Raw genomic sequence first — 57,671 nt, 5'->3', positions numbered from 1 at the left:
GGAGTGACCGGAGCGCCCGCGAAGAGCGCATCCTGACAGGAACGCAACCAAACGGCCTCGCCCCTCGTCAAAGCTTGAACGAGGGGGGAGGCCGTTCGGCGTTTCCGACCTCCCGAAGGTCCGGAGGGTAGGGTTGGCCGCGACAAACCACCGCGATAGGGGAGCTGTTACGTCCGTGGACAGCATTGGTCCGTACCGTCTCGCCGAGGTGCTCGGCGAGGGCGGCATGGGCGTCGTGCGCAAGGGCACCGACCCGGTGGGCCGTACGGTGGCGGTGAAACTGCTGCGCGGCGGCGCCGGCGATCCGATCGCCCTGCGGCGCCTGGCGCGGGAGGTCGACACGATGCGGCGGGTGCGCAGCCCGTTCGTCGCGCAGATCGTCGACGCGGACGTCACCGCCGACCCGCCCTACATCGTCACCGAGTACGTCCAGGGCAGGACCCTGGAGCAGCGGGTCGCCGAGCGCGGCGTCCTCGACCCGCCCGCGCTGAAGATCCTCGCCGAGGGCCTCGCCGAGGCGCTCGCGGCCATCCACGCCGCCGGGATCGTGCACCGTGACCTCAAGCCCGGCAACGTCATGTTCCGCGAGAACGGCCAGCCGATCCTGATCGACTTCGGCATCGCCCAGCCCGTTGACGCCACCCGGCTGACCTCGGCCGGAATGGTCATCGGCACCCCCGGCTACCTGTCGCCCGAGATCCTCAACGGCGACGAGTTCCGCGCGCCCGCCGACGTCCACGCCTGGGCGGGCACCCTGATCTTCGCCGCGACCGGCCGGCCCCCGTTCGGCACCGGCACCTTCGAGCAGGTCTTCTACAAGATCATTCAGGGTACGGCCGATCTCGACGGCGTACCGGCCCCGCTGCTTCCGGTGCTGCGCGGCGCGATGACGGCGAACCCGGCGGAGCGGCCCACGGCCAAGGAGCTGGCGCACCTGTGCTCGCGGCTCGACGTCTCGGTCACCATGATCGACCACACCTTCTTCGACCAGCCGCGCCACCAGTTCCACTCGCCTCCGCCGCCGGGCGATGAGCCCGACCCGACCCTGTTCCGGCCGCCGAGGCCCGTCCAGGAGATCCCGGTCCAGCGCGCCGGCGGATGGGGGCAGCCCTCGCAGGAGGCGCCCTCCCAGCGGCCCCCCGCCTGGCAGCCGCAGCCGGCCGAGCGGCTCCCGCAGCCGCGCGACTTCGTCGGCCATCTGCCCCCGGTGGCCCCGCCGCCCGCCCCGCCCCCGCCGGGCCCCGATCCCTACGGCGACCTCTACGGTGACGGCCGCCCGCACCCCGCGACGGGCGGCAACGGCCTGGCCGCCGCCCCGCCGCCGCCCTACGCCGACCCCTACGGCACCGTCAACGACGGCCCCTACCAGCAGTCCTACGCTCCGCAGCCGCAGCGCACCGGCCGTCAGCCCGGCGAGCACCACGGTGGGCAGCCGGGTGCACAGCAGGGCGGGCAGCCGGGTGGTCAGCAGGGCGGCTGGCCGCAGGGCGACGAGCGGGCGACCCGCACGCCCAGGACCCGCACCGACGAGCCCCGTGAGGCGGACGCCCGGAAGCCCTACGGCCTCTACAAGCTGATCAGCCTCGGGCTGCTGGCCGCGATCCTCGGCCTGACCTGGGCGATCCCGGTGAAGGCGCTGGTGTTCGTGCTGGGCCTCGCCGTGGTGCTGCGGGCCTCCGACCGCGCCGCCAAGGGCATGGAGTCGCGCCGGGTCCGCAGGGGCGAGCGCCCCACCGACGTCCTGACCACGCTCATGCGCGCTCCGCTCCACCTCCCGGGCGCCCTGATCACCTCGGCCCTGGTGACGCTCCTCGGCCTGTTCTGCTCGGCCGTCCTGCTCGCCTTCCTCGTGGTCGGCGGCCAGGACACCACCCACGCCCTGACGCTCAGCATCGGGCTCATGGTCGTCCTGCAGTTCTGGGGGCCGGGCGGCACGTCCACCCGGCGCCAGACCGCCCGGCTCCTCGCCGGCACCCTGCCGCGCCGAGAGGCGGCCACGGTGGGGGCCCTGTGCGTCTGCGCCGCGGCGGCGGTCATGGTGCTCTTCAGCCTCAACCAGACCCCCGATCTGTCGCCTTTCGGTGGATTCGCCGGACGCCTCACCGACTGGCGTGAGACCGTGCAGGGCTGGCTGGGAGGGTGATCTGCCTCACGCGGGGTAGACAGACCCCGTGCTGGGAGACCCCGGTGGTGCGGAGCATGGCTACCGGCGAGTAACATGCCGGTACGGCCTGAACAGGACCCCGGATCCGAGTCGGATTCGGTCGTCTGGCAGGTTAGGACGAACAGACCTTTGATCACAGGCAGGGAGGTCGGCCGGCGGCCATGAACATCGTCGTATGCGTGAAGCAGGTTCCCGACACGGAGAGCCCGCGTAAGTTGAAAGCCGATGACAACACGCTCGACCGCGCCGCGGCGGACGGCGTCATCAACGAACTCTGCGAGTACGCCATCGAAGAGGCGCTGCTCCAGAAGGAGGCCCACGGAGGCGAGGTGACCGTCCTGACCATGGGTCCGGACAAGGCCACCGAGTCCATCCGCAAGGCCCTCGCCATGGGTGCGGACAAGGCCGTCCACCTGAACGACGAGGCTCTCGTCGGTTCGGACGCGCTCCAGACCTCCTACGCCATCCAGCAGGTGCTGGGCGGCCGCGAGGTCGACCTGCTGATCCTCGGCTCCGAGTCCACCGACGCCCGTACCGGGGTCATGGCGGCGATGCTGTCCGAGCGTCTCGGCTGGCCGCAGCTCTCCATGGCCAACAAGGTCGAGATCTCCGGCACCTCGGTGGTCATCCAGCGTCAGACCGACACCGGGTTCGACAAGGTCGAGGCCTCGCTGCCCGCCGTCGTCTCCGTGGTCGAGAAGATCAACGAGCCCCGCTACCCGTCCTTCAAGGGCATCATGGCGGCCAAGAAGAAGCCGGTCGAGACCCTGACGGTCGCCGACGCCGGCATCGACGCCTCCAAGGTCGGCGTCGCCAACGCCTACTCGGCCGTGCTCGACCACGCCGAGGCTCCGGCGCGCGCCAAGGGCCAGGTCGTCACCGACGAGGGCGACGGCGGCACCAAGGTCGCCGACTTCCTCGCCTCGAAGAAGTTCATCTAGGGAAGGGGGAGCACACAATGGCTGAGATTCTGGTTCTGGTGGACCACGCCGACGGCGAGGTCAAGAAGGTCACCTTCGAGCTGCTGACCCTCGCCCGCAAGCTCGGCGAGTCCTCCGCGGTCTGGATCGGTCCGGGCTACGAGGCCGCGGCCGACAAGATCGCCGAGTACGGCCCCGCCAAGGTCTACGTGGCGGCCGACGCCGAGCTCACCCAGTACGTGACGGCCCCCAAGGTCGACGTCCTGGCGCAGCTCGCGGGCAACGCCGCCGCCGTCCTCGTCCCGGCGACGGGCGAGGGCAAGGAGATCGCGGGCCGGCTGGCCGTGCGGCTCGACTCCGGCGTCCTCACCGACGTCGTGGACGTGGCCGAGGGCTTCGTCGGCGAGCACTCCATCTTCGGTGGCGGTGTCGTGGCGCACGCCAAGGTCACCAAGGGCACCCCGGTCATCGCGGTCCGCCCGAACGCCGTCGCGCTCGAGGCCTCCGCCGGCAGCCCCGCCGTGGAGCAGGTCTCCGTGGCGCTGTCCGACGCCTCCAAGGCCGCGAAGATCACCGACCGCGTCGTGCAGGAGAAGGGCGAGCGCCCCGACCTGACCGAGGCCTCGATCGTCGTCTCCGGTGGCCGCGGTGTCGGCTCCGGTGAGAACTTCAAGGTCATCGAGGGTCTCGCCGACACCCTCAACGCGGCCGTCGGCGCCTCCCGCGCCGCGACCGACGCCGGCTGGTACCCCCACCAGTTCCAGGTGGGCCAGACCGGCAAGACCGTCTCGCCGCAGCTCTACATCGCCGCGGGCATCTCCGGCGCGATCCAGCACCGCGCGGGCATGCAGACGTCCAAGACGATCATCGCGATCAACAAGGACCCCGAGGCCCCGATCTTCGAGCTCGTCGACTACGGCGTCGTGGGGGACCTGTTCCAGGTCGTCCCGCAGCTCACCGAGGAGATCACCAAGCGCAAGTAGCATCACGCGCCGCTTCGACGAACGCCCCCGGCACACCGCCGGGGGCGTTCGTCGTCTACGCGCGGGTGAGGACGCCCTTCCACTGGACCTTCGCGCACGCGTCGTCCTTGCAGTAGGCGATGTCGAGGCGGTCGTCGCGGCGGAGCGTGAGCCTGATCGCGGCGTCGGCGCAGTCCGGGACGAGGCCGTCGCCGGTGAGGATCAGGGAGTCCCCGTTCCTGGTGGAGGGGCGCAGCACCTCGAAGCACAGGTTGCGGACGACGCTCACCTGGCGTCCGGGCCTGATGTCGAGCTCCAGCCTTCTTCGGGTGCCCTTGGAGTCCTCGCCCCCCTTCATCTTCCACTGCCCGGTGAACGCCGGGGGGACGGCGACCTTCTCCTCGTACGGCCCGCCGGTGTCCCTGTTCACCACATAGGTGACGAACGCCCACAGGAGGATGGCCGCGGTCAGCATGAGCACGCTCGCGCAGCCGCATCCGATCATCGGCCAGGTGGGCCGGTGCCTTGTGCGCGTGGCGACGGGCCTGTAGTGGGGAGGGGCGTGGGCGGGAGGGGGGAAGAACTCGCGCGGTGCCTCCTCGAACAGGTCGGGCTCGGGCGGCGGGGGAGCGTAGGGCGGAGGGGCGTGCGGCGGGGGTGCGGGTCCGGGTGAGGCCGTGGACCAGGGGTCGTCGGAGCCGGTGCCGGGGGACGCGGAGTCCCACGGGTCGTCGATGATCTCTTCGGGCTCGTCCGGCCCGGCGGCCGCCGTGCGGTGGTCGTCGTAGGCGCGGCGCCGCTTCAGCAGGATGTCCCTGGCGGCGTTGAGCCGGGCGGTGGTGCCGGCGGCGCCGGAGTCCCCGCGCAGGTCGGGGTGGTGGTCGCGGACGAGGGCGCGGTGCGCGGCCCTGATCTCGGCGTCCGAGGCGTCCTCGGGCACTCCGAGCAGGTCGTAGGCGTCGTGCCCGTCCAGCTCGGGGAAGGATCCGGCCACGCTACCTGCCCACGCGGCGGACCACCGGCGCGCGGTGGCAGCGCAGGGTCCAGTGGGCGGACGCGTCGTCGTGCCCCGCCGGAATGGTCTTCGTGCCGGTCGCGAAGGTGACGTCCCCCGGCCCGGCCAGATAGATCACGAAGACCTCCAGGTGGTGCTCCCAGCCGTGGTAGTACCAGTCGCAGCGGGTCAGCTCACGCCCGCCGCCGAACGGGGCCTGAAGAAGCTCCTGCGCCTCGGGCGGCAGATTGCCCAGCAGCCCCCTGGCCGAGGCGGAGAGGTCGGGACCGCCGGGCGCGGTCGGCGGGCTCCCGGGACCGGACGGCCGCGCGGCGGAGCCCGGGCCCGCGGACGGGGCGGCGCGGAAGCCGGGCGGCGGCCGGTGGTCGATGTCCTTGTGCCGGAAGGCGCCCAGCTCGTAGGCGGTCATCGCGTAGACCGGCTTGTGCTGGGCGTTGATCCTGGGCTCGGCGACGCACAGGGCGCTCTCGCCGATCACGACGGCGTAGGGGCGCCGCTGCGGATCGGAGGCGTCCTCGGTGACGAACCATTCCAGGGTCCGTCCGGCGCGCTCCTGGAGCCGCTGCCGGACGCCGGGGCCGAGCCGGTGCCACAGGTCGTCGCGCAGGTCGCTGCCCTTGAGCCCCATGGCACGGGCCTGGTGGGTGGGCGGGGCCTGCGGACGCCACCGGCCGACGTCGCCCGCGGGCCTGGCGGCGGGGAGGCCGCCGCTGAACGGGACGACCGAACGATCACTCACGGGGGGTTGCCTCCGGCACGGATGACGGCGGGAGATCACATAGTGTCAATTCCCGCCGTCACCCGTCCACTCGGCTTCCTGACCGTCAGGCGGCCATCAGCTCGCGCTCCGGGGCTTCCCGGGCCACCGCGACGTCCTCGGCCGCCGACAGTGGCAGGAAGCGCGCGGCGACGGCGATGGCCGCGGCCAGCCCGACGACCACCGACAACCCCAGGTGGATCGAGGTGGACTCGGCGAGGAAGCCGATGACGACCGGCCCGAGCAGCAGGCCTCCGTAGCCCATCGTGCCGACCTGGGCGACCGAGGCCGCCGACCGCCCGGGGGCGACCGTGCCCGCCAGCGAGATCATCGTCGGGACGATCGTGCAGACCATCAGGCCGGTCAGGAAGAACCCCGCCAGCGCGGTCGGGACGTTCGGCGCCAGCAGGACGGTCGTCATGCCCACGGCGGTGCCCGCGCCCGCGAGCGTCAGCAGGAGCCGGGTGCCCAGCCGGGTCCTGACCCGGTCGCCCACCAGCCGGCCGCACAGCATCGCGGCCTCGAACAGCGGATAGCCCAGCGCGGCGACGGCCTCGGCCGCGTGCAGATCGTCCCGAAGGAGCAGCCCGCTCCAGTCGGCGATCGCGCCCTCGGCCATGAACGCCAGGAACGCCAGCGCCCCCAGCAGGTAGACGATCAGCGGCAGCCTCGAGCGCTTCGCCGACACCGCGACCAGCGCGGGCGGGTCCGCCAGGTAGGTGCGGCCGAGCGCCAGCGCCGCGGGGAGGGAGACGATCGCCCCCACCAGCACGGCCTGCGTGAAGGACCAGCCGAGCGCCGCCGTCAGCGCGCCGAACAGCCCGCCCGACATCGCGCCCACGCACCAGCCGGCGTGCATCCCGCTCATCAGCGGCCGCCGGTGCGCCCTTTCCACGACACTGCCCTGGGCGTTCATGGAGACGTCCATCACACCGAACGTCATGCCGAACAGCGTGACGCTCACCAGGAGCGTCGCGTAGGTCGGCGCGAGCGCCAGCAGGATCGCCGACAGCGCCGTCAGCGGCGCCGCCACCCGCAGGACCCGGCGGCTGCCCGTACGGGCGATCACCCGCTGGAGGACCTGCATCGCGACGATCGCCGCGAGGCCCCACACCAGCAGGACGACGCCCACGGAACCCGCGCCGAGCCCGAACTTGTCCGTGAGCGCCGGCATGCGGGCGACCCAGACGCCGCACAGCAGACCGCCCAGGGCGAAGGTCAGGAACGTGCCCACACGGGCCCGGAACAGCATGGAAACCAACTCCCGGTGAAGGATGAGGCGCGAACGCGCGGATGTCGCGGACGCCGGAGCCCGGCACCGCGATGAAAAGAGGGATCAGGAGGGATTCAGAGCAGGCCGAGGAGGCGTCGGCGCAGGGCCGTGTACTGCTCCGCCGAGTACTGCGAGGGGTCCTGGGCGGCCACTTCCCAGAGGCCCTCGGCGGCCAGCCGGACGACGATCGCGTTCGGCGAGTCGTCGTCGCGGTGGTGCCAGCGGCCGATCGCCGCGCGGAGCGGGGCGGTCAGCTCGGGGGTCGTGGCCGCGGCGGTGATCGCGGCCCATCGGCGGCCCGTGCGGGCCCCGTCGGGGGCGGCGATGACCGCGAAGGTCGCCTCGACGAAGGCGCGCGTGTAGGAGTCGGGCCCGCCGGTGTCGTGCTCGGCGACCAGCTCGTCGAACTCGGCGATCACTCGGGACACCAGCCCGGTGATCAGCGCTTCCTTGGTCGGGAAGTGGTACAGAAGCCCGCCCTTGCTCACCCCGGCGCGCTCCGCCACCGCGGACAGCGTCAGGGCCTGGGTACCGTTCTCCTGGAGAACGGACTCAGCGGCGTCGAGCAGGGCTTCTCTCTTCATGACACCCCTACTGTACCGTCCGGACGGTACAGTAACAAGTGAGACCGCTCACCCCACGGTAGGATTGGCTGATCTGGAGGAGGGCCCAATCCGTGCCGTATCTCGACCATGCGGCGACCACGCCGATGCTCCCCGAGGCCATCGAGTCGATGACCGAGCAGCTCGGAAGGGTCGGCAATCCCTCGTCCCTGCACGCCTGCGGCCGCACGGCCCGGCGCGTCGTCGAGGAGTCCCGCGAGATCATCGCCGAGGCGTTCTCCGCCCGTCCCAGTGAAGTGATCTTCACCAGCGGGGGGACGGAGGCCGACAACCTCGCGGTCAAGGGGCTGTACTGGGCGGGCCGCGCGCGCGGCCGGGGCCGGGTGATCGCCGGTGCCGCCGAACACCACGCCGTCCTCGACGCGGTCAACTGGCTCGCCGTCCACGAGGGCGCCGACGTCCACTACCTGCCGGTCGACGAGCTCGGGCGCTACCGCGCCGAGGAGCTGGAGCGCGCCCTCGGCGACGAGACCGCGCTGGTCACCGCGATGTGGGCGAACAACGAGGTCGGCACGCTCCAGCCCGTCCCGGAACTCGCCGCCCTCGCCCATGCGGCGGGCGCGCACTTCCACTCCGACGCCGTCCAGGCCGCGGGGATCCTGCCCGTCGGCCTCGACGGCCTCGACGCGGTCACCATCAGCGCCCACAAGCTCGGCGGGCCGCTCGGGGTCGGCGCGCTGCTGCTGGCCAAGGGCGTCGACCCGGTGCCGGTGCTGCACGGCGGCGGCCAGGAGCGCGACGTCCGCAGCGGCACGCTCGACACCCCCGCCATCGCGGGGTTCGCCAGAGCCGTCCAGGTGTCGCTGGCCCACCGCGACGCCGAGGCCCGCAGGCTCACCGCCCTGCGCGACCTGCTCGTCCGGGAGGTCCTGGCGGCCGTCCCCGACGCCCATCTCAACGGCGACCCCACCGGACGCCTGCCGGGCAACGCCCACTTCACCTTCCCCGGCTGCGAGGGCGACGCCCTGCTCATGCTCCTCGACGCCCGCGGCATCTCCTGCTCCACCGGGAGCGCCTGCTCGGCCGGGGTCGCACAGCCGAGCCACGTCCTGCTGGCCATGGGGGTGCCTCAGGACCTGGCCCGCGGCTCCCTGCGGTTCTCCCTGGGCCACACCAGCACGGAAGCCGACGTCCGCGCCCTGGCCGAGGCCCTGCCGCCGGTCGTGGAACGCGCCCGCCGCGCGGGTCTCACCTGAGGTAGGCGGGGCCGAGGCTCCACAGCCGCAGGGCCTGGGTCTGGCCGGTGATCACCGCCGCGGGACGGCCGTCGATCTGGCCCTGCGCGACGACCAGCGGCGGAGCCGTCCGCGCGCCCTCGGCCAGCGATTCGCTGAGCGTGTTCATGGTGGTGAGGTCCCAGAGCGCGACCCGGCGGTCGGCCCCGCTGGTCAGCAGGACCGGACGGGCCCCGATCCGGCCGGGCGCGGCGGAGATGACGGCGCTGGCGTGCTGGAGCCGTGCGATCTCACGGCCGGTCAGCAGGTCCCAGACCCGGACGCACTTGTCGTAGCCGCAGGTGAACGCGGCCGGACGCTCGTCGATGAGCCCGCACGCCACGTCCTTGACCGTGTCGGTGTGCCCGTTCAGGGTGACCGGCCGGGGGGAGAGGTCGCGCAGCGACCACACCCGCACCTGACGGTCGTGGACCCCGCCCACGAGCACCACCGGGTCGCCCTCGATCACGGTGCAGGCGAGCGACGGCACCGCGGTGTTGGGGACCAGCGGCGGCCCCTGCTGGCGCAGCTCGCGCAGGTTCCAGATCCGCACGGAACGGTCGATGCCGACGCTCACCGCGACCGGTACCCCGTCGACCTCCGACAGCGCCAGATCGAGCACGGCGCCCGAGTGCCCGGTCATCGGGACGCCGACCGGCCGGCCGGTCCGCAGGTCCCAGACGAGGATCCGGCCGTCCTGGCCGCCCGTCACCGCGACCCGGAGGTCGCCGATCCTCCCGCACGCCACCGCCAGCACCGACGCGGTGTGCTCCAGCGGGGCGCCGAGCTGCGACTGCTCGGCCAGATCCCAGATCCGCGCGGTCCTGTCCTGGGCGGCGCTGACCGCGACGGTCCGGCCGCCGAGCTCGGTCAGCGCGATCGCGTTGACGAGCGCGGTGTGCCCGGTGAGGTCCTCGCCGATCCGCCGGCCGAGCGGGATGGGCGACGGCGCGGTCTGGTCGCCGCGCAGCCGGTACTCCACGACCGCGGCCGTCGGACGCGCGTCGGGGTCCTTGGCCAGGCACGCGTAGAGCAGCTCGCACAGCTCCTCCGGGACGCCCCGCAGGTCCGGCTCGTCCTTGAGGATGTGGTGCATCACGTTGCGGTTGAACTCGTCGTTCCCGAACGCCGGGGTGCCCGTCGCGGCGTAGACCACGGTCGAGGCCCAGGCGAAGACGTCGGTGTAGGGGCCCATCTGGTGGGAGTTGCTGATCTGCTCGGGCGCCATGAACGCGGGGGTGCCGATGTTGCCGCTGGCCCGGGTCGACAGGGTGCTCAGCGCGCGGGCGATCCCGAAGTCGATGACGCGCGGCCCGTCGGGGCCGAGCAGGATGTTGCCCGGCTTGAAGTCGCAGTGGACGATCCCCGCGTTGTGGATCGCGCAGAGCGCGGTGATCGTGCCGATCGCCAGGCGGAAGAGCTCCTCCTCGCCGAGCGGGCCCCGGGCGTCGATGTGGCCGTCGAGCGACGGGCCGTCGATGTACTCGCTGACGATGTAGGGGGCGCCGCTGTGGATGCCGGAGTGCAGGACCCGCGCGGTGAAGTGGTGCACCCTGGTCGCGATGTTGAACTCGCGCTCCAGCCATTTGCGGGTGCGCTCGTCGTCGGCGAACTGCGGGTGCAGGAGCTTGATGGCGACCTCGGTGGCGTCCGGGGCGACACCGTGGTAGACGGTGCCCTGGCCGCCGACTCCGAGAAGGCCTTTCAGCCGGTAGCCACCGAGTTCTTGCGGGTCTTCGGGCCGCAGGGGATGCGTGCGCGGCATACGGAGCCTCCGGGGGAGTAGGCCTACCAATTTAGCCGGGCGAGTGGCGGTCCGCCGTGGCGGGAGGCGCATCCGCGAACCATTCCCGTGCCCATCCGGTGGCGGCCGTCCTCTTCCCGGCGAGCCGGTGGCGGTTCCTGCGGGCCACGAGCAGCGTGGCGGACAGGGCGGCAGCGCCCATCAGCACGGTGGCGACGACGGCGGCGAGGTGGGTGTTCTCCGAGCGGACCAGCAGACCCGCGCACAGAGCGCCGAGCGGGACGGCGCCGCCGGTCACGAAGCGGATGAAGCTGGTGATGCGGCCGAGCACCGCGTCGGAGATCGTGGCGACCTGCTGGACGGCGAGGGCGACGTTCATGTGGGCGCCGACGAAGCTGGCCGCGCCCCACGCGGCCAGGCCGAGCCGGGGATCGCTGCTGAAGGCGACGACCGAGACCAGCATCGCCCAGGCCAGCGCGCACACGACCGCGGTCGCGCCGCGGACCCTGTTGCGCAGGACCAGGGGCGCGGTGATGGAGCCGAGCAGGCCGCCCAGTCCGGATGTGGCCAGCAGGAACCCGATCAGCGAACTCGACAGCTGCTGCTGCTCGGCCCGGACGATCGACAGCAGGAAGACGATCTGCAGCACGAAGTTGGCGACCGCGCACAGCACGACCGAGAGGCCGAGGAACCGGTCGCGCGAGACCTGGCGGAGCCCGTCCCGGAACGCGGCCCGCTGGTCGAGCAGGAACGCGCGGGTCCGGTCCGGATCGAGACCGGCCGGCCGCTCCGCCTGGAACCGCCTGGTCCTGATCGCCCGGAGGGTGGCGAGCGCGACCAGAGAGGAGAACACGTCGAAGGCGTAGGGGGCGAAGCGGCCGATCCCGTAGAGCAGGCCGCCGATGGGCCGGCCGAGGGAGATCGCGATGTGCTGGCGGGCCTCGTTGCGCGCCATGTTGGCGGTGACCTCGACGCCCGGTCCCGAGACGTGCCGGATCGCGGTGGTCTCGGCGGTCAGGTGGAACGCCGAGAGCGTGCGGTCCAGGAAGGCGGCGACGATGATGCAGGCGATCTTGTGGTCGGCGAAGCCGAGGCAGAACAGGAGGGCGATCCCGATGCAGCAGCGCCCGATCTGGGAGTAGAACATGATCCTGCGCCGGTCGAGGACGTCGGCCAGGAATCCCGCGGGAAGCTGCATGAGCAGGCTCGGCAGGGTGGTCGCCAGCGTCGCCCAGCTCGCGACCATCGGTGACCCGTCGAGCGCCAGGACGAGCAGCGGGGTGGCGGTGGCGCCGGCGATGGTTCCGGTCTGGGAGATCGCCGAGCCCGCCCAGAGGAGGGTGAAGTCCCGCTTCGCCGGTCTCCCGGGGGCCGGAGGTTCCGGTTCGGCCGCCACCTGGGGCTCGACGCGTGAATAGGTCACGTTGGCTGGGTACTCTCTCGGCGCCCGGCCACACCGCACACACTGGTTTGGGACGACCGAAAGTGGACGGGAACGTCAGCGACTGCCCGCAAGATTCGGTAATGCTAGCCGACAGGTGATGTTCATCGCGCCATTTCGAAAGAGCGTGCCATGCGCCGGAAGTCGACCGCAGAGAACTTATGCGCCTTTTGCCGAGAACTCGGCAAGTATTTCGCCCTTTACCCTGTTTGCTTCCTGATGGGCGCTCGATGGCACCGCGTCCAGAACGGCCAGTGCGGCCTGACGGCGTCCCGCCCGCCACAGGGCTCGGCCGATCGCGGTCTGCACCACCGGATCGCCCGGCAGCCGGCTCGCTGCGGCCTGCAGGCTCGCCAGCGCCCCGGTCGGATCCGAGGGCAGTTTGACCAGGCCCAAGGCGGTCAGCGCGTGTCCCACCGCCTTGCCGTCGCCGAGGGCGTCCAGCAGGCTCGCGGCCGTTCGGTAGTGGTCGGCGGCCCGGGGCGCGTCGCCCTGCCGGTGCGCCAGCACGCCGCGCATGTACTCGGCCTCCGCGCGCTCACGGAGCCCGCCGTCCTCGGCATGGTCATGAATCACGATCATGAAAGTCACATGATGGCGCAGGCATTCGCCGAGTTCCAGCCTGCATTTCAGCCGGTGCTCGTCCCAGATTCGGGTCGTCTCGTTTCCCTTTTCCGTCCACCCGCTGATGTGCTGGGTTTCGGTCGCCCCCAAAGGGGGGCACCGCAGGCTCAGCGGGTGGCTCTCATGGTCGGCCACAGTGCCTTCCGATTCCTAGCTGTGCTCCCGGAGCGAGGACTTCTTCGCCGGCCCGCCGCAGGTGTTGTCGAACCCGCGGTAGGTGGTGGGAGGCTCGTCTAGAACGGACATCAACATGCAGGTCAGGACGTCGGTGTCCTGAACCTCGAGGTGTGATCTCTCCAGCCCGGAAAGATCGATTCCGGAAGGGAGTGTCGCCTGTGTCATGCGCAGCTCCTGCGTACGAGATTCATGGCTCTTCCGATATTGCCAGACAATGGTGCCGCTGAACAGGGCACTTCCGCGAATGTGTCACATGACCACTTCTTTGAAATGGTGAGGCCCTGGGTAAGCTGGCCCGGGAAAACTTGAAACCGTCGCGAGCGGAGGCCGATATGACACAACCCGCCGAAGGCTTTCGAGACAGGGAGCCCGCCGTTTGGGGAGCAATTCCGCAGCGCAACCGCAACTTCACCGGACGTGACGGCCTGCTCGTCGATCTGCACGACCGGATCTCGAACCGGACGACGGCGGTCCTCCTCCCGCACACACTGCGCGGTTTCGGCGGGGTCGGCAAGAGCCAGACGGCCATCGAGTACGCCTACCGCTACCGGGCCGAGTACGACCTGATCTGGTGGGTCCCGGCCGACCAGGACGTCCTGGTGCGGTCGTCGCTGGCGAACCTCGCCCCCAAGCTGGGGCTGCCCGCGGTGTCGTCGACCGGGACCGGGATCGAGGACACCGCCGCCGCCGTCCTGGACGCCCTGCGCCGCGGCGAGCCGTTCCGCCGCTGGCTCCTGATCTTCGACAACGCGAACGAGCCCGAGGACTTCGCCGAGCTCATCCCGCACGGCCCCGGGCACGTCCTGATCACGTCCAGGAACGTCCGCTGGGAGCAGACCGCCCACACCGTGACGGTCGACGTCTTCCCCCGCGAGGAGAGCATCGACTTCCTCATGCGCCGGGTCCCCTCGATCACCGAGGAGCAGGCGGCCCAGCTCGCCGAGGATCTGGGCGACCTGCCGCTGGCCCTGGAGCAGGCCGGAGCGCTGCAGTCCGAGACCGGCATGACCGTCGACGACTACCGCGAGCTGCTGAAGGACCGGGTCAGCCAGCTGATGAACGAGGGCAAGCCCAACGACTATCCGGCGTCGATGACGGCGGCGTGGGGCCTGTCGGTGTCGAGCCTGACCGACCGGATGCCCGAGGCCGTCGACCTGCTGCGCTGCTGCGCGTTCTTCGGGCCGGAGCCGATCCCGCGCGCGGTCTTCCGCCAGCAGCACCTGCCGGTCGGCCCGCAGCTCGCCGAGATCACCAGCAACCCGATCCGGCTGAGCCGGGCGATCGGCGAGCTCAACCGCTACGCGCTGGCCCGCATCGACAACGACAGCCAGACCATCCAGATCCACCGGCTGGTCCAGGCGCTGCTGCGCGACGAGCTCCCCCCGGACGAGCACGACCGGCTGCGCGCCGAGGTCCACATCCTGCTGGCGGCCTACGCCCCCGAGTCCACGGCGGAGGCGCGGGACAGGGCCAAGTTCCAGAACATCCTCGGCCACATCCGCCCGTCCAGAATCGCCGAGGCGAGGACCCCCGAGGTCAGGGCGCTGATCTTCAAGATCATCGCTTATCTGGCCGAGGTCGGGGACACCGTCTCGGCCCGCACGATGGTCGAGCAGGTGCTGGACCAGTGGCGCAGCGATCTCGGCGAGGACCACGAGGACGTCCTGCTGATGCGGATCGAGTACTCCGACATCCTGCGCGAGCTGGGCCGCTACGAGCAGGCGCGCGAGCACAACCTGCGGACCTACGAGATGGCCGACGCGTGCTTCGGCACCGATCACGTGATCTCCGTACGGGCGCTGCGCGGCAAGGCCGCCGACATGCGGGCGGCGGGCGACTTCGCGAAGGCCAGGGAGTTCGACGAGGACGCCATGCGCCGCTGCGAGCGGATGTACGGCTCCCTCGACGGCCGCAGCCTGCGGACCCTGAACTCCCTCGCCCTCGACGTCGGCCTGAGCGGTGACTACCGGGGCGCCAAGGAGATGCACGAACGCGCCTACATCGGCCACATGCAGGCCGGGTCGAGCCGGATCACCCGGGTCGCGGCCTGGAGCGGCCTGGCCAGGGCGGTCCGCCTGTGCGGGGAGTACGCCGAGGCCAGCGACCTGGGCGACGAGGTCTACTCCTACGTCAAGGCCGAACTGGGGCTCGAGCACAACTGGACGCTGCGCACGGCGAAGGACCTGGCGATCGCCTGGCGCCGGGCGGGCGACGTCGAGCGGGCGCTGGAGCTGGCGTACGAGGTGCACGACCGGTACGTCAAGCGGTTCGACGTCAACCATCCCGACACCCTCGCGGCCGCCATGTGCCTGGCCAACGCCCAGCGGGCGGCCGGCCATCTCAACGACGCCCGGATGCTGGCCGAGGACTCGGTGCGCAAGTACCCCTTCATCTACGGCCCCGACCATCCCTACAACCACGGCTGCGCCGGGAACCTCGCGATCCTGCTGCGGGTCCTGAACGACCCGTCGGCCGCCCGCAAGACCAACGAGGTGGCCCTGCGCGGGCTGCGGGACAAGCTGGGCCCCGACCACCACTATCCCCTGACGGTCGCCGCCAACATGGCCAGCGACCTCGCCGCGCTCGGGGAGTACGAGGAGGCCGCCGAAATCGGCACCGACACCCTGGAGCGGCTGCGCGTTCTCATGGGCGCCGACCACCCGATGGCACTCCTGGCCGCCGCCAACCTCACCTTCGATCTGCGCGAGCTGGGCCGCGCGGACGAGGCCGAGATCCTCGCCGCCGAGGTCACGGCCGGCTACATGCGCACCCTGACCCTCGACCACCCCGACGCCCGGGCCTTCCAGGAGGGCCGCCGCCTCGACGGCGACTTCGACCCCCCTCCCATCTAACTTCTGCCGCGGGTGGTGAAGCCGTCGAGGTCGCTGATCAGGCGGGTGCGGATGTGGTCGATGAACCTGTAGAGGTCGCGGCAGTAGACGGAGGCGTTGCGGAAGCCCGTGCCGGTGCGGTAGCGGTGCGGGTAGAGGCCGCCTCCGCACGTCTCGTGCAGGTCGCAGGTGCGGCAGCCGGTCGCCAGGGCCAGGGTGCCGATCTGGCGGGCGGCGATCGAGGGCAGGTGGAGCGCGGTGTCGAACGGGTCGCGGGAGACGTGGAGGAAGGTCCCCGACGCCCCGTCGAAGGCCGACTTGAGGCTGTCGACCTGCTCGATCTGGCCGTTGGTCTCGATGACGGCCATCGCGACGGGCCCGAGGCCGACGGCCTCGCTGGACGATCCGCGGCCGAGCAGCAGGCGCATGATCTGGCCGGGCAGCCTGACGCTGGTCTCCTGGATCTTCGCGCCGTACCAGCGGTCGAAGACGGCGATCAGCCAGTCGGCGTAGGGCGTCGAGTCGTCGGGGGGACGGCCGGGCGGCGGGTTGTCCCAGTTGCCGTGCGGCAGCAGGAAGTCGACGCCGGGCGGGTTCCACTCCAGGAGCGCCTCGTAGGTGCGGACCGGGTCGTTGGCCAGGTCGATCGTGGCGAGGAAGCCGCTGAACAGATGCTGGTAGCGGGAGCCGGTGAGCTGGTAGAGGCCGGTGCGCACGTCGTCGTAGCTGCCCTCGCCGTCGCGGCGCAGCCGGTGCCGGTCATGGCCCTCGCGGTCGCCGTCCATGCTGACGCCGACCTCGACGCCGAACTCGAGGAACACCTCCAGGAAGAACTCGTTGATCAGGACCGCGTTGGTCTGGAGGCTGAAGTCCACCCGGACGTCGGGCTCGCAGGCCCCGCGGATGGTGGCGAGCGCGAACCGCAGATGGTCGACCCCGGCCAGCAGCGGCTCACCGCCGTGGATGATCACGCTGACCCGGTCGAGGCGGTTGGCCCTGGCGTGCTCGGCGATGCGCCGGGCGACCTGCTCGACGACCGGCCGCGCCATCCTGCGCGGCTGGGCCTTCCAGCCCTGGTCGGCCATCTCGTAGATGTAGCAGTAGTCGCAGCGCAGGTTGCACCGGCTGTGGATCTTGACGATGAACTGGTGGAACGGAGTGGGCCGCCACCCCTGCTCCAGCAGCCGCCGGACGTCGAGTGCCTCCGGCCATTCCGGGATCCGCGTCTGATCGCTCTCGACCACGCGTGACCGCCCCCTGAGACCTGCCCCGGTGCGCGACGCTGCGCCGTATATGAGTTTTATGCGGTATGCGAAGATCGCATGATCGTTAAACCTCGCGCACGTCAGCCGTTTCCGGCGGTGATCGCCCAGCGTTCGTGATCGCGCCAGACGCCGTTGATCCTCAGATAGGCGGGGGAGAGCCCCTCGCACCGGAAGCCGAGCCGCTCGACGAGCCGCTTGGACCGGACGTTCGCCGGCTGGATGTCGGCCTCCAGCCGGTGCAGGCCGAGTTCGCCGAACCCGTAGGCGACGGTCCGCCGCACGGCCTCGGACATGATCCCGCGGGCGTGCCCCGCCTCGAACGCGCCGAAGCCGAGAATGCCGCGTTCCAGGGAGCGCCGGAAGATCTGGTTGATGTTGACGAACCCGACGATCGAGCCGTCCGCCTCGAGGCACACCACGAACCCGACCCCGCCGACCCCGTCGAACCGGGCCAGGTAGTCGGTGAACTGCGCGGGAGTCTCGGGCAGGTAGACCCACGGCTCGAGCAGGCCCGCGCTGGCCACGGCCGCCTTCAGGAACTCCGCCTCGTCACCCGGGCCGACGGGGCGAAGGATGATCGCCGCCACCTAGGGCTGGTACGGCGCGATCGCGCGCCAGCCGGGGTCGGGGACGGCCTCCACCTTGGCGCGGCCCTCGGGCCAGGAGGCGGCGAGCTGGTCCAGCAGGGCCACCGCCGGCGACTCGGCGTCGGCGTAGAGGTGGAAGACCCGGATGCCGTCGCCCGTCTCGGTCAGCGCGAGGACGGCCTGCGCGCCCAGCTCCTCGAGCTGCCCCTGGACGGCCTTCAGCGCCGAGGAGGACGGCTCGACCGGCAGCCTGTCGGGGTTGCTGCTGGCGTAGGGGAGCGTCAGGGAGATGTGGGTGTCGCACAGGGGGAAGTCCTGCCGGTGCAACGGGTACTTGACCGCGATGCGGGCGGGATGTCCTCGGGGGGTGCGGCCTTCGCCCGTCAGCCACGCCCCCTCCTTAAAAGGTTCGGCGACCTGTTCGACCACCGAGGCGAGCAGGTTCGGCGGGAGCGCGTCGATGGGCGGCTCGATGGCGATGGTCACCTCCCCGATCCACCGGGCGACGTCGTCCTCGCCGAGGGACCAGTCCAGCACGTGGAAGGCCACCTGGAGCTGGGTCTGCTCGTCGACGAACAGGAAGTCGGGGTGGTAGGCGGAGATGTGGATCCGCGAGCGCTGGCGGTCGACGCGCATGCCGAGCTTGACGTAGGTGAGGTCGAACTCGTGGTCGGCCAGCGAGAGCTTCTGGTCGAGCATCTCCGGGTCGCCTTGGCGGGCGCCGTAGAAGGCCCACTCCTGGCGCCTGGGCGCGGCCTTGCGCCAGCGCTCGGCGATCCCGCGGAGCTCGGCGATGCCGCCGCCCGTCACCGTGAAGGAGGGCTTCTGGGCGTCGATCTCCCACAGCAGATCGGGGTGGATCTTGTGGATCAGCCTGCTGATCGCCTCGTGCAGCTCGGTGTCCAGGGCGTCGTCGGACGCCTCGATCCGCTCGCGGAGCTGGGGCCACTGCTCCCAGAACTCGCTGATGGCGGCCCCGGCAGGGGAGGTGTCGCGTCGCTTGAAGATGCCCATATCGCCGTTCATGCTACGACCTCGAGACGGCGTCCGGGATAACGGCTTGCCGTTCGCGAATATCCTGGACCCACTATGACTCTACGCGTGCTCGCCGCCATGTCCGGCGGCGTCGACTCAGCCGTCGCCGCGGCCCGGGTGGCCGAGGCGGGCCACGACGTGACCGGCGTCCACATGGCGCTGTCGGCCAACCCGCAGTCCTACCGGACGGGGGCGCGCGGCTGCTGCACCGTCGAGGACTCCCGCGACGCCCGCCGCGCCGCCGACGTGATCGGCATCCCCTTCTACGTCTGGGATCTGGCCGAGCGGTTCGACGCCGACGTCGTCCAGGACTTCGTGGCCGAGTACGCGGCGGGCCGCACCCCCAACCCGTGCCTGCGCTGCAATGAGAAGATCAAGTTCGCGGCGCTGCTCGACAGGGCCCTGGCGCTGGGCTTCGACGCCGTCTGCACCGGCCACTACGCCCAGGTCGGCGACGGGATCCTCAGCCGCGGCGTCGACGAGGGCAAGGACCAGTCCTACGTGCTGGCGGTCTGCTCGCGCGAGCAGCTCCGCCACGCGATCTTCCCGCTCGGCGACACGACCAAGGCCGACATCCGGCTCGAGGCGGAGCGGCGCGGGCTCCAGGTCGCCGACAAGCCCGACTCCCACGACATCTGCTTCATCGCCGACGGCGACACCCGGGCGTTCCTGCGCGGGCGCCTCGGCTCGGCCGAGGGCGACATCGTGGAGGCCGACGGCACCGTCGTCGGCCGGCACGAGGGCGCGCACGGGTTCACGATCGGTCAGCGCAAGGGGCTGCGGATCGGCACCCCGGCCCCCGACGGCAAGCCCCGGTACGTGCTCGACATCTCACCGGTGAACAACACCGTCACCGTGGGGCCGCGCGAGGCGCTGAACGTCGACGAGATCATCGCCGAGCGTCCCGTCGGGTTCGAGCGGGACCTTCCGGCCCGCTGCTCCGTGCAGCTGCGGGCCCACGGCGAGGTGTACCCCTGCACCGCCGTCCTGGACGGCGACCGGCTCACGATCGTGCTCGGCCGGCCGGCCCAGGGCGTCGCGGCGGGGCAGGCGGCGGTGCTCTACGACGGCGACACGGTGCTCGGTTCGGCGACCATCGCCTCCTCGTCGCTCCTCACGAGCGCCTGAGGCTCGGTCGCCTTGATCAGCGCGATGGACAGCAGGAAGAGGAAGGTGAGGGCGTTCGCGACGACGATCGCGACGTCCCCGCTGCCGAGCCCGTAGGCGAGCCAGGCGCCCACTCCGGCGATGAGCAGGGTCAGGTAGGTCCAGGAGAAGTCCTCGGTGGACCTTGTCCGCCAGGATCGCCGCAGCTGCGGCAGCCAGCATCCGGTGGTCAGCGCTCCAGCCAGCAGGCCGAGTTCAGTCATGACACTCCGTAGTGGTCAACGGCCCTCGGGGTGGCGGGACCGTTCCAAGACAGTAACCCGCGTCACTTGCGGATTTCCGGAGAAGTCCGGATACGGCCGGGAGAACTCTGGGTGACGGGACGGCGGCTGAGTTCCAGCGCCTGCTCGATGACGTCCAGGAGGCGGTCGGTGAGGGTGTCGTCGGCGACGGGCCGGGCGGACTGGAAACCGGCCGAGATGATCAGCCCCTTGTCCACCACGGCCATGGTCCTGGTCTTCGGGTCGTAGATCGAGCCGTCGCCGAGGCCGATCACGGCACCGCGCTCGTCGGAGACCCCGCCGATCTGCTCCCAGAGGTCGAATCCGGTCTTGCGGTCGTACCGCTCCTGGTAGGAGACGATCACCGAGACCGAGACGCCCGGCGCGGTCCTGCCGTGCCCGCCCTTCGCGCGCCGGCCCTTCTCCCGGTGGACGCCGCTGAACCTGGCGCCGAACCGGCCGTCACCGGGGGCCGCCGCGCAGGAGTCGACCTTCGCGGTGAGCGCGGAGGCGACCTTCATCTCGCGGCACAGATCGGGCCGCGGGACGCTGCGCAGGGTCAGCGGATCGGGCGGGTCGTACCCGCCGCAAGCCGCCGTCATCAGAAGACAGGCGGCGGCCAACCATCGCCTACGCATGGCGCGCAGGATAAGGCACGGCATGATGGATGTGTGAGTTTTCCCTGGCCTGAAGCGAGCGCGACCGGCATCGGGTCCTACCCGGGGACCGACGCGGCCGAGATTTTCAAGATCGTCCTTGGCGAGATCCCGCTGCCCCACCTGCCCGAACTCCCCGACCGGGGGCCCGGCGCCGACATGATCGGACGCAGCGCGGCCATGCTGGTGGAGATGCCCGTCCGGCTGGAGCCGTCCGGGTGGCGGATCGGCGACCGTCCGGGGCTCGACCTGCGGCGGGCGCACGACTTCATGAAGTACGACCTCGACCTGGTGGAGCAGCTCGCCCCGGTGGGCCCGTTCAAGCTCCAGGTCTGCGGGCCGTGGACCCTGGCCGCCTCGATCGAGCTGCCCAATGGCACCCGGATGCTGCGGGACGCCGGAGCGGTCCGCGATCTGATCGAGTCGCTGGCCGAGGGCGTCAAGGAACACGTGGCCGAGGTGCGGCGCCGCGCCCCCGGCGCCGAGATCATCCTCCAGGTCGACGAGCCGGGGCTGCCCGCCGTGCTGGCCGGGCGGGTGCCGACGGCCAGCGGGTTCCGCACCCTGCGCTCGGTGGCGGCCCCGGTCGCCGCCGAGGGGCTCAGGACGGTGCTGGAGGCGTCCGGGGCGTTCCCGGTCGTGCACTGCTGTGCGGGCGACGTCCCCTTCAAGGTCATGCTCGACGCCGGGGCCAAGGCCCTGTCGGTGGAGATCTCGGCCGTCCCCGAGCGCAGGGACGAGATCATCGGCGAGGCGATCGAGTCCGGGATCGGGTTCCTCTTCGGCGTCGTGCCCGGCACCGACGCCCGGCTGCCCCAGCCCGCCGCGACCGTCGCGCCCGTCCGGGCGCTGTGGCGGCGGCTCGGCTTCCCGCCCGGGAGCCTCGGCTCCCAGGTCGTCGTGACGCCCTCCTGCGGGATGGCGGGCGCTTCTTCGGCCTATGTCCGACGTGCCCTCGAGACATGCAGGAAAGCGGCGACGACGCTGGTCGACACCCCCGAGTAGCCCCGGCAGAGTGTCACTGCCAGGCGCGAGAATGGATCGTGCAAGCAGGGGAACGACGCGGAGGTTGTGGCGATGGGCGAGGCGGCGGCGGAACGGCACGCGGAGCTTTCCCGGGAGCTGGAGGAGGCGAACTACCGGTACTACGTCCTCGACCAGCCGACCCTCAGCGACATCGACTACGACACCCGGATGCGGGAGCTGCTGGAGCTGGAGGAGGCCTTTCCCGAGCTGGTGACCCCGGATTCGCCGAGCCAGAAGGTCGGCGCGGCGATCACCACGGACTTCGCCTCCGTCCAGCACCTGGAGCGGATGCAGAGCCTCGACAACGCGATGGACTTCGACGAGCTCACCACCTGGTGCGAGCGGCTGGAGGCGGGCGTCGAGATCGGCGACTACCTCTGCGAGCTCAAGATCGACGGTCTGGCGATCGCCCTCACCTACGAGAAGGGCCACCTGGTCAGGGGCGTCACCCGCGGAGACGGCGTCACCGGCGAGGACGTCACCAACAACGTGCGCACCATGCCGTCCGTGCCGACCAGGCTCACCGGCGACTTCCCCGACCTCGTCGAGGTCAGGGGCGAGGTGTTCATGCCGGTCGAGGTCTTCGTCAAGCTGAACGAGACCCGCAGGGAGGCGGGGGAGGAGCCCTTCCGCAACCCCCGCAACACCGCGGCCGGCGCCCTGCGGCAGAAGGACCCGAGGATCACCGCCCAGCGGCCGCTCACGATGATCTGCCACGGCTTCGGCGCCTGGCAGGGCGGGCCCGCCGTGCCCGGCACCCAGTCCGAGATCTACGAGCTGTTCGCCTCCTGGGGCCTGCCGATCTCCGACCGCTTCAAGGTCGTCCCCGACCTCGCCGCCGTGAAGGAGTTCATCTCCTACTACGGCGAGCACCGGCACGACCCGGCGTACGAGATCGACGGCATGGTCATCAAGATCAACTCACTGTCGGTGCAGCGGCGGCTCGGCTCGACCAGCCGCGCGCCCCGCTGGGCGATCGCGTTCAAGTACCCGCCGGAGGAGGTCCGCACCAAGCTGATCGACATCAAGGTCGGCGTCGGCCGCACCGGCCGGGTCACCCCGTGGGGACTCATGGAGCCGGTCTCGGTGGCCGGATCGACGGTCGAGCGCTCCACCCTGCACAACGCCTTCGAGGTCGCCCGCAAGGGGGTCAAGATCGGCGACACGGTCGTGCTGCGCAAGGCGGGCGACGTCATCCCCGAGATCGTCGGCCCGGTCGTGGAGCTGCGCGACGGCTCCGAGCGCGACTTCGTGATGCCCGCCGAGTGTCCCGAGTGCCAGACCCCGCTCGCCTACGCCAAGGAGGGCGACAAGGACATCCGCTGCCCGAACAGCGTCGCCTGCCCGGGGCAGATCCGCGAGCGGATCTATTTCGTCGGCCGCAGGAACGTCCTGGACATCGAGGCGCTGGGCTATGTCGGCGCCACCGCGCTCACCCAGCCGCTGGAGCCGGACGACGCCCCGGTCAGGGACGAGGGAGATCTCTTCCGGCTCACCGTCGACCAGCTGCTGCCGATCAAGAGCCTGGTCCTCGACCAGGACTCCGGTGTGCCGAAGATCGACCCCAAGACCGGTGAGATGAAGGTCGTCACCTTCTTCGCCAACATCAACGGCACCCCGAAGAAGACCGTCGAGGTGCTGTTCGAGGAGCTGGAGAAGGCCAAGCGGAAGCCCCTGTGGCGGCTGCTGGTCGCGCTGTCGATCCGGCATGTGGGCCCGCGCGCCGCCCAGGACCTGGCCAGGTCGCTCCGCTCCTTCGACCGGATCTTCTCGGCCACCGAGGAGGAGCTGACGGCCGTCGAGGGCGTCGGCCCGACCATCGCCAGGTCGATCACCGACTGGTGGCAGGTGGAGTGGCACCGCGAGATCATCCGCAAGTGGCGCGAGGACGGCGTCCGGATGGAGGAGGACGGCGCCGACGACGGGCCCCGCCCGCTGGAGGGGCTGACCATCGTGGTGACGGGCTCACTGGAGGCCTACTCGCGGGACTCGGCCAAGGAGGCCATCCAGAGGCTGGGCGGCAAGGCGTCCGGATCGGTGTCGAAGAAGACCTCCTTCGTGGTCGCCGGCGAGAACGCGGGATCCAAGCACGAGAAGGCCGTCCAGCTCGGGGTGCCGATCCTGGACGAGGCCGGCTTCGGGATCCTTCTGACGCAGGGGCCGGAAGCGGCCAAAGAAGTAACCCTCAGCGAGGAGTGACGGGTTTTTCGGGTGGGAAGAGATGAGTCCGCCTCGCAAATCCCCCCAGCAGGTAGGTTTTCGTGCGATAGGGCATGTAACACACCGTGCCCGACTGGTTTCGCAAAGCTGTCCGAAAGCCTTACAGTCCTCAATGTGAAGGACCCGAACAACACCAGGGACACCCTGCCTCGCGCCGGGTCACCGCTGTGGTGGTACGTCACAGCGGTGACAGGGGTCGGTCTCACCGTGCTGGTCGCGGCGCTGATGCGGCTGAGCCCGGCCGACGTGCGGGCCGCGGTGACCGATCCGCGGTTCTGGATGCTGGGCCTCTTCGTCGTCTTCGGAGAGATGCGGCCGATCATCACCCCGGGCAGCAACGAGAACAACAGCGCGACCACCTCCACGACCTTCACCTTCGCCGCCCTGCTCTACGCGGGGCTCCCGGTGGCGCTGGTCCTGCACGGGGCGGGGGTGGTGCTGGCCGGGCTGCTGCACCGCCGCTCCCCGCACCGGATCACCTTCAACGTCGCCCAGTTCAGCCTGGCGCTGGCCGCCGCCACCGGGGTCCTGTGGGTGTTCGGGATCCACGCCTCGCCGACCGGCCTCTGGGTGCCGTCGGGGCAGGGGCTCGTGGCCGTCATGCTGTCGGGGACGGTGTACTTCCTGCTCAACGACACCCTCGTGGGCGGGGCGATCGCGCTGCACGAGCGGATCTCGCTGGCCCGGGTGCTCCGCGCCGATCTCGGTTACCAGATCCTCGTCCATCTGGCGCTGATCGGGCTCGCCCCGATCGTCGTGGTGGCCATGGACCGGTCCCCGGCATTCGTTCCGCTGATCGTCCTGCCCTTCACCGCCGTTTACCTCACCGCGTCGGCCTCGGTGCGGCGCGAGCACCAGGCCTTGCACGACGGACTGACCGGCCTCCCGAACCGCAAGCTGCTCATCCTGCGGTCGGAGGAGGCGCTGCTGTCGGCGCGGCTGCGCGAGTCGCGCGGCGACCCCGCCCAGCGGGTCGGGCTGTTCCTCATAGACCTCGACCGGTTCAAGGAGGTCAACGACACCCTCGGCCACCCGACCGGCGACCGGCTGCTCCAGATCATCGCCCACCGCCTCACCCACAGCGTCCGTCCCGGCGACCTCGTGGCCCGGCTCGGCGGGGACGAGTTCGCGGTGCTGCTGCCGACCGTCCGGGACGTCCACGCGGCTCGGGAGGTCGCGGTGCGGCTGCGGGCGGCGCTCAGCGAGCCGGTCCGGCTCGACGGGATGACCTTCGACCTCGAGGGCAGCGTGGGGATCGCGCTCAGCCCCGACCACGCGCCCGACTTCGAGCTGCTGCTCCAGCGCGCCGACGTGGCGATGTACGTGGCCAAGGAGGGCCGGTCGGGCGTCGAGATCTACTCACCGGCCGCCGACCGCAACTCCCCGGCCCGGCTGGGCCTGCTGGGCGACCTGCGCCGCGGCATCGACCGGCGCGAGCTCGAACTGCACTACCAGCCGAAGATCGAACTGTCCGGCGGGGCGCTCGTCGGGATGGAGGGGCTGCTGCGCTGGCGGCATCCCGACCGGGGGCTGATCGGGCCCGAGGAGTTCCTGCCGCTGGCCGAGCAGACCTACCTGATGAAGTCGATCACCCACTACGTGGTGCGCGAGGCCCTGGCCCAGGCGCACGCCTGGTGGCGGGACGGGCTGCGCGTCCAGGTCTGCGTCAACGTCTCGGGCCGCGACCTGCTCGACGGCCAGCTCGCCGAGACGATCACCGCCGAGCTGATGGAGCGGAGCCTGCCGTCCGCCGCGTTCGGGCTGGAGATCACCGAGCGGATCCTGATGAACGAGTCCGCCTACGCCTCGGAGACCGTCAAGGCGCTGGCCGGGCTGGGCATCCCGCTCAGCCTGGACGACTTCGGCACCGGCTACTCCTCGCTGATCAGGCTCAAGCGCCTCCCCGTCGAGGAGGTCAAGATCGACGCCTCGTTCGTGCGGCGGCTCACCGAGTCGGGCGACGACGTGGTCATCGTCAGGTCGATCGTCGATCTGGTCCGCACGCTGGGGCTGCGGTCGGTCGCGGAGGGCGTCGAGGACGCCAGGACCGCCCGGATCCTGCGCGACATGCGCTGCGACGTCGCCCAGGGCTGGCACTTCGGCCGTCCCATGGACTCCGCGGCGGCCACCGAATGGGTCCGCGGCAGGCTGCGGCGGGCACCGGAACCCGCGGCGTGACACCGGGTTAATCGAGTCGGGCGTTCCGTCCGCTGGCCATAGGATGGAGGCCAACCCAACCGATCTTCTTTCGAAACGGTCTTCCTATGTCCATCACCCGTGACGAGGTCGCGCACCTCGCCCGGCTGTCCCGGCTGGCGCTCGGTGAAGATGAGCTCGATCACTTCGCCGCCCAGCTCGACGCGATCGTGTCCGCGGTGGCGCGGGTGCAGGAGGTCGCGGCGGACGACATCCCGCCGACCACCCACGCCCTTCCGATCACCAACGTCTTCCGGCCCGACCAGGTGCAGCCGTCGCTGACCAACGCCGAGGCGCTGTCCGGCGCACCGGCCGCCGAGGACGAGCGCTTCCGGGTGCCGCGGATCCTGGAGGAGGACTAGATGATCTTCAAGACCGCCGCCGAGCTGGCAACGCTCATCGCGGAGAAGGAGGTCTCGGCCGTCGAGGTCGCCACGGCGCACCTGGACCGCATCGAGGCCGTCGAGGGCAAGGTCAACGCGTTCCTGCACGTCGGCCGCGAGACCGCGCTGGCGCAGGCCGCCGCCGTCGACGCGAAGATCGCCGCGGGGGAGGAGCTCGGGCCGCTCGCGGGCGTCCCGATCGCGCACAAGGACGTGTTCACCACCAGGGACATGCCCACCACCTGCGCGTCCAAGATCCTCGAAGGCTGGCGCCCGCCGTACGACGCGACCGTCACCACGCGGCTGCGCGAGGCCGGGCTCGTCATCCTGGGCAAGACCAACATGGACGAGTTCGCGATGGGCTCCTCCACCGAGAACAGCGCGTTCGGCGTCACCCACAACCCGTGGGACCTGACCCGCATCCCCGGCGGCTCCTCGGGCGGTTCCTCCGCGGCGGTCGCCGCGTTCGAGGCCCCACTGGCCACCGGCACCGACACCGGCGGCTCGATCCGCCAGCCCGCCGCGGTCACCGGCCTGGTCGGCATGAAGCCCACCTACGGCGGCTCCTCGCGGTACGGCCTGGTCGCCTTCGCCTCCTCGCTCGACACCCCCGGGCCGTTCGCCCGCAACGTCCTCGACGCGGCCCTGCTGCACGAGGCGTTCTCCGGCCACGACCCGCGCGACTCCACCTCGATCGACGCCCCCGTCCCCGGGGTCGTCGAGGCCGCCCGCCAGGCCGACGTGGCCGGGATGCGGATCGGCGTCGTCAAGGAGTTCACCTCCGGCGACGGCTACCAGGCCGGCGTCCTGGCCCGCTTCAACGAGACCGTCGAGCTGCTGGAGTCCCTCGGCGCGAAGGTCGTCGAGATCTCCTGCGCCGCGTTCTCCTACGCGCTGCCCTCGTACTACCTGATCGCCCCGTCCGAGGCGTCCTCGAACCTGGCCCGCTTCGACGCCATGCGCTACGGCCTGCGCGTCGGCGACGACGGGAACCACTCGGCCGAGGAGGTCATGGCCCTCACCCGCGCCGCCGGGTTCGGAGCCGAGGTCAAGCGCCGCATCATCCTCGGCACCTACGCCCTGTCCTCGGGCTACTACGACGCCTACTACGGCAAGGCCCAGCAGGTCCGCACCCTGATCGCCCGCGACTTCGACGCCGCGTTCGAGCAGGTCGACGTGCTGATCTCGCCGACCACGCCGACCACGGCCTTCCCGATCGGGGAGCGCGCCGACGACCCGATGGCGATGTACCTGGCCGACCTGTGCACCATCCCGTCGAACATGGCGGGCAACGCGGCCATCTCCGTCCCCTGCGGCCTCGCCGACGAGGACGGCCTCCCGGTCGGTTTCCAGATCATGGCCCCGACCCTCGCCGACGACCGCTGCTACCGCGTCGGAGCGGCCGTCGAGAAGGCCCTCGAGGACCGCTGGGGCGGCCCGCTGCTCGGAAAGGCTCCCGCGCTGTGACCACTCTCGTTCCTTTCGCGACGGCTCTCGAGAAGTACGCGCCGGTCCTCGGCATCGAGACCCACATCGAGCTCGGCACCGCCTCGAAGATGTTCTGCGGCTGCTCCACCGCGTTCGGCGGCGCCCCCAACACCCACGTGTGCCCGGTCTGCCTCGGCCTGCCCGGCGCGCTGCCGGTCGTCAACGCCAACGCCATCGAGTACGCGATCAGGATCGGCCTCGCGCTGAACTGCTCGATCGCCGAGTGGTGCCGGTTCGCCCGGAAGAACTACTTCTACCCGGACATGCCGAAGGACTTCCAGATCTCGCAGTACGACGAGCCGATCTGCTTCGACGGCTACCTGGACGTCGAGGTCGAGGGCGAGACCTACCGCATCGAGATCGAGCGGGCCCACCTGGAGGAGGACACCGGCAAGTCGACCCACGTGGGCGGCGCCACCGGCCGCATCCACGGCGCGGACCACTCGCTGGTCGACTACAACCGGGCCGGCATCCCGCTGATCGAGATCGTCACCAAGCCGATCGAGGCCACCGGGGAGAAGGCGCCGCTCGTCGCGAAGGCCTATGCCACCGAGCTCCGCGAGCTCGTCCGGGCCCTCGGCGCCTCCGACGTCCGCATGGAGGAGGGCTCCATGCGCTGCGACGTCAACGTGTCGCTGATGCTGAAGGACGCCTCCGAGTGGGGCACCCGCACCGAGACCAAGAACGTCAACTCGCTGCGGTCGGTCGAGCGGTCGGTCCGGTACGAGATCGAGCGCCAGGCCGGGGTGCTCGACGAGGGCGGCAAGATCGTCCAGGAGACGCGGCACTTCCAGGAGGGCCCCGGCACGACGCTGTCCGGGCGCTCCAAGGAGGAGGCGCAGGACTACCGGTACTTCCCCGAGCCCGACCTGGTGCCCGTCGCCCCGTCGCGCGAGTGGGTGGAGGAGATCCGCGCCACCCTGCCGGAGCTGCCCGCCGCGCGGCGCGTCCGGATCATGAAGGCCTGGTCCCTGTCGGACGAGGAGTTCCGCGACGTCGTCAACGCCGGGGCCCTCGACCTGATCGAGGAGACCATCGCCGCCGGGGCCTCGCCGGCCGCGGCCCGCAAGTGGTGGATGAACGAGCTGTCCCGCACGGCGACCGCCCAGGACGTCGAGCTGGCCGCTCTGCCGATCACCGCGGAGCAGGTCGCCAGGATCCAGGCGCTCGTGGACGCCGGAGACCTCAACGACAAGCTCGCCCGCAAGGTGTTCGAGGGCGTCCTGGCGGGGGAGGGCGGCCCGGACGAGGTCGTCGCCGCCCGCGGTCTCAAGGTCGTCTCCGACGACGGCGCCCTGATCGCGATCGTCGACCAGGTCCTCGCCGAGAACGAGGACGCCGCGCAGAAGGTCCGCGACGGCAAGGTCGCGGCGGCGGGCGCGCTCGTCGGCGCCGTGATGAAGGCCAGCCGTGGCCAGGCCGATGCCGGCAGGGCCCGCCAGATCATCCTGGAAAGGCTCGGCCAGGGCTGAGCATGTTCCGCCCGTTCCACAGAGGGGATGCGTCCTGTTCAGGGCGCATCCCCTTCTCATTCCGTTCTCAGAACGCGATGACAACTGTGTAATCCTCGGCACGTACTGCACTGTAGGGATTACGTCGCGTGAGAGTTTGTCGCCGGATGGGCACTGTCCCTCAATCGCTCCGTGACCTACGGAACGTACATTGTGGTGCACGGGAGACCCGACCGCAGGTCACGCGGAGCCACCCGGGCGGCGGGGTCCTCACGGCCACGCCGCTCGTCAGGATCAGGAGCAGAGTTGATGAACGGCGAGCCGAGCTCGCGCCGTCTACCGGCGCAAACGCTCCCTCTTGCCGTCGTCGTCATGCTCGGCGGGCTCTATGCGATCGGTGCCGTCCTCGGCTGGACGAGCGAGTGGGCGGCGGCCGGAGCCGGCGCGGCAGCGGCTGTCAGTTTGTTCTACGCCGGTTACCGAGGGTCACGTCCGAGCGGTCTGGGGCCGGAGTCCTGGCGCTGGTTCGGGATCGCCGCGGCCTGCCTGAGCGCCGCCGCGGTCACCAACGCGGTGACGGAGATCGTTCTCAGCAAGGCCATCGCCTCGCTCTCCCTCGGCGACCTCTTCTACGCGGCGGCGATCGTCGCGATGTCGGCCGGCTTCGTCGTGCCCACCCGGCTGCCGCGGCGGCCCCGGCAGTGGCTGAGGTACGCCGCCGACACCTACGTCTGCGGGGCGGCGCTGTTCGTCCTCGGCTGGGACGCGATCTTCGGCAGGCTCTTCCACGCCTCCGACGAGACCCCGCTCCAGTTCCTCACCGAGCTCCTGCGCCCGCTGCTCGACATCGGGCTCGTCTGCGCCCTGCTGCCCTTCCTGATCGGCGCGGCTCGGCGGCAGCGTCCCACGGCGGCCGTCGCCTACCTGGCGCTGCTCCTGCTGACCGCGGGCGACGTGCTGATCACCATCGGGCGCCTGGACGGCTCGGACGGCAACGTCGGCGACGTCGCCAGGTTCGCCGGGCTCGTCCTGCTGGGCGCGGCGCCCTGGCTGGGCGGGACCTCCCGGCGCGGCGAGATGCGCGGCAAGCTGGTCGGGCCCGGGTTCGCGCCCGCGCTGCTGGCCGGGGCCTCGGCCGTCTTCGTCGCCGGGCACTCGCTGACCGGCGGCAAGCGGATCGAGCCCGTCGTGCTGGTCGTCGTCGGATCGGCGCTGCTGGTGCTGATCGCCCGGCTCACCGACCTGCTGCGCGAGAACGACCGCCTCCGGCTGGAGGTGCGCTCGGGCGACGAGCACTTCAGGACCCTGGCCGAGTCGATCGACGACCTGGTGATGATCTGCGACGAGTCGGGCCTGGTGCACTACGTCAGCGGCGGCTCGCACTGGACCGACGTCCTCGACGACGTCCTCGGCCGGGACCTGCACGGCTTCCTGAACCCCGAGGACCTGCCGGTCGTCGAGGGGGCCCTGACGGAGTTCAAGGACGGCGTCGACGAGACCATCCGGATCTCCTGCCGGCTGCGCACCACCGACGGCACCTGGCTGCCGACCGAGTCGACCTTCTCCCGCTACGCGCCCGGACGGCTGCTGATCACCACCCGGGACCTCAGCGAGGAGGCCGCGCTCAAGCGCCAGGTCACCCATCTGACCTTCCACGACGGCCTGACCGGCCTGCCGAACCGCTCCTACTTCGAGGAGCGCACCCGGCAGGTCCTGTCACGGCGCGACCCCGTCTGCGCCGTGGTCTTCGTCGACCTCGACGGCTTCACGGCCGTCAACGACTCCGCCGGCCACGCCGCGGGCGACCAGGTGCTGGCCCAGGCCGCGCGGCGGCTGCGGGGGGCGGTCCAGCCCGGCGACACCGTCGCCCGGTGGGGCGGCGACGAGTTCTCCGTCCTGGTCGAGACCGCGGCCGACGCCCAGACCGTCGTGGACCTCGGTGAGCGCATCCTGCGGGTGCTGTCGTCGGAGCCCTACCGGGTGGGCGAGCGGGGCCTGGTCCTGACGGCCAGCGTCGGCATCGCCTTCGCCGACCAGGAGCTGATCGAGTCCGTCGACGCCCACAGCGCCGACTCCGCCTCCCTGATCCGCAACGGCGACCTGGCCATGGCCAGGGCCAAGGAGCTCGGCGGCGGACGGGTCGAGGTGTTCGTCACCCACATGCACGCCGACGTCATGCGCCGTCTCGAACTCGGCAGCGACCTGTCCAGGGCCATGGCCGAGGGAGAGTTCACCGTCGAGTACCAGCCGGTCACCGAGCTCGACACCGGGCGGGTCACCGGGGTCGAGGCGCTGCTCAGATGGCGCAGGGACGGCGTCCAGGTGCCGCCGGAGGAGTTCATCGGCGCCGCCGAGGAATCGGGGCTGATGATCCCGCTCGGCGCGTGGATCCTGCGCGAGGCCTGCCGGCACGTCTCCGACTGGCGCCTGAGCGGCTGGGACATCGGCCTGTCGGTGAACTTCACCGCCCGGCAGATCGCCGCGCCGCGCTTCAGTGAGACCGTCGCGGCCATCCTCACCGAGACGGGCCTCCCGCCGAGCAGGCTCACCCTCGAGGTGAAGGAGGAGGTGCTCGTCGAGCACCTCCAGGGCGAGGAGCAGCATCTCGTCAGCCTGTCGGCGCTCCGTGATCTCGGGGTGCGGCTGGCGATCGACGACTTCGGGACGGGCTACGCCTCGCTGGCCTATCTGGGCCAGCTTCCCGTCGACATCATCAAGATCGATCCCTCGTTCGTGTCCGGTCTCGGCGCCGACGAGACCAGGACCCTGCTCACCCGGACGATCGTCCGCCTCGGCGCCGAACTCGGCCTGACCGTGGTCGCGGAGGGGATCGAGCGCGAGGAGCAGCTCTCGGCGCTGCGCGAGATGGGCTGCCCGCGGGGCCAGGGCTACTTCGTGGCCCGCCCGATGTCGCCCTCGCGGATCCTGTCCGAGGTCAAGCCCGCGACCGTTCCGTTGCAGGTTCCGGCCACCTGAGCTGCATATATCTCATACTGTGAGACATCTGCAACATGGATTTGACCTGAGGGTGCCGAACAGGCGAAGCTAGGGACGTGCAGAACAGCAACATCATTCTCGTAGTACTTGGTCGGCGCGCAGCCTAGACCCGGTACTCATTGGCTTGCGCGCTCCCCTCGACCGCCTGAACAGGCGCGGGGGGTTTTTTGTTGCCACGCCCACGCCCCTCCATAAGGAAGAAGCACATGACCGAGCAGATGACCGGAGCCCAGGCACTGGTCCGCGCGCTGGAGAACGTCGGGGTCGACACCGTCTTCGGGATCCCGGGCGGGGCGATCCTCCCGGCCTACGACCCGCTCTACGACTCGCAGAAGCTGCGCCACATCCTGGTGCGCCACGAGCAGGGCGCGGGGCACGCGGCTCAGGGGTACGCGCAGGCCACGGGCAAGGTCGGCGTCTGCATGGCGACGTCGGGGCCGGGTGCGACCAACCTCGTCACGCCCATCGCCGACGCCTACATGGACTCGGTGCCGATCGTCGCGATCACCGGGCAGGTGGCCTCGGGGTTCATCGGGACCGACGCCTTCCAGGAAGCCGACATCTCCGGCATCACGCTGCCGATCACCAAGCACAACTTCCTCGTGACCCGGGCCGAGGACATCGCCCGGACGATCGTCGAGGCCTTCCACATCGCGGGCACCGGGCGTCCCGGGCCGGTCCTGGTCGACATCGCCAAGGACGCGCTCCAGAGCAAGTGCGAGTTCGTGTGGGGCGAGGACATGCGGCTGCCGGGCTACCGGCCCGTCACCCGTCCGCACTCCAAGCAGGTTCGCGAGGCAGCGAAGCTGATCGTCGAGTCCAAGCGGCCCGTCCTGTACGTCGGCGGCGGCGTCCTCAAGGCCGGCGCCTCGGCCGAGCTCAAGGTCCTGGCCGAGCTGACCGGCGCGCCCGTCGTCGGCACGCTGATGTCGAAGGGCGCCTTCCCCGACAGCCACCCGCAGCACATGGGCATGCCGGGCATGCACGGCACCGTCGGCGCGGTCGGCGCGCTGCAGAAGGCCGACCTGCTCGTCGCGCTGGGCGCTCGGTTCGACGACCGCGTCACCGGGCGGCTCGACACGTTCGCGCCGCACGCCAAGGTCGTCCACGCCGACATCGACCCCGCCGAGATCTCCAAGAACCGGCACGCGGACGTCCCGATCGTCGGCGACGCCCGCGAGGTCATCGCCGACCTGATCGTCGCCATCCAGGCCGAGCACGCCGCGGGCCGCACCGGCGACTACACGGCCTGGTGGAAGCAGCTCGAGGAGTGGAAGACCACCTACTCCCTCGGCTACGACGAGCCGCCGAACGGCGAGCTGTCCCCGCAGTACGTCATCGAGCGGCTCGGCCAGATCGTCGGCCCGGACGCCCTGTACTGCGCGGGCGTCGGCCAGCACCAGATGTGGGCGGCGCAGTTCATCAAGTACGAGAACCCCGCCACCTTCCTCAACTCGGGCGGCGCGGGCACGATGGGCTACGCGATCCCGGCGGCGATGGGCGCCAAGACCGGCGCGCCCGGCAAGACCGTCTGGGCGATCGACGGCGACGGCTGCTTCCAGATGACCAACCAGGAGCTCGCCACCTGCGCGATCGAGGGCATCCCGATCAAGGTCGCGCTGATCAACAACGGTAACCTGGGCATGGTCCGGCAGTGGCAGACCCTCTTCTATGACGGCCGCTACTCCAACACCAACCTCAACAGCCGGCGGATCCCCGACTTCGTGAAGCTCGCGGACGCCTACGGCTGCGAGGGCATCCGGGTCGAGAGCGCCGACGAGGTCGACGCCGCGATCCAGAAGGCCATGGAGATCAACGACCGTCCGGTCGTCATCGACTTCGTCGTCCACAACGACGCCATGGTCTGGCCGATGGTCGCCGCAGGCGCCAGCAACGACGACATCAAGTACGCCCGCGACATCGCGCCGAACTGGGAGCTCGAGGACTAGAAATGTCCCTTCACACACTTTCCGTTCTCGTCGAGAACAAGCCCGGTGTCCTGGCCCGCATCTCGGGGCTGTTCTCGCGGCGCGGCTTCAACATCGACTCCCTGGCCGTCGGGCCGACCGAGCACCCGGAGATCTCGCGGATGACGATCGTCGTCAACGTGGATCAGCTTCCGCTGGAGCAGGTCACCAAGCAGCTGAACAAGCTGATCAACGTTCTGAAGATCGTCGAGCTCGACTCCTCGGCCTCGATCCAGCGCGAGCTCGCGCTGATCAAGGTCGGGACGGGCGCGGAGACCCGGTCGCAGGTGCTGGAGATCGTCCAGATGTTCCGCGCGAAGGTCGTCGACGTCGCCACCGACGCCGTCACCATCGAGGCCACCGGCAACCGGGACAAGCTCGAGGCCCTGTACAGGTGCCTTGAACCGTTCGGAATCAAGGAACTGGTCCAGTCGGGTATGGTCGCCGTCGGACGCGGCTCCCGCTCGATCACCGACCGCTCGCTGCGTGCGCTCGAATCGCGCAGCGCGTAACCCATCTAGAAAGGTACAGCCCCACTCATGGCTGAGATGTTCTACGACAACGACGCTGACCTGAGCCTCATCCAGGGCCGTCACGTCGCGGTGATCGGCTACGGCTCGCAGGGTCACGCGCACGCGCTCTCGCTGCGCGACTCCGGTGTCGACGTGCGCGTCGGCCTGCCCGAGGGTTCCAAGACCCGCGCCAAGGTCGAGGCCGACGGCCTCCGCGTCGTCACCCCCCGCGAGGCGGCCGAAGAGGCCGACCTCATCATGATCCTCGCGCCGGACCACCTCCAGAAGTCGATCTACGAGAACGACATCAAGGACGCTCTCGTCGAGGGCGACGCCCTGTTCTTCGGCCACGGCCTGAACATCCGCTTCGGCCTCATCGAGCCGCCCGCGGGCGTCGACGTCTGCATGGTCGCCCCGAAGGGCCCGGGCCACCTGGTCCGCCGCCAGTTCGAGGCCGGCCGCGGCGTCCCCGTCATCGTGGCGGTCGAGAAGGACGAGACCGGCGGCGCCTGGCCGCTGGCCCTGTCCTACGCCAAGGGCATCGGCGGCCTGCGCGCCGGCGGCATCAAGACCACCTTCACCGAGGAGACCGAGACCGACCTGTTCGGTGAGCAGGCCGTCCTGTGCGGTGGCACCGCCGAGCTGATCAAGACCGGCTTCGAGGTCCTGGTCGAGGCCGGCTACCAGCCCGAGGTCGCCTACTTCGAGTGCCTCCACGAGCTCAAGCTGATCGTCGACCTCATCTACGAGGGCGGCATCCAGAAGATGTACTGGTCGGTCTCCGACACCGCCGAGTTCGGTGGCTACACCCGCGGCCCGCGCATCATCACCTCGGACACCAAGGCCGAGATGAAGAAGATCCTGGCCGAGATCCAGTCCGGCCAGTTCGCCAAGGAACTCGTCGAGGAGTTCAACTCCGGCCAGACCAACCACCTCAAGTACCGCGAGGACCTCGGCGGCCACCCCATCGAGGTCGTCGGCTCCAAGCTCCGCCCCATGTTCTCCTGGCTGAACGACTAGCCACCGCTCCACCCCACGGCCCGTGCCACCGGCACGGGCCGTTCGCTTCTCACCGGACGCGCAGCCGCTCCTCCAGCCGTCCCAGCTCGTCGCAGAAGTCGGGATTGGACCGCCATGCGGTGAGGTCGTCGTCACCGAGCGACCCGATGAGCGCGGGCGGAAGGAGGGAGGCCGCGGCGTCCGGATCGTTGAGGAGGGTCACGAAGGATCGGATGCCCGCCCGGTCCAGCTCGTAGAGATGCAGGTCCCTGCGCAGGCGCATACGGCGGAGGAAGGCCGTCGCCTCCTCGGGACGGCGGAGGCCCGACAGGACCTGGAGGAGACTGCCCGGATCCTCCCTGCGGACGGATTCGACGGCCCGGAGGACGCGCCGGTGCCCCCTGTAGGTCTGCACGCCACGGAACACCACGCGAACGGGAATGGCGAGGAGACGGAAGACGAGAAAGGCGCCGATGAGGCTGCCGGCCACGACGAGGACGGTTTCGAGGGGGACCCACGAAGGCGTCGCGGTCGCGGCCAGGCCCAGGAGGACCAGGACGCCCATGCCCGCGGCGCCCGATGCCGCGAAGAAGGCGATGTTCCTGATCGCCCTCAGGAGCAGACTGCGGAAAGACGCCTCGAAAAGGCCGCGTATCCGCAGGACGGCCAGCCCGGTCCACAGGTAGGTGATGAGGCCGTTGAGGACGACGAGGCAGCTCATCGCCGTCGCGGCGGAACCTGCGGTGGACGCGGGCAGAGGGGAGGCGCCCTCGCTGACCTTGTCGAAGACGACGACGTTGACGATGAGCAGGTTGAACATCACCAGGAATCCCCCGACGACGATCGTGGTGATGATCGGGGGATTGAAGGGCCTGTTCTTCCTGAAGGACTGGCCGAAGATCTGGTGGAGGAGATGGTTGCCCGCGGTCTTGGGCGGCAGGGCCGCTGACATCGTGACGCCGAGAAGGTACAGCGGGGTCAGGAGATAGAGGGCGGCGAGCGCGGTCAGCAGGCCGAGACCTGGCTCCGCAGGAAGGAAGGTCGCGACCTGTGTCAGGCTCGCCGCCAGTGTGATCCAGGGGGCGCGGGCCAGGACTCTTCTGAGCCGCACGTAACGGCCTTCCTCATCCAGCCGCCGGAGTTCGGTCTCGACGAGATCCCTGTCCAGGGCTCCCGTCCGCCCGAACGTGAGGAGGATCAGGAGCTCCCTGATCGCCTCGTCGGCCCCCTCCGGCAGCTCCACGGAGAGGGCGCACTCCCGCAGGGCGGTGATCCTCAGCCAGTTGCCGGAACCGGTGAACGCCGCCTCGACGTAGGTGATGCGGTCTGTCTCCGGAAGGAGGGGCAGGCAGTCCAGGCAGAACTTGCGGTCGCTGACGGTGCCGTTCCGCCACGCGTTCTCCACCAGCCTCGCGACGATCCCGCCCAGCTCGTCGCCCGGATGCGCCTGGCTCGTCCCGTAGGCCGAGATGAGGGTCTCCAGGCAGTGGACCGCGGCGGGGCTCCAGGCGAAGGGCGCGTCCGCGCTAGCCGCCGTCTCGTCCCCGAGGACGCTTCTGAGGGCGTCCTGGAGGGGGAGGGCCGTCTCCGGAGCACCGACCTGGAGGACCGCGACGGCCGTCTCCCGCCAGCGCCCGTCGGTGGCGAGGGTCCGCGGCGACAGGGCCTCCGGATGCCCGGAGACGTGACGGGTGACGAAGTACTCCTGGACGCGGCGGTGGCTAAACGACAGCCGCCATCCCGAGTCCCGGGAGGGGGAGCGGAGCAGAAGCCCCGAACTCGTCAGCGCGGGGCGGAGTTCGTCCGGAACGGCGGGATCGGCCGCGAACAGCGCCTCGAAATCGGGCTCGGGGATCGACAGGCCGCTGTCGGTGAGATGGAAGGCGAACCGGGCCAGGAAGTCCTCGAGGACGGCACGGCGGCGGCGTCCTGCGCCTCGACCGTCGCGGACAGGCGCTGCTCGGCGAAGGAGGCGTAGAGCTCACTCGGCCGGTCGGGGAGCAGGCCGGTGCGGCGGACATGGGCGGCCATGAGGGAGAGGGCCAGAGGATTGCGGAGCTCGGCGGCGAAGCCCCGCCGGGGATCGGTGAGAAGTGGGCGCAACCGGCCGATCCGCTCCTGGGGGAGCCCCTGGCGGACGAGGAAGGCGCTCTGCTCGTCCGGGGACATCCCGAGCAGGTGGAGCCGGCTCCAGTCGGCGGCTGGCGGGCCCTTGTACTCGCGGGCGGCCACGACACACCGGGCGCCGCCACCGCCGACGAGGGCGATGACGGCGGCCACGTAGGGGCGGACGGCGGCGTCGACCGTGGCGCTGCCGAGAACCGCGGGGATCTCGTCGAAGGAGTCGAGCAGCAGGATGACGGAGCCGTTGCGCAGGTCGGCGGCGAAGTCGCGGGCGAAGTAGCCGGTCAGTTCGGGCGCGGCGCCGGGATTGACCTGCTCGGCGATGTACTGCTCCAGAACCCTGCTGTTGATCTCCTTGGGGCCGGTGGTGAGATCCCGGAGGTTCACGTAGATGGGCAGCGGGACCCGGTGGCTGCCGGACCGGGCGATCTCGTCCAGGACGTCGCGGGCGTACAGCCGGAGGGCGAGGCTCTTGCCCGTGCCGGGCCCGCCCTGCAGCAGCGTGAGATCCGTGGTGCGCCGGGACAGGGCCTCGCTCAGCGGGCGCATCGTGTAGCGCTTCCGGAGCCGGAGGCGCTTGCGCCGCCCGTGGTCGCGGTCCAGGTCGTCGACGAGGACGGTCAGATCGATGGCGGTCCCGGCGAGCTCGGCGAGCTCGGAATGCCGATGGGTCAGCGACCGGACGAGGTGTTTCGCGAGGCTTCTGCGGTCCCTGCGGCGTCCGGCGGAGGCCCGGGGCCGCTGAGGAGGCTGATGGACGTCGATATGGACGGTCCCGGCGTTGATGACGGATTCGGCCGTCCACCCCGGCTGCTCGAACCGGCCCTCATGCCGTTCGGACATCGCGGCTCCCGGCGGGCGTCAGGCGATCGGGCGTGAAGTGATCGGGTGTCAGGTGATGTGGTGGCCGGCCCATTCGGCGGCTGTCTCCAGGGTGCGGGCGAGTTCCACGGCCGAGGTCGAAGCGCTGTTCAGAGTGCGGAGGCGGCCGGCGATGCGGGTGAGGCGGCCGGGGGTCTCGGCTTCGGGGGCGTCCTCGCCGGGGAACTCCTCGTCGAGGGAGGCCAGGTCCTCGGCGGGGACGTCCTCCAGGCCGCCGACCCGGGTGCGGAGGTCGGCGATGAGCGCGGCGAGGTCGGCGTGGGTGCTCTGGGCGGTGAGGACGAGATCGCCGTTCACGTTGTAGACGTTGGTCACCGTCCAGCCCTGCTGGTGGAACGCCATGAGGACTCCTTCGGGGTCGGCCTCGGGTTAGACGGATGGGGCGGCGGTTTCAGCTGAAGATCATCTGAGGATCTGCTGGAGGAAGTAGGCGATGAGGGTGGCGAGGATGCCGGTGACGTACTGGAGGACGGCCCAGGTCTTGACGGGGAGGGTGCGCTGGGTGCGGAGCAGCTTGTAGGTGTCGTGGGTGGTCTGGAGGCCGGGATGGAGCACCAGCGCCGCCGGGGGGTCGGCGATCCGGGCGATGAGAGGGGCGGCCACCTGCTTCTGGTAGTGGCGGACCGTCCTCGAGAGGGTGATGAACGGCTGCGCGCCCAGGTGGAGGGAGAGGAAGCCCGCGGTGGCCGGGATGACATAGGCGGCGAGGAACGTCAGCGGGGTCGTGTCGTCCATGTCGTCCGGGGCCAGGGGAAGAGCGTTGAGCTCCACCACGACGAGGCCGAGGGCCGCGCCCGCCGAGACCAGGACGTAGCACTTGCAGAGGGCGACGATGCCGGGGGTGCAGGCCGGGTCGATGAGCGACAGGCGCAGGTCGCGTGAGTAGCGGATGTGGATCGGGGTGTTCGCGGCGACGAACAGCCAGTACAGGACGTTCCCGCCGAGCAGGCCCGTCCAAAGTGCCGCGGGGTACAGGACCGGGCCGGGGACGGACGAGGAGTCGCCGCCGCTCACGTAGGCGGCCAGCAGCGAGACCAGTGCGCCGAGCACGGCCGCCGCCGACTGCGGCCACAGCCGCTGGTTGCGCAGCAGCCAGCCGGCGAAGGAGTCGCGGTCGGGGGAGGCGGCCAGGATGTCGGCGACCTCCGGGGCGTGCTTCTCGGCGACGGTCCAGCCGAGGCGGGCCAGCCCGAGCATCATCAGGCAGACGAGGCCCTGGCCGCCGCCGTACAGGTGGGCGTCGGCCGCCCCCGTCGGGTGCAGCGCCATGCCCAGCGGGTAGGGCCACGCCGCCAGGGCGATCCAGGCGGGACGGGGAAGGTCGGCCAGCCGGACGACCAGCGCCCGCCGCCGCCCGAGCCGCAGGATGCCCGACAGCTCGGTCGCGTACTGCTCGCGCTGCGGCACCGGGCAGCCGATCTCGTCGGCCACCGCGAGCTCGTGCAGGAAGTCGTGGACGCTCTGCTCGCTCACCCTTTCACGATCCAGGGCCCTGCTCCCGATGAGTAGGGCCCCGCGCGAATCGTTACCCGGAGAGCCTCCTGACCATCGGCAGCCGGGACCGGGTGGTGGCCCCGATGACCAGGACGGCCAGCAGGGGGACGCCCACCCCTACGCCCGTCAGCAGTGCCCACGGGATGGACACGATGGTTCCGTGGTCGAACGAGGGGTCGGTCGGCTCCGTCAGCGGGACGGCCACCGCGACGCCGGGGGCCAGGCCCGCCGTGATCCCCAGCCAGCAGCCGAGCAGGGCGACGAAGCCGGCCTGGGCCATCAGCAGCAGGCGCCGGGTGCGCGGGCGGGCCCCGATCGCGGCGAGGGTGGCGAGGTCGGGACGGGCGTCGGCGGCCGAGAGCCCCGTGGCGATCAGCGAGCCCCCGAGCACCATGATCGAGCCGACCGCACCGAGGATCAGCAGGATGAGCCCGAACGACTCGTGGAAGCCCCGCTCGGTGTAGACCTTCGTGTACCAGGCGACCTTGATGACGGCCTCCCGCACCTGCCGGGTCTGTTCCGCGGTCAGCCGGTCGGTGACGAACAGCCCGGCGGGTTCGGTCGCCAGCCCCGTCCGGGCGGCCATGGCCGGCGGCAGGATCGCGGTCGGCCCGCTGATGGCGGGGACGTAGACGGCCTCGACCGGGAACGGCACCGACTTCGGGGCCGTTCCGGCGCCGGCGCCGAACTCGTCGACGGAGAACCGGGCGGTGCCGTCCCGGACGACGCCGGGCACGAAGACGACCGCCCGGCCCGCCCCCAGCGCGGCGGTGACGGCGGGATCGTCACGGCCGAGCACGACCCTTCCCAGCTCGGGCCCGCCGATGAGGTACTCGAACCCGAACTGGCCGCTGGTCGTGTAGGCGCACACGGGGTCGCAGGTCGAGGGGTCGGGCTCGGGGGTGTTGAGCCTCTTCACGACCGCGCGGGCGGGGTCCTCGACCCCGCGGAGCGGGTCGGTGAAGTGGTCGGCCCTGACGACGTCCGCGCCCGGCACGACCGACCGGATCGCCGCGGCCGTCTGCTCGACCCGTTCTCTCGGCAGTTCCTCGACGACGGTCGAGCCCATGGGCATCCGCGGCACGTACTCGGCCCTGCGCTGCGCGAAGTCGCTGTTGCCGCCGATGGCCAGCACGGTGATCCCGGCGACCGCCGCCATGATCGCCGCGACGGCGGGCGCGGTCCTGCCCCGGTTGCGGTCGGCGTCGCGCACGGCCAGGCGCGCGGGGAGCGGAAGATGCCGGGCGAGCCGTCCGGCCAGGCCGACCGCGGCCGGGGTGAGCAGCACGAACCCGACGACGATCAGGACGGTGCCGATGACCGCGCCGCCCTCGTGCAGCGGGCCGATCCCGACGGCGGTCGCCGCGAGGCCGGTGGCGGTGAGGACGCCGCCGGCCACCGGGAGGCCGCGCGCGGTCCGCGCCTCGTCGCGGCGCCCGGCGAGCGCGGCGACCACGTCGGTCCGCGCCGCCTGCCGGGCGGGAAGATAGGCGGCGGCCAGCCCGCTGAACCCCGCGAGCAGGCAGATCGCCGCGATCCAGGTCCACGGGATGTCCCAGGCGGGCAGGATCGTGTTGGCGTACCGCTCGATGAGGATCTTGCCGATCAGCGCTCCGCCGAACCCGCCCAGGGTGCCCAGCGCGCCCGCCGCGACCCCGAGGACGGCGCCGGAGGCCAGCACGACGGCCCTGAGATGGCGGGCCTCGCCCCCGACGGCCGCGACCAGGGCCAGCAGCCGCCGCTGCCGCCGGATCCCGACCGCGAACGCGGGCCCGGCCAGCAGGGTCACCTCCAGGATGATCATCGCGAGGACGAGCGCGACGATGGCGGTGTCGGCGCCCGATCCGCCCGACTCCATGACCCCCGCCCGCTCGGGGACGCCCGCCGGTGGCCGCTCGATGACCGACCGGGAGTTGACCGCGATGCCGAGTGCGTTGAGCGCCCGGACGTCCGCCCAGGTCACCGGCGATCCGCGGGTGACCAGGAAGTTCGCGGGGACCCCGCGCAGCAGCGACCCCGGCAGCCCCTGCACGAACTCGCCCCTGGGGTTGTCGGGCAGGGTCACGTATCCGACGATCCGCTTGGCGGCGCCGTCGCGGGTCCTCAGGTCGGTGCCGATCCGGAAGCCGCGCTCCCTGAGCGTGCGCGAGACCATGACCTCGCCGGTGGTGGCGGGCGGTCTTCCGCCGTCGATCCTCAGCAGGCCCCGCGCGGCGTTCTCGCGCAGGTCGACCTCGCGGACCATGGCGTAGGAGAGCCCGCCGGGAACGGTGACCAGGGCCCCGCCGGTGCGGGAGGGCAGCACCCCGGTTTGCTCGCCGAGCCGCGCCTTCAGCACCCCGGTGACCTCGGCGTCGGTCCACGGCTCGCCCCGGCCCGCGGGGCGGGTGCCGTAGTCGAAGCCGAGCACGGCGGCCGGAACCGCCTCGCGGCCCTGCGCCTGGACGATCGCGTCGGCCCGTCCCATGTCCCAGCCGAGGCGCTCGGCGTCGGTGAGGTCGACGGTCCGCGCCAGCACCGCGAGCACCACGATCGCCAGCACCGGGACGCCGATCATCGCCAGGACGAGGGCGCTGCGCCCCTTGCTCCGGGTCGCGTCGCGCCGCGCGATCCGCAGTGCCGCCCGGTAGCCGCTCACGGGCTGTTCTCCAGCAGCGATTCGGGGCCCCTGGCCGCCGGGGTGGCGTCGACGAGGCTGCCGTCGCGCAGGAAGACGACGCGGTCGGACCAGGCGGCGTGCCGGGACTCGTGGGTGACCATCAGGCAGGCGGCTCCCGCGTCGCAGCGCCGCCGCAGCAGCCGCATGACGTCCTCTCCGGTCTGGGAGTCGAGGGCACCGGTCGGCTCGTCGGCCAGCACGAGCCTGCGCTCGCCGACCAGGGCACGGGCGATGGCCACGCGCTGCTGCTGCCCGCCGGACAGTTCCTCGGGGAAGCGGTCGGCCAGGTCGGGCAGGCCCACCTCCTCGAGCGCGGCGGCGGCCTGCGCGCGGGCCGCCCGGGAACGGGCGCCGTCGAGCTCGCGGGGGAGCATCACGTTCTCGGCGGCCGTCAGCGACGGGATGAGGTTGAGGTCCTGGAAGACGTAGCCGATGGAGCGGCGGCGGAGTCCGGCGAGGGCCGAGGGCGCCAGCGTGCCCAGGTCCACCCCCTCGACGGCCACCCGCCCCGACGTCGGGCGGTCGAGCCCGCCCGCCAGGGTCAGCAGGGTGGACTTGCCGGAGCCCGAGGGCCCCATCACCGCGACGAACTCGCCGGGCATGACGCTCAGGCTCAGGGAGCGCAGCGCGTGCACGAGACCCGCTCCGCTTCCGTGGTCGCGGGAGACCTCCCGCAGGTCAAGCACGCTCATGGGAGGGCTCCGGGGAGTATTCGGGGGAGGGGGAAGGAGAGGGGGAGAGGCCGCGCAGGACGACGGCCTCGCAGTGGTCGAGCCAGCGGATCTCGGCCTCGGCCTGGAAGATCATGGATTCGAGGACGAGCCGCCACGCGGGCTCGGCGTCGCCGGACTTCAGCCGGGTCAGCTCCTGCATGGAGCGCATGGTCGCCGTGCGCTGGTTCTGCACGACGGTCCTGACGTCGGCCTCCGGGCTGGTCAGGGCCAGCGCGAGCTTGATGGCCAGCTCGTCGCGGGGCCGCTCGTCGCGCAGCAGCGGGGTGGTGAACCAGCGCCGGACCTCGGCCAGCCCCTCGGGGGTGATCTCGTAGGAGAACCTGCCGTCGGGGTCCTCGGCGCCGCGCAGCGCGAGGCCGTCGCGCTCGAGGCGGCCGAGGGTGGTGTACACCTGCCCGATGTTCAGCGGCCAGGTGTTGCCCGTGGTCGCCTCGAACTCCGCCCTCAGCTGGTAGCCGTACCTCGGTCCCTGGGCGAGGAGGGCGAGCAGGCCATGACGTATCGACATGCCTACCGAGTATGCATACCGAGTATGCCCAAGGCAAGGGGGCCGACGGAATGGGCATCGTGTCGGTCCGCCATCACGGGGCGTCGCGCCTCTACCGTTCAAGGTTGTCCACACGCCCCCGGGGGAGCACCTGCGATGACACCACCGACCCTGAGCATCACCCGAGAGATCCTGCGGGTCTACGACCAGCGGTTCCTCGACGTCGAGCCGCCCGTCCGCCGCAAGCTGGCCGTCGCCACGAAGTCCATGCTCGACGGCCTCCTCACCGACGACGTCCGCAGGGGTCTCGCCGAGCCGCACCGGCTCCGCGCCTTCTGCATCGAGAACGACCTGCACGACGAGCTGGAGCGGCTGATCGCCGACGAGGCCGCGGGCCGCAGGGAGGGCGCGGTCGTCGTCGGCGGCCGGGTCTACGCCGTCTACCCCTATCTGCGCGGCGTCCCCCGCCAGGACGCCGACATCACGGCCGAGGTCGGCGTCGACCACCGCCTCGACGCCCTGGCCTGGGACAAGACCGGCCGCCTGAAGGTGAAGGGCGCGGCCGGGATCGCCCGGGTCGAGGCGCGCGGCCCCGCGGTGACCCTGATCCTCGCCGCGGGGGAGGCCGAGCACCGGTTCCCCGTGACGCCCGCCGACGGCGGTTTCGAGGCCCTGGTCGAGATTCCGCCGGGCGGCCCGTGGAACTTCCGCGTCGAGGTGTCCGTTCTCGGGGTGACCAGGACCGCGCCGTTCGGATCCGTCCGCCACGCGGATTTCAAAGAGCCCAAAATGCGAGAAGGATTCACATTGAGGCTCGACGGCTGCCTGGAGGTCGCGTCCGAGGGATCGGCCGCCCCCGCCGGGAAGCGGCGGTTCTGGGAGTTCCGCAGGGCGAGTCAGGGCTGACCGTCAGCGGATATAGACTCGACCCAGGCGCGACACGAGGGCGTGACTCGCGGCTCCACCTGCAAAGATCTCACCCCAAGGATTTCCAGTTGAGCAAGCCAGTCGTCCTCGTCGCTGAAGAGCTGTCCCCTGCCGGGATCGCGGTTCTCGAAAACGACTTCGAAGTCCGCTATGTGGACGGCGCCGACCGCGCCGCCCTGCTGCCCGCCGTCGCGGAGGTCGACGCGCTCATCATCCGCTCCGCGACCAAGGCCAACGCCGAGGTCTTCGAGCACGCCAAGAAGCTGCGGGTCGTGGCCCGCGCCGGCGTCGGCCTCGACAACGTGGACGTCGAAGCCGCCACCAAGGCCGGCGTGATGGTCGTCAACGCGCCGACCTCCAACATCGTCACCGCCGCCGAGCACGCCATCGCGCTGCTCATGGCCACCGCCCGGAACGTTCCGCAGGGCCACGCCGCGCTCAAGCAGGGCGAGTGGAAGCGCTCGAAGTACACCGGCGTCGAGCTCCAGGGCAAGACCGTCGGCGTCCTCGGCCTCGGCCGCATCGGCGTCCTGGTCGCCCAGCGCCTCGCCGGCTTCGACATGGAGATCGTGGCCTACGACCCCTACATCCAGGCCGCGCGCGCCGCCCAGCTGGGCGTCAAGCTGCTCCCGCTGGACGAGCTGCTCCAGGTCTCCGACTTCGTCACGGTGCACCTGCCGAAGACCAAGGAGACCCTGGGCCTCATCGGCGACCGCGAGCTGCACCTGGTCAAGCCCGAGGTCCGCATCATCAATGCCGCCCGCGGCGGGATCGTCGACGAGAACGCCCTCGACATCGCCCTCAAGGAGGGCCGCGTCGCCGGCGCCGGCCTCGACGTCTTCTCGACCGAGCCGTGCACCGACTCGCCGCTGTTCCTGCACGACAACGTGGTGGCCACCCCGCACCTGGGCGCCTCCACCCACGAGGCGCAGGAGAAGGCCGGAACCCAGGTCGCGCAGTCGGTCAAGCTGGCCCTGTCGGGCGAGTTCGTGCCGGACGCCGTCAACGTCCAGGGCGGCGCCGTCGCCGAGGACGTCAAGCCGGGCCTGCCGCTGACCGAGAAGCTCGGCCGCATCTTCACCTCGCTCGCGGGCAGTGTCCCGGTCCGCCTGGACGTCATCGTCCGCGGTGAGATCACCGCCCACGACGTGAAGATCCTGGAGCTGGCCGCCCTCAAGGGCGTGTTCGCCGACGTCGTCGAGGAGTCGGTCACCTTCGTCAACGCCCCGCTGCTGGCCGGTGAGCGCGGCATCGAGGTGAGCCTCAGCACCAGCGAGGACTCCCCGAACTGGCGGAACGTCATCACCGTCAAGGGCACCATGGCCGACGGCGAGATCGTCTCGGTCTCCGGCACCCTGTCGGGCCCGCGCCACCTGGAGCGGATCGTCGAGATCAACGGGTTCGACGTGGAGCTCAGCCCCGCGCCGCACATGGCGATCCTCGGCTACATCGACCGTCCGGGCGTCATCGGCACGATCGGCAAGCAGTTCGGCGACCTGGGCATCAACATCGCCGGCATGCAGGTCGGCCGGGACGAGAAGGGCGGCAAGGCCCTCACGGTCCTGACCGTCGACTCCTCCATCGACCAGGGCGTCCTCGAGACCATCGCCGGTGAGATCGGCGCGGGCCTCGCCCGCCGCATCGAACTCACGGACTGATCCTCCGGAAAGCGAGCGCTCACTTCGATGTGGGCGCTTCTTTCTTTTCCGTGATATCCAGAGGGACTCGGGGCAGGGGGAAAGGGAATCTTGTGACGACCACCGCGAGCTCCACGGCGCTGCTACGGGTGATCAACGAGAGGGCCGCGCTCGAGCAGATCAGGGAGCACGGCCCGATCTCCCGGCCGGAACTCGCGAAGAACACCGGCCTGTCCAAGCCGACGATCTCGCTGGCGCTCGCCGACCTCGAACGGGTCGGCCTTGTGCGGACGGTCGGGCAGCGCACCGGCGGCGCGGGACGTTCGGCGATGCTCTACGAGGTCAGCCCGGAGGCGGGCTGGGTCGTCGGCGTCGACGTCGGCCGCGAATGGGTGCGCGTGGCCCTGGCGAACATCGCCGGTGAGGTCGTGACCAGGCGGGACGTCCGATCGCAGGCCAGGAGCGCGGCGGCGCTGATGGACCAGATCGGCGAGCTCGTCGCGGAGCTCGCCGGCGGCCGGGAGCTCACGCACGTCGTGCTGGCCACCCCCGGCATCCACGACCACGAACGCCGCCGGCTCCAGCTCGCGCCCAACATCCCCGGCTGGCAGAAGCCCGGGGTGGTCGACAAGCTCGCCGAGCGGCTGCCGTGCGCGTTCACCATCGAGAACGACATCGCTCTGGCCGCCCTCGGTGAGCAGGCCTACGGGCTCGGCCGCGGGCTGCAGAACTTCACGTTCGTGTCGATCGGCACGGGTCTCGGCATGGGCGTCGTCCTCGGTGGCAGGCTCTACCGGGGTTCGCGCGGCGCGGCGGGGGAGATCGGCTTCCTTCCGCTGGGCGGCGGTCCCGACCATCCCGGAGGCCAGCTCGAGAGCGTGCTGTCGGGGCCCGGGCTGGTCGCCACGGCGCAGCGGTACGGGATGAAGGGCCGCTGGACCCCGGAGACGATCTACGCCGCCGCGCGCCAGGGCGACGAGAACGCCCTCCAGATCGTCGGCGAGGAGGCGGCCAACATCAGCCGCGCCCTGGCCAGCGTCATCGCCGTGCTCGATCCCGAGCTCATCGTGCTGGGCGGCGGGCTCGGGCACACCGGCGCCGACCTCCTGCTCGAGGCGGTCCGCGACCGGCTCGAGTCGATGACGCCGCTGCCGCCCCCGCCGGTGGAGCTGTCGGCGCTCGAAGGGGAGGCGATCGTCCGCGGCGCCGTCGCGACGGCCCTCGGCATCGCCCGCGACGCCCTCTTCTCGCGTGCCGTGGCCGAGCCCGTCGGCGCGGTCTGAGCCCGGTGGAACCGGAGCGGGATCTCGGGGCGGCGCTGGCGGACGTCGCCGGGCTGGGCCCGTATTTCCTGCTGGAGACCGGTCCGGCGGAACCGGGCTGGCTGCCGCTCGGCGAGGGCCTCGGCGAGCTGGTGACGCACTACTGCGAGCGGCTCGGCACACCGGACCGCAGGGTGGCGGGGTCGATCCTGTTCCAGGGGCTCGCCTCGCGGATCTGGTCGCCTCTGATCGGCTGCGCGGCGGCCCACGGGAGCGTCCCGGATCTGACCGGGCTGCGGTGGCGGTGGGCGGAGGGCGCGCCGATCGGCCTGCTCGCCGCGCGGGCGCGGCCGTCGGACATGCCGCTGTTCGAGACCGCCATGGCCGTGCTCGGGCCGCTGCGCGAGGCATGGCCGGTGAAGCTCGCCGACGGCCTGGTGTGGGGGAACGCCGCCTCGGCGCTGGCCGGGACCCGTCACGCGGCCCGCGTCCGGCCGGAGCTCGGCCCGCGGATCTCCGGGCTGGTCGGCGAGCTGCTGCGGCGGCCGCCGCTGCGGGGCGCGCTGGAACCGGTCACGCTGCGGCGGCGCAGCTGCTGCCTGTACTACAAGGTCCCGCCCGGCGGCGGGACCTGCGGCGACTGCCCCCTGTAGGAGGTCAGCCGGCGACCCAGTTGCCGTGGAAGCCGGCCGGGACCCGGGCGGGGATGTGGACGGCCGCGACGGTCTCCAGCGTGGCGGCGTCGAGGACCATCAGGTCGGTCGTCCCGGACGGCAGGTCGCTGACGAGGCCGAGTAGCAGCCCGTCGTCCTCGGCGCCCTCCGGCGTGGACGGCTCGAACACGAACTCCCCGGCGCCCTTGCCGTGGCCGAACGAGCGCGTGAGGGTCGTGCCCCGGTCGAGATCGTGCTTGAGGAGGGTGTCGTCGGGGGCGACCCCCTCGCGGATCTGGACGGCGTAACCGTAGCGGTGGCGGTGCCCGGTGCGGCGCTCGTCGACGCGCGGGAACTCCTGGAAGCGGTCGTCGAGCCGGGACTCGATGACCTTTCCCGCGCGCGGGTCGACCGTCCAGCGGTCGAGGGTGGTGGCGCCCTCGTTCGGGCCGAGCGGGTCGGTGGCGAACATCCTGGGGTGCCGGACGACGTCCAGGACGATCGTGTCGCCGTCGTCGTAGGCGTTCAGCGGGTGGAAGACGTAACAGGGCTCGACCTCGAACCAGCGGACGTCGGCGTCGCCGCCCTCGCGGGGCATCACGCCGATCCTGGCCGGGTATCGGGGGTTCCAGCTGTAGGGCAGCCCCGTCCCTCCGCTGGTGACGGCGCGGGCGGCGATCGGGTCGGGCACCCTGACCCGGCCGATGAGGGCGTCCATGACGAGCCGCGCCGGGGCGGCCAGCGGCGCGGGCACGGCGGAGGGGACGGCCTTGCGCGCGTCGAAGGTGACGGGCAGGTCGTAGAAGACGACGTGCTTCTCGGTCAGGGAGAAGTCGTGCATCATCGGGCTGCCCGTGACCTGGATGTCCACCGTCCTGCGGGCCCTGCCGAGCACGTCGATGACCGAGTACTGGACCCGGTTGCCGCGCGCGAAGGAGTACGAGACCGCGTGGAGCTCGCCGGTCACCGGGTCGTGCTTGGGATGGGCGGTGTAGCCGCCGCTGAGCGTGCCGCCGAAGTCACAGGCGCCGACGGTGCCGAGCTCATCGTCGAGTTCGTAGGGGGCGAGGCCGCCCTCGATCAGGGCGATGGTGCGCCCGGCGTGGCCGATGACGCTGGTGTTCGGGCCGACGACGTCGAACCCCGCCGCGCCGGGCGCGGGCGGCTCGGGCTCGCCCAGCCGCCGCGCGGCGACGGGACCGCGCACCCAGCGGTTGCGGTACCACTCGGCGCGGCCGTCGCGCAGGCGGATCCCGTGGACCATGCCGTCGCCCATGAACCAGTGGTAGGTGGCGGGATCGACCTCGCCGATCGGGTTCGGCCCGTTGCGCAGGTACCGGCCGTCGAGGTGGTCCGGCAGGGTTCCGGTGATCTTGAGGTCGGTGAGGGTGAGCTCCTCGTGGACCGGGGCCAGTGCGCCTTCGAGGTAGTGGCTGCCCATGGTTCCTCGCTCTGTCCGGGATGGCATAACGCCGTTATGTTTCATGTATAACGCCGTTATGCCAGACTGGCAAGCATGGGAACGCGCGAACTCCTGCTCGAGGCCGCGCTGCGCCGCCTGGCCGAGAGCGGCCCCGAGGCGCTGCAGGCACGGAAGCTGGCCGCCGAGATCGGCGCCTCCACCATGGCCGTCTACACCCACTTCGGGAACATGACGGGGCTCGTCCAGGCGATCGCGGCCGAGGGCTACGACCGGTTCGCCGCCCACCTGTCCGCCGTCCCCCGGACCGGCGACCCCGTGGCCGACCTCACCGCCATGGGCCTGGCCTACCGGGACTTCGCGCTCGCCAACGCCCACCTGTACGGGGTGATGTTCGGGACGACCGAGCCCGGCGGCCACCGGCTGCGCGCGCCCGACCTCACCGAGGCGGACCCGCTGTTCCTGGCGGGCAAGGAGGCGTTCTCCCTGCTGGTCGCCGCGGTGGAGCGGGCGGGCGAGACGGGGCGGCTGGAGGGCGAGTCGGCGGTGGAGGTCGCCGCCCAGATCTGGAGCGTCGCCCACGGGTACTGCCTGCTGGAACTGGCGGGCTACTTCGGCCCGGACGGCGAGGGCGTGCGGTCGGTCCTGCTGCCGCTCTGCCGCAAGCTCCTGGTCGGTTCCGGCGACGCTCCCGAGGCCGCGCGGGCGTCGGTGGAACGCGCCGCTAACGATTGAGACCGAGCCCTTTTCAACCGCCCGGCACGGGGGGATCGATGCCCGTAGAGTCGGTTCGACGAACCCCGCGCAGGTACTGAGCGTCACACGGATCAGTGGGCGGGACGGGCCCGGGGACGAGTGGAAGAGTTGAGGGCTGGTCGTGACGCGACGCGGAATCTACGCTCCTGGTGTGGTGACGACTTGGCCGTTCGTCGGCCGTGAGGGCGAGCTGACCGCGATCGTCGAGACGACGGGGATAGGGCTGCTCGTGACCGGCGCTCCCGGCGTGGGGAAGAGCCGCCTGCTGGCCGAGGCCGCGGGCCTGGCCCCCGACGAGGTGACCGTCCTCGACGCGCGGCCGGGGCAGGGGCCGAGTGTGCCGTTCGGCGCCTTCTCCCATCTCCTGCCGGTGCGCGTGCCGGTCACCGACGTCGCGCTCGCGGTCGAGACGATCCTGGCTCGCGGGGGCTCGGGACGGGTGCTGCTCGTCATCGACGACGTCCACCTGCTCGACGACGACTCGGCGCACCTGGCCAGAGCGCTGGCCGGAACGGGCCGGGTCACGCTGCTGGCCTCGGGCGTGCTCCCGCAGCCGCTCAGCCCGCTGGTGCTCACCTCGCTGCCGCTGGCCCCGCTGACCGACGTCCAGGAACTGCTCGACGGCACCGTCGACGAGGCGACCGCCGCCCACCTCGCCGCCCTGTCCGGCGGCGACCTGCGCTACCTGCACGAGCTGGTCCGCGCGGCCCGCGCCACCGGCGTGCTGGACGACGGCCACTGGAAGGACGCCCCCGTCCCCGTTCCCGCGCCGCGACCGGCCGAGGACACCCTGACGACCCGGGCCGAGCCGCTGCCCGCCGCGCCCGAGACCGTCGCGGCCCCCGGCCCGACCGAGCTGGGCGCCTGGGCGGAGGAGCCCGCCGGGAGCCTGGAGGAGGCCCTGGCACGGGCGGCGCTGCTGGCCTCGCTGGGCCGAGCCGCCGAGGCCGAGACCGAGCTGGGCGGGGCCCCGCGACGCCCCGAGGACCGGGCGAGGGCGGCGCTGGCCTCGAAGCGGGCCGCGAACCTCGCCTACGGCCTGGGGCGGCCCGAGGAGGCCGACCGGGTGCTCGCGATCGCGCTCGAGACCGTCACCACCGAGGAGTCGCGCCAGCGGCTGATGGTCGAGAAGGCGTTCGCGGCTTTGCACCGCGCCGCCAGCCGGGAGGCCCTCGACCTCGCCGACGACGCCGCCGCGATCACGACGGCGGGTCCGGTGACGGCCGCGCGGATCCACGCGGTCGAGGCGGTGGCCGCCGCCCTGACCGGCCAGTCGACGGCCGGGCTGGACAAGGTCCGCGCCGGGCTCCAGCACATCGGCGCCTGGTCGTCCCAGGCGCCCGAAGTCGGGGCGCTGCTGGAGTTCGCCCGCTACAGCGTGTGGATGTCGGTCGGCGACCTCGACGCCGCGGGCGAGGAGGGCGCGCAGGAGGATCCCGTCGCCCGCGCCGCCGCCCAGGCCCGGGTGCTGCGGGCCCGCGGGCAGGTGCAGGCGGCGCTGCGCGAGGCGTGGAACGGCGCGCGGCTGCTGTCGCGCGGCCACTCGCCGTTCGCCGGTCCCTGCCTGGGCGAGCTGGCCCACGCCGCGGCGCTCGCCGGAGACCTCGAGACCGCCCGCGACGCCCTGGAGGCCGCCGACAAGCGCGCGCTGCCCACGCTGCGGGCCCTGTGGTTCCCCGTCGCGCTGGCCAGGCCGTGGTACCTCGTGGCGCAGGGCGCGGTCGGCGCGGCCGTCCACGGCCTGCTCGATGCCGCTGCCGCCGCCGAGGCCCTGGAACTGCGCCCCTACGCGCTCGCCGCGCTCCACGACGTGGTGCGGCTCGGGGCGGCCGGAGTCGTCGCCGACCGGCTGGCGCAGCTCGCCGAGGACGCCGAGGGCGATCTCGCCGCGCTGTGCGCCCGGCACGCCGACGCCGCCGCGGCGGGGGACTGGTCGGGGTTGATCGGCGCCAGCTTCGAGTTCGAGGAGCTCGGCATGGCCCTGCACGCGGCCGAGGCCGCCGCGCAGGCCGCCGAGGTCCACTGGGACAAGCAGCAGGCGGCCGCGGCGGGGACCAGGGCCTGGGTGCTGGTCCAGCGCTGCGACCAGGTCAGGACGCCCGCCCTGCGGACGGCGGCGGTCCCCGACCTCAGCCGCGTCCAGTACGAGATCGCCGAGCTGGTGGCCGCCGGCAGCAGCGAGCTCGACATCGCCGAACGGCTCCAGATGCCGTCCCGGACGGTCGCCGAACAGCTCGTCGAGATCTGCTCGAAGCTCGGCGTCTCGGGTCCGGAGCGGCTGGCGGTCCTGCTGTCGCCTTCCGTCTGAATTCTGGCGAGGCGGGGTGATACGTCCGTGATCTATGAGAGAGTTCAACTCCCGGATCACCGAGAGGTCACGCCCGCATGGCACACACACGCCGGTTCCTGGGGATCGCCGCGGCCCTGCTGACGGTCACCGTCGCGGCCACCGCCTGCAGCGACGGCGGCCCCGCCGCCGTCGTCACCCCGAGCCCGGACAAGCGGTCGCAGGCCCCGGGCGGGGACAAGGAGGAGAAGGCCACCGCCGACACCCCGGCCGCCGCCCTGCCCGACCCGACCGCCATGCCGGTGCCTCCGCTGCTGGCCAAGCGCACCGCGCCGCTGAAGAACGGCGGGAACGGGAACACCCCGGCCTCCATCCCGAAGTCGGGCAACTGCCTGAAGGGCGTCGGGACCTGGGGGCTGACCGCGGGCCAGAAGGCGCTGACCGGATCGGGAGCCTGCTGGTTCTACACCTGGAGCCCCAACGACTGGTTCGGAGCCCCGCCCGGTGTCGAGTTCGTGCCGATGATCTGGAGCGGGCGCGACATCGGGAAGGTCGGCGAGGTCCGCGGGAAGACGCTGCTGGGCTTCAACGAGCCCGATCTCGCGGGCCAGGCGAACATGTCCGTCGAAGAGGCGCTGAACCTGTGGCCGCAGCTGCAGAAGACCGGGATGCGGCTCGGCAGCCCCGCCCCGGTGTGGGGCGGCGACATCCCCGGCCGGTGGCTCGACCAGTTCATGACGGGCGCCCGGCAGCGCGGCCTCCGCGTCGACTTCATCGCCCTGCACTTCTACACCAAGAACTACGACACGGCGACGGCCGTCAACGAGCTGAAGACCTACATCCAGCGGGTGCGCGCGCGGTTCGGCAAGCCGATCTGGCTCACCGAGTTCGCGCTCATCAACCACGACAACGGCATGAGCTACCCGCCGGTGGGGCAGCAGGCCGCGTTCGTCAGGGCCGCGACGTCCATGCTGACCGCCCTGCCCTACGTGGAGCGCTACGCCTGGTTCGCGCTGCCCAACACCCGTGGCAACGGCACCGGCCTCATGACCGACGACGGCACCCCCACCGAGCCGGGCCGCGAGTTCCAGCGGGCGCCCCGCACCAGGTAGCGGGTGGCAGGGCTCGGGGCGGCCCGCTGAACGGACCGCCCCTCGCCCTTCTTCTCCTACACGCCGACCTCGGTGGCCGCGGGGGCCGTCCGGGAGCGGCGGGCGTCGCGGACGCCCAGGTAACCGAAGGCCGCGCCGAGGAACGTCCAGAGGATCGTCGACGACGCGGCGGCGAGCACCCGGAAGTCCCACAGCAGCCCCGCGGGCACCGGCAGCGGATCAGTGTTGTCCGGCAGCAGGAACAGCAGGGCGGTGGCCACCACGACCAGCGCGACGGCCGCCGGCTGGCGGACGTGCTTCGGCCGGTCGGCGAGTGAGGTGGCGAGCCGCCAGGCGACGAAGACCGTGATCAGGCCGATCGCGATCGACGCCGTCCACCCGTACTCGCGGGAACCGAGGGACTCGGGGTCGCCGACGCCGGGCGGATTGGCGGGGTAGCGGATGAAGGGCAGCAGCCAGAAGCCCGTGAAGACGGCGCCCGCCAGCCCGAGGGAACGTTCCCAGGGCCGGGTGGCCGCGGTCCGGTGGAAGAGCGCCCAGTACATCACCGAGAACAGGACGCCGAAGGCGATGCCCGCGCCGACCGTGGCGAGGATCAGGCCCAGGTGCTGCTCGGAACGGGTGAACATCTCCTCCATGGCCTCGGGCGTGATGCCCGCGGCCTTGTCGGCGGCCTCGGAGCGCCGTCCCTCGAGCTCGACGGCACGGTCCATGACGGGTTCGGCCACGAAGAAGGCGAATCCGCCGGAGACCAGGCCCGCGAGGGCACCGCTCAGGACGCCCCGGCCGATCAGGCGGGGCAGGATCTCGTTGCTCATCAGTGGCAGGGGGCGCCGAGGAGGTGACGGCCGTCGTGGGCCAGTTCGTGCAGGACCGTCTGGGGCGCGTAGAGCAGCGCGTAGATCGTCAGCAGGGAGAACAGGACGGCGACCGCGATGATCGCGTAAGTGCGCAGGTCGCCGACGACCGGTCGGACGTCGGCATGCGGCTGGTCCAGTGCGGACATGTGGGGGTCTCCTTTCGGGGTGCCTCGCCCCGATGGTGGGAGGACGACGGATCAGTCTCCTGACTTCCAGGCCCGGGAAGGCCTGGTCACAGTGGCGGGACCGTCCCGGAATCGCACCGGGTTCCTGTCTGCCGTCGCCTCGTTATGAACTTGTCCCCCTGAGACTCCCCTGGCGGGAGCCACCGCGTCAAGCACGGGATCCGGTACCATGTCCTAACATGTGAGATGGACGCCCGAACGGTGAGACAGATGTACTAAGCTGCCCGCCATGGCATCACGTACCGTCCGTCTCGCAGTCGTCGCAGGTGACGGCATCGGCCCCGAGGTCGTCGCCGAAGGCCTGAAGGTCCTCGATGTGATCGCTGGTCAGCACGACCTCGTGTTCGAGAAGACCGAATACGATCTCGGCGCCGCCTTCTGGCACCGGACCGGAGAGGTCCTGCCGGACGCGGTCCTGGCCGAGATCAAGGGCCATGACGCCATCCTGCTCGGCGCCATCGGCGACCCGACGGTGCCGTCCGGCACGCTGGAGCGCGGGCTGCTGCTGCGCCTGCGGTTCGAGCTCGACCACTACGTCAACCTGCGTCCGGTCAAGCTCTTCCCCGGCGTCACGACCCCGCTGGCGGGCGTCGGCCCCGACGACATCGACATGATCGTCGTCCGGGAGGGCACCGAGGGCCCCTACACCGGGGTCGGCGGCGTGATCCGCAAGGGGACCCCGCACGAGGTCGCCACCCAGGAGAGCGTGAACACCGCCTTCGGCGTGGAGCGCGTCGTGCGCTATGCCTTCGAGCTGGCGAACGCCCGTCCGCGCAGGAAGCTGACCCTGGTCCACAAGGACAACGTCCTGACCTTCGCGGGCGAGCTCTACCAGCGGCTGGTCAAGCAGGTCGGCGCCGAGTACCCCGGCGTCACCACCGACTACGCCCACGTGGACGCCGCGACGATGTACTTCGTCAACGACCCCGGGCGCTTCGACGTGATCGTCACCGACAACCTGTTCGGCGACATCATCACCGACATCGGCGCCGCGATCGCCGGCGGCATCGGGCTGGCGGCGTCCGGGAACGTCAACCCCGACCGGACCGCCCCGTCGATGTTCGAGCCCGTCCACGGCTCGGCCCCCGACATCGCCGGACGCCAGAAGGCCGACCCGACGGCCACGATCCTCTCGGTCGCCATGCTGCTGGACCACCTCGGCGTCCCCGAGGCCGCGCGCAAGATCGAGAAGGCCGTCGCCGAGGACCTGACCGAGCGCACGGGCCACCGCCCGACCGCCCAGGTCGGCGACGCCATCGCCAAGCGAGTAGCGGGGTAGGCGGCAGCCTGCCCCCCTTCGAAGAAGGCGTGCCGCGAGAAAGACCGCGGCACGCCTTCTTCGCGTGCCGCGGAAGGTGAGATACAGCCCACAATGGAGTTTGCCGGTATCGTCCATACCGGTGATCCGGGAGAGGTACTACAGACATGATCGAGTTCGACGTCAAGCTCGCTGACCAGCGCAAGCCCGCCGGGGAGCGGGAGGCCCTGCTGGCCGATCCGGGCTTCGGGCAGCTGTTCACCGAGCACATGGTGACCATCGAGTGGACCAAGGGGGAGGGCTGGCACGACGCCAGGCTCCGGCCCTACGGCCCGCTCGCGCTCGATCCGGCGACCAAGGTCTTCCACTACGCCCAGGAGCTGTTCGAGGGCCTGAAGGCCTACCGGCAGCCGGACGGCTCGATCGTCTCCTTCCGCCCGTACGCCAACGCGGCCCGCTTCAACATCTCCTGCGACCGCATGGCCATGCCGCGGCTGCCGGAGGAGACCTTCGTCCAGGCCCTGGAACTGCTGGTCGACGCCGACCGCGACTGGGTGCCGACCCGCGAGGGCCACAGCCTCTACCTGCGGCCGTTCATCATCGCCACCGAGACGGGCATGGGCGTCAACGCCCCCTCCGCCCGGTACCTGTTCTGCGTGATCGCCTCGCCGTCGGCGGCCTACTTCTCCGGCGCGATCAAGCCGGTCTCGGTGTGGCTGTCGACCGAGTACACCCGGGCGGCCCCCGGCGGCACCGGTTTCGCCAAGTGCGGCGGCAACTACGCCGCGGCCTTCGTGGCGCAGCAGCAGGCCGTCGAGGAGGGCTGTGACCAGGTCGTCTGGCTCGACGCCGCCGAGCACCGGTGGGTCGAGGAGATGGGCGGGATGAACCTGTTCTTCGTCTACGGGTCCGGCGCCGAGGCCCGCCTGGTCACCCCGCCGCTGACCGGCACCCTGCTGCCCGGCATCACCCGCGACTCGCTGCTCAAGCTCGCCCCCGACCTGGGCATCCCCGTCTCG

General features: G+C 71.4%; 49 protein-coding genes and 1 riboswitch (2 of these 50 only partly in view). Of the genes, 26 read left to right on the top strand and 23 right to left on the bottom strand.

Going from position 1 to position 57,671, the window contains the following annotated elements; all coding sequences use genetic code 11:
* The 4 genes from ABD785_RS04535 to ABD785_RS04520 form a co-directional block, all read left to right on the top strand.
* On the top strand, positions 1-7 hold the 3' portion of the coding sequence (locus tag ABD785_RS04535; RefSeq protein ID WP_344822422.1) for an acyl-ACP desaturase. 929 nt of this gene lie to the left of the window's left edge; 7 of the gene's 936 nt are visible here — the last part of the coding sequence; its start codon lies off the left edge, out of view; the stop codon is at positions 5-7.
* A 168-nt stretch (positions 8-175) separates the two neighbouring features.
* Complete coding sequence (locus ABD785_RS04530) at positions 176-2,143, top strand: serine/threonine-protein kinase (protein WP_344822421.1); 1,968 nt, start codon at positions 176-178, stop codon at positions 2,141-2,143.
* Positions 2,144-2,325: 182 nt separating this feature from the next.
* Positions 2,326-3,105 (top strand): electron transfer flavoprotein subunit beta/FixA family protein, encoded by a 780-nt coding sequence (locus ABD785_RS04525; RefSeq protein ID WP_344822419.1) that lies wholly within the window; start codon positions 2,326-2,328, stop codon positions 3,103-3,105.
* A 17-nt stretch (positions 3,106-3,122) separates the two neighbouring features.
* Positions 3,123-4,067, top strand: coding sequence for an electron transfer flavoprotein subunit alpha/FixB family protein (locus tag ABD785_RS04520; RefSeq protein WP_344822417.1), 945 nt, complete (start codon positions 3,123-3,125; stop codon positions 4,065-4,067).
* A 55-nt stretch (positions 4,068-4,122) separates the two neighbouring features.
* Here the strand turns inward: ABD785_RS04520 and ABD785_RS04515 are convergent, their stop codons facing one another.
* The 4 genes from ABD785_RS04515 to ABD785_RS04500 all read right to left on the bottom strand — a co-directional run bounded on the left by ABD785_RS04515 (position 4,123) and on the right by ABD785_RS04500 (position 7,675).
* Positions 4,123-5,040 carry a J domain-containing protein gene (locus tag ABD785_RS04515; RefSeq protein WP_344822415.1) on the bottom strand — a complete coding sequence of 306 codons (918 nt, stop codon included), beginning with the start codon at positions 5,038-5,040 and terminating at the stop codon, positions 4,123-4,125.
* Position 5,041: 1 nt separating this feature from the next.
* Complete coding sequence (locus tag ABD785_RS04510) at positions 5,042-5,800, bottom strand: hypothetical protein (RefSeq protein ID WP_344822413.1); 759 nt, start codon at positions 5,798-5,800, stop codon at positions 5,042-5,044.
* 85 nt (positions 5,801-5,885) lie between these two features.
* A complete protein-coding gene (locus tag ABD785_RS04505; RefSeq protein WP_344822411.1) occupies positions 5,886-7,070 on the bottom strand; it encodes an MFS transporter in 1,185 nt (394 codons plus the stop codon).
* 95 nt (positions 7,071-7,165) lie between these two features.
* Positions 7,166-7,675, bottom strand: coding sequence for a TetR/AcrR family transcriptional regulator (locus ABD785_RS04500; RefSeq protein WP_344822410.1), 510 nt, complete (start codon positions 7,673-7,675; stop codon positions 7,166-7,168).
* Between the two features lie 92 nt (positions 7,676-7,767).
* Between ABD785_RS04500 and ABD785_RS04495 the strand changes: the two genes are divergently transcribed.
* The gene (locus ABD785_RS04495) at positions 7,768-8,910 is read left to right on the top strand and encodes a cysteine desulfurase family protein (RefSeq protein ID WP_344822408.1); all 1,143 of its coding nucleotides are present in this window, start codon (positions 7,768-7,770) and stop codon (positions 8,908-8,910) included.
* On the opposite strand, the gene ABD785_RS04490 is transcribed toward ABD785_RS04495, so the two are convergent.
* The 4 genes from ABD785_RS04490 to ABD785_RS04475 form a co-directional block, all read right to left on the bottom strand.
* Entirely contained in the window at positions 8,903-10,693 is a 1,791-nt protein-coding gene (locus tag ABD785_RS04490) for a serine/threonine-protein kinase (protein WP_344822406.1), read from the bottom strand. The genes ABD785_RS04495 and ABD785_RS04490 overlap by 8 nt on opposite strands.
* A gap of 31 nt (positions 10,694-10,724) precedes the next feature.
* The gene (locus ABD785_RS04485; protein WP_344822404.1) at positions 10,725-12,095 is read right to left on the bottom strand and encodes an MFS transporter; all 1,371 of its coding nucleotides are present in this window, start codon (positions 12,093-12,095) and stop codon (positions 10,725-10,727) included.
* A 177-nt stretch (positions 12,096-12,272) separates the two neighbouring features.
* A complete protein-coding gene (locus ABD785_RS04480; protein ID WP_344822402.1) occupies positions 12,273-12,872 on the bottom strand; it encodes a tetratricopeptide repeat protein in 600 nt (199 codons plus the stop codon).
* A gap of 15 nt (positions 12,873-12,887) precedes the next feature.
* Complete coding sequence (locus tag ABD785_RS04475; protein WP_344822400.1) at positions 12,888-13,079, bottom strand: hypothetical protein; 192 nt, start codon at positions 13,077-13,079, stop codon at positions 12,888-12,890.
* Positions 13,080-13,246: 167 nt separating this feature from the next.
* Between ABD785_RS04475 and fxsT the strand changes: the two genes are divergently transcribed.
* Positions 13,247-15,766: an FxSxx-COOH system tetratricopeptide repeat protein gene (gene fxsT, locus ABD785_RS04470; RefSeq protein WP_344822398.1), complete on the top strand. Its 2,520-nt coding sequence runs from the start codon at positions 13,247-13,249 to the stop codon at positions 15,764-15,766.
* Here the strand turns inward: fxsT and ABD785_RS04465 are convergent.
* The 3 genes from ABD785_RS04465 to ABD785_RS04455 all read right to left on the bottom strand — a co-directional run bounded on the left by ABD785_RS04465 (position 15,763) and on the right by ABD785_RS04455 (position 18,623).
* The gene (locus tag ABD785_RS04465; protein ID WP_344822396.1) at positions 15,763-16,989 is read right to left on the bottom strand and encodes an FxsB family cyclophane-forming radical SAM/SPASM peptide maturase; all 1,227 of its coding nucleotides are present in this window, start codon (positions 16,987-16,989) and stop codon (positions 15,763-15,765) included. The genes fxsT and ABD785_RS04465 overlap by 4 nt on opposite strands.
* 101 nt (positions 16,990-17,090) lie before the next feature.
* Positions 17,091-17,597 carry a GNAT family N-acetyltransferase gene (locus ABD785_RS04460; protein ID WP_344822394.1) on the bottom strand — a complete coding sequence of 169 codons (507 nt, stop codon included), beginning with the start codon at positions 17,595-17,597 and terminating at the stop codon, positions 17,091-17,093.
* Positions 17,598-18,623 carry a DUF695 domain-containing protein gene (locus ABD785_RS04455; RefSeq protein ID WP_344822392.1) on the bottom strand — a complete coding sequence of 342 codons (1,026 nt, stop codon included), beginning with the start codon at positions 18,621-18,623 and terminating at the stop codon, positions 17,598-17,600. It lies immediately after the preceding gene.
* A gap of 63 nt (positions 18,624-18,686) precedes the next feature.
* On the opposite strand from ABD785_RS04455, the gene mnmA reads away from it, so the two are divergent.
* A complete protein-coding gene (gene mnmA, locus ABD785_RS04450) occupies positions 18,687-19,760 on the top strand; it encodes a tRNA 2-thiouridine(34) synthase MnmA (RefSeq protein ID WP_344822390.1) in 1,074 nt (357 codons plus the stop codon).
* Here mnmA and ABD785_RS04445 read toward each other — a convergent pair.
* Positions 19,694-20,002 (bottom strand): SemiSWEET family sugar transporter, encoded by a 309-nt coding sequence (locus ABD785_RS04445; protein WP_344822388.1) that lies wholly within the window; start codon positions 20,000-20,002, stop codon positions 19,694-19,696. The genes mnmA and ABD785_RS04445 overlap by 67 nt on opposite strands.
* Positions 20,003-20,064: 62 nt before the next feature.
* Positions 20,065-20,658, bottom strand: a complete 594-nt coding sequence (locus tag ABD785_RS04440; protein ID WP_344822386.1) for a hypothetical protein — start codon at positions 20,656-20,658, stop codon at positions 20,065-20,067.
* 33 nt (positions 20,659-20,691) lie between these two features.
* Between ABD785_RS04440 and ABD785_RS04435 the strand changes: the two genes are divergently transcribed.
* The 10 genes from ABD785_RS04435 (at position 20,692) to ilvC (ending at position 35,936) form a co-directional block, all read left to right on the top strand.
* Positions 20,692-21,681, top strand: coding sequence for a methionine synthase (locus ABD785_RS04435; RefSeq protein WP_344822384.1), 990 nt, complete (start codon positions 20,692-20,694; stop codon positions 21,679-21,681).
* Between the two features lie 72 nt (positions 21,682-21,753).
* Positions 21,754-23,901, top strand: a complete 2,148-nt coding sequence (ligA, locus tag ABD785_RS04430; RefSeq protein ID WP_344822383.1) for an NAD-dependent DNA ligase LigA — start codon at positions 21,754-21,756, stop codon at positions 23,899-23,901.
* 135 nt (positions 23,902-24,036) lie between these two features.
* Positions 24,037-26,100, top strand: a complete 2,064-nt coding sequence (locus tag ABD785_RS04425) for a putative bifunctional diguanylate cyclase/phosphodiesterase (RefSeq protein ID WP_344822381.1) — start codon at positions 24,037-24,039, stop codon at positions 26,098-26,100.
* Positions 26,101-26,186: 86 nt separating this feature from the next.
* Positions 26,187-26,480: an Asp-tRNA(Asn)/Glu-tRNA(Gln) amidotransferase subunit GatC gene (gene gatC / locus ABD785_RS04420; RefSeq protein ID WP_344822379.1), complete on the top strand. Its 294-nt coding sequence runs from the start codon at positions 26,187-26,189 to the stop codon at positions 26,478-26,480.
* Positions 26,481-27,968: an Asp-tRNA(Asn)/Glu-tRNA(Gln) amidotransferase subunit GatA gene (gene gatA, locus ABD785_RS04415; RefSeq protein ID WP_344822377.1), complete on the top strand. Its 1,488-nt coding sequence runs from the start codon at positions 26,481-26,483 to the stop codon at positions 27,966-27,968.
* Positions 27,965-29,461, top strand: coding sequence for an Asp-tRNA(Asn)/Glu-tRNA(Gln) amidotransferase subunit GatB (gatB, locus tag ABD785_RS04410; RefSeq protein ID WP_344822376.1), 1,497 nt, complete (start codon positions 27,965-27,967; stop codon positions 29,459-29,461). The genes gatA and gatB overlap by 4 nt, the downstream gene beginning before the upstream one ends.
* A gap of 351 nt (positions 29,462-29,812) precedes the next feature.
* On the top strand, positions 29,813-32,416 hold the full coding sequence (locus tag ABD785_RS04405; protein ID WP_344822374.1) for a putative bifunctional diguanylate cyclase/phosphodiesterase: 2,604 nt from the start codon (positions 29,813-29,815) through the stop codon (positions 32,414-32,416).
* A 227-nt stretch (positions 32,417-32,643) separates the two neighbouring features.
* Positions 32,644-34,386 (top strand): acetolactate synthase large subunit, encoded by a 1,743-nt coding sequence (locus ABD785_RS04400; protein ID WP_344822372.1) that lies wholly within the window; start codon positions 32,644-32,646, stop codon positions 34,384-34,386.
* Between the two features lie 2 nt (positions 34,387-34,388).
* Entirely contained in the window at positions 34,389-34,916 is a 528-nt protein-coding gene (gene ilvN / locus ABD785_RS04395; RefSeq protein ID WP_344822371.1) for an acetolactate synthase small subunit, read from the top strand.
* A gap of 36 nt (positions 34,917-34,952) precedes the next feature.
* The gene (ilvC, locus tag ABD785_RS04390; protein ID WP_344822890.1) at positions 34,953-35,936 is read left to right on the top strand and encodes a ketol-acid reductoisomerase; all 984 of its coding nucleotides are present in this window, start codon (positions 34,953-34,955) and stop codon (positions 35,934-35,936) included.
* A gap of 49 nt (positions 35,937-35,985) precedes the next feature.
* On the opposite strand, the gene ABD785_RS04385 is transcribed toward ilvC, so the two are convergent.
* The 7 genes from ABD785_RS04385 to ABD785_RS04355 all read right to left on the bottom strand — a co-directional run bounded on the left by ABD785_RS04385 (position 35,986) and on the right by ABD785_RS04355 (position 44,316).
* Positions 35,986-37,320, bottom strand: coding sequence for a hypothetical protein (locus tag ABD785_RS04385; RefSeq protein ID WP_344822369.1), 1,335 nt, complete (start codon positions 37,318-37,320; stop codon positions 35,986-35,988).
* Positions 37,321-37,697: 377 nt separating this feature from the next.
* A complete protein-coding gene (locus ABD785_RS04380) occupies positions 37,698-38,882 on the bottom strand; it encodes an NACHT domain-containing protein (protein ID WP_344822367.1) in 1,185 nt (394 codons plus the stop codon).
* Positions 38,883-38,930: 48 nt separating this feature from the next.
* Complete coding sequence (locus ABD785_RS04375) at positions 38,931-39,263, bottom strand: hypothetical protein (RefSeq protein ID WP_344822365.1); 333 nt, start codon at positions 39,261-39,263, stop codon at positions 38,931-38,933.
* 60 nt (positions 39,264-39,323) lie between these two features.
* Positions 39,324-40,394 (bottom strand): hypothetical protein, encoded by a 1,071-nt coding sequence (locus tag ABD785_RS04370; RefSeq protein ID WP_344822363.1) that lies wholly within the window; start codon positions 40,392-40,394, stop codon positions 39,324-39,326.
* Positions 40,395-40,446: 52 nt separating this feature from the next.
* Positions 40,447-43,053, bottom strand: coding sequence for an FtsX-like permease family protein (locus ABD785_RS04365; protein WP_344822361.1), 2,607 nt, complete (start codon positions 43,051-43,053; stop codon positions 40,447-40,449).
* Positions 43,050-43,766, bottom strand: a complete 717-nt coding sequence (locus ABD785_RS04360; protein ID WP_344822359.1) for an ABC transporter ATP-binding protein — start codon at positions 43,764-43,766, stop codon at positions 43,050-43,052. The genes ABD785_RS04365 and ABD785_RS04360 overlap by 4 nt, the downstream gene beginning before the upstream one ends.
* A complete protein-coding gene (locus tag ABD785_RS04355) occupies positions 43,753-44,316 on the bottom strand; it encodes a PadR family transcriptional regulator (RefSeq protein WP_344822357.1) in 564 nt (187 codons plus the stop codon). Before ABD785_RS04355 ends, ABD785_RS04360 begins: the two co-directional genes overlap by 14 nt.
* Positions 44,317-44,451: 135 nt before the next feature.
* On the opposite strand from ABD785_RS04355, the gene ABD785_RS04350 reads away from it, so the two are divergent.
* The 4 genes from ABD785_RS04350 (at position 44,452) to ABD785_RS04335 (ending at position 48,774) form a co-directional block, all read left to right on the top strand.
* Positions 44,452-45,201, top strand: coding sequence for a hypothetical protein (locus ABD785_RS04350; RefSeq protein ID WP_344822355.1), 750 nt, complete (start codon positions 44,452-44,454; stop codon positions 45,199-45,201).
* 89 nt (positions 45,202-45,290) lie between these two features.
* Positions 45,291-46,880 (top strand): phosphoglycerate dehydrogenase, encoded by a 1,590-nt coding sequence (gene serA, locus ABD785_RS04345; protein ID WP_344822353.1) that lies wholly within the window; start codon positions 45,291-45,293, stop codon positions 46,878-46,880.
* A gap of 92 nt (positions 46,881-46,972) precedes the next feature.
* Entirely contained in the window at positions 46,973-48,142 is a 1,170-nt protein-coding gene (locus ABD785_RS04340; RefSeq protein ID WP_344822351.1) for an ROK family transcriptional regulator, read from the top strand.
* A gap of 5 nt (positions 48,143-48,147) precedes the next feature.
* Positions 48,148-48,774, top strand: coding sequence for a (2Fe-2S)-binding protein (locus ABD785_RS04335; RefSeq protein ID WP_344822349.1), 627 nt, complete (start codon positions 48,148-48,150; stop codon positions 48,772-48,774).
* A gap of 4 nt (positions 48,775-48,778) precedes the next feature.
* Here the strand turns inward: ABD785_RS04335 and ABD785_RS04330 are convergent, their stop codons facing one another.
* A complete protein-coding gene (locus ABD785_RS04330) occupies positions 48,779-50,215 on the bottom strand; it encodes a carotenoid oxygenase family protein (RefSeq protein ID WP_344822348.1) in 1,437 nt (478 codons plus the stop codon).
* A 75-nt stretch (positions 50,216-50,290) separates the two neighbouring features.
* Between ABD785_RS04330 and ABD785_RS04325 the strand changes: the two genes are divergently transcribed.
* From ABD785_RS04325 to ABD785_RS04315, 3 genes are all read left to right on the top strand, one after another.
* Positions 50,291-50,929 carry a TetR-like C-terminal domain-containing protein gene (locus ABD785_RS04325; RefSeq protein WP_344822346.1) on the top strand — a complete coding sequence of 213 codons (639 nt, stop codon included), beginning with the start codon at positions 50,291-50,293 and terminating at the stop codon, positions 50,927-50,929.
* 172 nt (positions 50,930-51,101) lie between these two features.
* On the top strand, positions 51,102-53,258 hold the full coding sequence (locus tag ABD785_RS04320; RefSeq protein WP_344822344.1) for an ATP-binding protein: 2,157 nt from the start codon (positions 51,102-51,104) through the stop codon (positions 53,256-53,258).
* A 77-nt stretch (positions 53,259-53,335) separates the two neighbouring features.
* Entirely contained in the window at positions 53,336-54,349 is a 1,014-nt protein-coding gene (locus ABD785_RS04315) for a glycoside hydrolase family protein (protein ID WP_344822342.1), read from the top strand.
* 56 nt (positions 54,350-54,405) lie between these two features.
* Here ABD785_RS04315 and ABD785_RS04310 read toward each other — a convergent pair whose 3' ends face one another.
* Both ABD785_RS04310 and ABD785_RS04305 read right to left on the bottom strand, forming a co-directional pair.
* Positions 54,406-55,167, bottom strand: a complete 762-nt coding sequence (locus tag ABD785_RS04310) for a CbtA family protein (protein ID WP_344822340.1) — start codon at positions 55,165-55,167, stop codon at positions 54,406-54,408.
* The gene (locus ABD785_RS04305) at positions 55,167-55,355 is read right to left on the bottom strand and encodes a CbtB domain-containing protein (protein ID WP_344822338.1); all 189 of its coding nucleotides are present in this window, start codon (positions 55,353-55,355) and stop codon (positions 55,167-55,169) included. The genes ABD785_RS04310 and ABD785_RS04305 overlap by 1 nt, the downstream gene beginning before the upstream one ends.
* 31 nt (positions 55,356-55,386) lie before the next feature.
* Positions 55,387-55,505, bottom strand: a riboswitch (cobalamin riboswitch).
* Positions 55,506-55,623: 118 nt separating this feature from the next.
* Here ABD785_RS04305 and ABD785_RS04300 point away from each other — a divergent pair.
* Positions 55,624-56,673 carry a 3-isopropylmalate dehydrogenase gene (locus ABD785_RS04300; RefSeq protein WP_344822336.1) on the top strand — a complete coding sequence of 350 codons (1,050 nt, stop codon included), beginning with the start codon at positions 55,624-55,626 and terminating at the stop codon, positions 56,671-56,673.
* A gap of 146 nt (positions 56,674-56,819) precedes the next feature.
* Positions 56,820-57,671, top strand: the 5' portion of a protein-coding gene (locus tag ABD785_RS04295; RefSeq protein ID WP_344822334.1) for a branched-chain amino acid aminotransferase. 243 nt of this gene lie beyond the right edge of the window; only the first 852 of its 1,095 coding nucleotides appear in the window; its start codon is at positions 56,820-56,822; its stop codon lies beyond the right edge, outside the window.

This window comes from Actinocorallia longicatena, assembly GCF_039534125.1.
In the GTDB taxonomy this organism is placed as follows: domain Bacteria; phylum Actinomycetota; class Actinomycetes; order Streptosporangiales; family Streptosporangiaceae; genus Actinocorallia; species Actinocorallia longicatena.
Note: the sequence above shows the minus strand (reverse complement) of the source record. Positions and strands in the feature narration are given on the sequence as shown.

Coding starts and splice junctions, on each gene's coding strand:
- ABD785_RS04525 (WP_344822419.1), top strand. CDS start 2,326: ATGAACATCGTCGTATGCGTGAAGCAGGTTCCCGACACGGAGAGCCCG.
- ABD785_RS04520 (WP_344822417.1), top strand. CDS start 3,123: ATGGCTGAGATTCTGGTTCTGGTGGACCACGCCGACGGCGAGGTCAAG.
- ABD785_RS04505 (WP_344822411.1), bottom strand. CDS start 7,070: ATGCTGTTCCGGGCCCGTGTGGGCACGTTCCTGACCTTCGCCCTGGGC.
- ABD785_RS04500 (WP_344822410.1), bottom strand. CDS start 7,675: ATGAAGAGAGAAGCCCTGCTCGACGCCGCTGAGTCCGTTCTCCAGGAG.
- ABD785_RS04490 (WP_344822406.1), bottom strand. CDS start 10,693: ATGCCGCGCACGCATCCCCTGCGGCCCGAAGACCCGCAAGAACTCGGT.
- ABD785_RS04475 (WP_344822400.1), bottom strand. CDS start 13,079: ATGACACAGGCGACACTCCCTTCCGGAATCGATCTTTCCGGGCTGGAG.
- fxsT (WP_344822398.1), top strand. CDS start 13,247: ATGACACAACCCGCCGAAGGCTTTCGAGACAGGGAGCCCGCCGTTTGG.
- ABD785_RS04455 (WP_344822392.1), bottom strand. CDS start 18,623: ATGAACGGCGATATGGGCATCTTCAAGCGACGCGACACCTCCCCTGCC.
- mnmA (WP_344822390.1), top strand. CDS start 18,687: ATGACTCTACGCGTGCTCGCCGCCATGTCCGGCGGCGTCGACTCAGCC.
- ABD785_RS04445 (WP_344822388.1), bottom strand. CDS start 20,002: ATGACTGAACTCGGCCTGCTGGCTGGAGCGCTGACCACCGGATGCTGG.
- ABD785_RS04440 (WP_344822386.1), bottom strand. CDS start 20,658: ATGCGTAGGCGATGGTTGGCCGCCGCCTGTCTTCTGATGACGGCGGCT.
- ligA (WP_344822383.1), top strand. CDS start 21,754: ATGGGCGAGGCGGCGGCGGAACGGCACGCGGAGCTTTCCCGGGAGCTG.
- gatC (WP_344822379.1), top strand. CDS start 26,187: ATGTCCATCACCCGTGACGAGGTCGCGCACCTCGCCCGGCTGTCCCGG.
- gatA (WP_344822377.1), top strand. CDS start 26,481: ATGATCTTCAAGACCGCCGCCGAGCTGGCAACGCTCATCGCGGAGAAG.
- ABD785_RS04405 (WP_344822374.1), top strand. CDS start 29,813: ATGCTCGGCGGGCTCTATGCGATCGGTGCCGTCCTCGGCTGGACGAGC.
- ABD785_RS04400 (WP_344822372.1), top strand. CDS start 32,644: ATGACCGAGCAGATGACCGGAGCCCAGGCACTGGTCCGCGCGCTGGAG.
- ilvN (WP_344822371.1), top strand. CDS start 34,389: ATGTCCCTTCACACACTTTCCGTTCTCGTCGAGAACAAGCCCGGTGTC.
- ilvC (WP_344822890.1), top strand. CDS start 34,953: ATGTTCTACGACAACGACGCTGACCTGAGCCTCATCCAGGGCCGTCAC.
- ABD785_RS04380 (WP_344822367.1), bottom strand. CDS start 38,882: ATGTCCGAACGGCATGAGGGCCGGTTCGAGCAGCCGGGGTGGACGGCC.
- ABD785_RS04375 (WP_344822365.1), bottom strand. CDS start 39,263: ATGGCGTTCCACCAGCAGGGCTGGACGGTGACCAACGTCTACAACGTG.
- ABD785_RS04360 (WP_344822359.1), bottom strand. CDS start 43,766: ATGAGCGTGCTTGACCTGCGGGAGGTCTCCCGCGACCACGGAAGCGGA.
- ABD785_RS04355 (WP_344822357.1), bottom strand. CDS start 44,316: ATGTCGATACGTCATGGCCTGCTCGCCCTCCTCGCCCAGGGACCGAGG.
- ABD785_RS04350 (WP_344822355.1), top strand. CDS start 44,452: ATGACACCACCGACCCTGAGCATCACCCGAGAGATCCTGCGGGTCTAC.
- ABD785_RS04330 (WP_344822348.1), bottom strand. CDS start 50,215: ATGGGCAGCCACTACCTCGAAGGCGCACTGGCCCCGGTCCACGAGGAG.
- ABD785_RS04325 (WP_344822346.1), top strand. CDS start 50,291: ATGGGAACGCGCGAACTCCTGCTCGAGGCCGCGCTGCGCCGCCTGGCC.
- ABD785_RS04315 (WP_344822342.1), top strand. CDS start 53,336: ATGGCACACACACGCCGGTTCCTGGGGATCGCCGCGGCCCTGCTGACG.
- ABD785_RS04310 (WP_344822340.1), bottom strand. CDS start 55,167: ATGAGCAACGAGATCCTGCCCCGCCTGATCGGCCGGGGCGTCCTGAGC.
- ABD785_RS04305 (WP_344822338.1), bottom strand. CDS start 55,355: ATGTCCGCACTGGACCAGCCGCATGCCGACGTCCGACCGGTCGTCGGC.
- ABD785_RS04300 (WP_344822336.1), top strand. CDS start 55,624: ATGGCATCACGTACCGTCCGTCTCGCAGTCGTCGCAGGTGACGGCATC.